Raw genomic sequence first — 41,578 nt, 5'->3', positions numbered from 1 at the left:
ATGCATAGCCCGCCAGCGAGGTCGTGTACTGGAAGTTCCACCAATTCTCTCCGGTAATCGTGACCGGATCGGCGTAATAGTACCAGACAGGCATATGACCGCGTGCAGCGCGTGTTTTGGCATTGATTTTGCCCATCGTGGTCGTATTGCCGTTCATTTTGGCTAGTGTATACACCGCCTCTTCGCCTGTATTGTCATAGTTATACTCAGAGCCATAGGGATAGGTGGTATTTTTGAAATTGTTGTACTTGGTAGCCATTTTGGCAATCAGGTCGTTAGCTTCGGTAGTCAAGCCTTCTTCCTGAAGTGCTTTGATGATATCCGGTGTGGTCAGCTCACCCATGAGTCCCGTGTTCCAGTTATAAGCAACAGGACCCTCATACAACGTTTTAAAAATACGGTAAGCGCGTAGCAAATATGTGTTTTTGCTATTGCGATAGCTGATCAGGTTGGGATATAGCTTGGCAAGTTTATACATGCTGAAAAATGTATTATAGATGTGCGGATAGGCATAGCCCCGATACGTAGGTGTCGTATTAGGCTGCGGCATCAGAAAATCAGGGACGAGATAATCCGTATGATGGCCTTCCATCAGATTCGTCCAGATAGCCACCTCCAGATAATCGTCGACCGCCTTGATTTCAGAGGCCACGGGCTTATGAACATTTTTCTCCGCCAGAAACTGGCCGTGAGTTAATCCCCAATCATCCCCCCAGCCCCAGTAGCCGGCAAAGCTATTGCGTCTGGCCTTAGATTGCATCATCCAGTCATCAAACACTTTGTCCCGTAAGTCTCCCGGTACGTTCCATTGCGTGCTGTTGACCATGAAGGTGGAGTGGCGTTGAAGCGCAGTGTCGACTGGCTCAATGGCATAGAACTGGAGAACGGTTTTTTCCCCGTTACCGTAGTTCACTGTAATATTGTTGTGACCCAATCGACCTAGTTTGAGTTCATATATTTTGTGGTTTGTAGGGGCGGTTTCCAAATAGCTGAGGGTCGTTTCGGAGGGATACTGCGCAGTGACAGAGGTAATGGATTTACGGGTATGCAGATCGAATTTAGCCTTCAGATTGGTCGGGACAATCATACCCGGAACTACGGTCACATCCACATGTCCCTCGCTGTATAGCCTGTCCTTTACAGCCTGCTCGTCTGTTACCTTGAAAAATTTAAAAGCATACGTTTTGCTTTCACCAGGGGCCAGCGACAAACTAGTGTTCTCCAGATAGCCGCGATTAGTGCTTTTGATGACATTGGAGCGGATATAGAATACATTCAATCCTTCAGACCAGCCGCCTTGATCCATAGCCCATGTACTGCCTTGATGCTCCTCGACTCTCCAGTGGTCTTGATATTCGAGACCGGCGCCCGTGGAGGCATCAGGCAGCAGTAGGATATACGGACCGATGCCACTAGGCCGTTCAGCGGTAATAAAGGAGCTGTGATGACCTACAAAGGAATGAGAGAGTACCCTGGTTTCATAGATTTGTTCGTTATTGCCGCCAGACCAGTATTCATTAAAAGGAAGCGGCAGCCCCCAATCTCCGATTTCCAGCGTTTGATTAGAGGTATTTGTTACTTTCATTTGCCAATGTAAATAGTCGTTAACCAACGAATAGGTTTCATGTAAAGTGAAGTTGCGTATTCCCTGAGGGTTTGAGGAATTTTGATAGGATACCTGGACGCTGTTACCAGAGGAGGTAATCTGGCGCGCATCAGCAGAATTGCTTGTCCATGCCCGAATCCACGCCCCATTACCGAGACGATAGGTGAACATGAGTTCACCCAGCCACTGATGATCTGGTGTATTTTGCTTAGGTGCGTTGGAGCCGTTCATGACATAATTCGTATTAAAGGTGTCTCCTGTCAGACGTAAGGAAGAGATATCTCCATAATCCCCGATCGAGATGGAGAATATTTGATTCGATAGCTGTACTGCCATGCTATCCACCTCCTAACAAAGGTTCGTGAGTGTACTCACATGTTAATATATGTGTCAGAAATATTTTTGCTACTCTATGCGTGAGAATGAATAGAAAATAGATTCATATAGAGGTCATGAGAAGTCTATTCATAATGGAGGTAGAGGTGTCATGAAAAATAAAATAGAGTCCCCGAAGATTCCTGTAGAATTACCCTTATTAAATGAAGAAATGTATTCCATACGATCCAAAGATGAACTTAGTTTAGGGGTAGTAGAGGGTATCATGTTGGACAATATGGGGGCAGTCAAGGTCTCATTAGAGAAGATGACTTTTAAAAATGTAACTATCACAGAATCGTCATTGCCAGAAAGTGAATGGACAGATCTCATTTTTGATAAATGTGATCTGTCCAATATTAATTTTTCCGGTTCCTTTATCCATCGGGTAGAGTTTAGAAATTGTAAATTACTCGGAACGGACTTTTCGAGAAGCAGACTCCAAAACGTTCGTTTTCTAGATTGCTTGGGGGATTATTCGATGTTCCGTTTTGCTAATTTCAAGCAAGTTGGTTTTGAGGATTGCTCTTTGAAAAGTGCAGATTTTTATCATTTAACACTACAAAAAGCTTTTTTTACCCGTTGCAATCTGGATCAAGCCATCCTGTCGGGGTCCAAGCTCAAGGGAATTGATCTCAGTGATTGCGAATTTGAGGGATTACAAGTGGAAATAGAAGACTTGAATGGCTGCATCATCTCACCGCATCAGGCTTCATCCTTTGTAGGCCTTTTGGGGATAGTGATTAAATAAGGGATTCAGGGCAAAAGTAGCCTGAACAAAAAGAGATCCACCTAAGCGGATCTTTTGCATTTATTGATAGCTTATTTCTTTGTAACCACCGGCCGTACAATCTTTGTCGTCAAGACATTAAGCGCGTCACGCACTTCTGCGGCGAAAACAAGCGGCTTTTCTACTTTTTCGAAGTGGATGTACCAAAGGTTGGGGTTATCGAATAGCCAGTGGTTGTGCAGCGCCGTCACTTTGACACCATGTTTGCGAAGCCGGGAAATAAACGGATTAATTTCTGCGGTCAAAATCACGGTTTCACCAAGACATAATCCTTTTCCGTTACGGCCAATACTTTCGAAAGAAAAAGCTTGCGGTATGGCAAGAAAGGATTTGGTCTTTTTCCCTAAAATGACCGGCTTAATGTTATTTCTGACATTAGAAGCAGTACAAACTCCGTTAACGACTTGAGGGGTTGCCTTTAATATAGCGGCAAACCGTTTACAAAGCGGACTAACTGCCATTTCTCTCACTCCAATTCTTTTAGATTACTAGCATCATATGAAAAAGTAAGGGAGTGGGAAGGGCAATTCTTCTTTATCGTTAGTCTAATTTGCTATATACAAAGTGCAAATGAAGTCCCCTTCTAAAGCCTCAGCTGAGCTCCATGATCCTATGTTTGATACTGTCCCAGGTCTGGCGCAGGCGCTTAACACCTTCGATAATTTGCTGCTCCGTTATGTGAGCAAAGTTAAAGCAGGCTGAGGGAGGCCCTGGTGTTAGCTGGTAATCAGCGGCATCCCGCCATGTGACTCCGTAAAATCGTGCTGACTGCATGAAATGATGATACTGGGCAGACCCATACTTCCAGATCGCATAGGCGTGCAGACCGCAATCGGTCTGATGCCAGTGAAACAGCTCACTTAACGGCTGGATTTCATGCTGGAATACGTCATAGCGTGATCTGTATATTCGAGTCATCCGCCGTAAATGACGAACGTAGTCTCCGCGCATCATAAAACGTGCCAGCGCGCGCTGCTCCAAGCGGGCAGGCGGCAGGGGATCGTATAGTCGTTTGGCTGCAGTCAGCGCTTGCGCCAATTCAACTGGCAGGATGGCATACCCGAGTCGAAGGCTGCTGAACATACTTTTGGAAAAGGAACCAACATAGATGACACATTCTGCGCGATCCAGTGCTTTTAACGGTTCTATGGGACGTCCTGCCCAGCGGAATTCACTGTCATAATCATCCTCAATGATCCACGCCCCCTTGGATGCCGCCCATTGCAAAATATGCTGTCGGCGTGTTAATGGCAGTACAGCACCGGTTGGAAACTGCCGTCCAGGCGTAACGAACAGGAGCTTGGCATCCCAATCCTGTGGAATAAGTCCCTGCTGATCCAGTTCAGCAGCGTGTATCCGTCCGCCTGAGGCGGTAACTGCACGATAGATGCCAGAATAACAGGGATTCTCCAGTACAATGTTATCTTGTTCATGAATAAGCAGCTGAGTTAGCAGCGTGATCGCTTCCATGGAACCGCTGCATAATACGACTTGATCCGGTGTGGCCGTAATTCCGCGTGTTCTGCCAACATGCTGGCAAATCGCTTCACGCAGCCATTGATCACCGTTCACTGGTGCAGGCGTCGAATCATCCGAAGGCTTCTGCAAGTCCTTGCCAGCGGCAGCCAATGCACTTTTCCATGCGATCTGTGAGCTGCCCTCCAATACAACTTCATCGGCTTGAAAAGAAATCATAGGCTGGTGCGCATCGTCTCGATCCGTAGCAGACACAGGAGTCGAGTATAAGGCTCGTTCTTTTTCGAGCTGCATTATTCGTTGTCCCCATGCTGACAGAGCAGGGACTTTTTGTTTTGCAATAGGCGGGTTTTGGTTCTGCAGGTTGATTCGAGATTCGTCTGGCAGCATTGCAGTCTGTTCCATAACAAAGGTTCCTCTGCCTACTACCGAATTTACATATCCTTCAGCCAGCAGCATATCGTATGCTTCTTTAACACTCCCGCGCGAAATTCCATACATCACCGCCAGATCACGACTGGAAGGCAGGCGCGTACCACTGGCAAGGGAGCCAGTCAGAATTCCCTCTCGAAGAGCGTGATACAATGCCAAGTATTTTAAATGATATTTTTGAAGCGTACGCTGATAAGCTATCGTAATATCCATACTTTTCTCCTTAGATTGGTCCAGTCATTTTCATTCATATTGGGTCTTTTTAATAATCCATTTTCAACATAATCTGAAATATATCATTGGTCAATAGATGGAAGGAGAGATAGCTATGAGAAGAAAAGAATTTACGGTGGCCGAACAAGAGGAAATAGAGGAGTTTCTGAACGAGGTCAGTTTCGGATTTTTAGGCATGAACAGCGAGGATGGTTTTCCGCGTGTAGTTCCTTTGAATTTCGCTTATGGGAATGGCGTTTTTTATATTCATGGCAGCCGTGCTGGAGAAAAGATGGAACGAATGAAGGAGGACAATAGAGTCACTTTTTCAGCAGCCAAAGAGTATGCGCTCATTCCGTCTTATTTTACCGATGAACATATGGCATGTCCGGCGACTTCATTTTTTAAAAGTATTACCGTGCGTGGTCATGCAGAGCAAGTAGTGGATTTGGAGGAAAAGGCATCGGCATTTTCCATTTTTATGAGAAAGCTGCAACCGGAAGGCGGTTATGATCTGATCGATGCCAGCGATTCACGGTATGCTTCACGTTTGAAAGGGGTCGCTCTGATCAAGATCGTCCCGCATGAGTGGACTGCCAAGTTTAAATTTGGCCAAAATGTTAAAGGGGAGGAACGTCAGCAGATTATCGACGGGTTGCACCAACGGGGACTGGATGATGATCTGACAACAATTGAAATGATGCGTAAATATGGCCCTCATCATTGATACATATGTATAATGCCGATGCCGATGTAAAAATTTGATTTCGATATGCTCATTTTTGCTCGCTCATCCGTCTAATTGGTTAATTATACCTCAAAGGGGATACCCTCGATTTTCCAAAACTTTCAGTCCTTCTGCATTAGGACTTTTGAAGGAAAGGTATATATCAATCCTCAAGCCCATTGTTCTTACTGCAAAGGAATTTTATAATACGATAGATTTGTGGTGTAGGGGGGCAAGACCGTGATGAGAGCTGGAGTCAGAAGTCGGGAGAGTCGGCGGTTGTTACTAGAAGCAGGGGCTGAAGAGTTCGCTCAGACGGGGTTTTACCAAACCAAGGTAAGTTCGATTGCGGCACGTGCAGGATTGACGCAGCCGGATTTTTATATTCATTTTGAAAGCAAGGAACAAATGTATGGGGAGCTTGTGGAGAGCTTCCGTACCTTGGTGAATGAGACGGTACAAAGCATGAAGATTGGCCCGGACTTCAGCGAGGCTGAAGTTTTAAGACGGGGACAAGCTTTTCTGGAAGCTATTTTTCGCATGTTGTCTAATAATCCGGCGATCACTCGTGTCGGATTTTACCAGGCGGCAGACTCAGTACACATCAAGGCAGAAATGGCGGAGCATATCAAGAAGCATCTGCTAGCGGCGCAACGCTGGGGTTCCTGCCGTGAGGAGCTGGACCCTGAACTGACAGCAGAATGTGTGATCGGCTTGATTGAACGGCTGACATTAACGAAGTTGCTGCCTGGACGTGAAAGCCCGTCTGTACTTGCCAAGCAGGCACGAAGCCTCCTGTATCACGGCATGCTCGCATCTGGAGAATAACTGAACCATATATCTCCACCCACATTTGGGCGACAAGCTCGGCATTTGTCCCTATCATGGACGGCGGCATAAGCATAAGATGCTTTTGTAAACCATGAAGGGAGGAATCACCATGTCTGGAGTAGGCGCTGGTTATGGAGCTTTTACATCTACAGGAGCGATTCTGGTACTTTTCATTCTGCTCGTTATTATTACCAAAGCATTCGTTATCTAATTCGCAGCACGAGAATTTGATTTCGGACGATTTGTTGTAAACGAGACAGGGGGAGGAGGAATTTAAGATGGGTGAAGTAGATAGAAGTTGTGGCGGTGGCGGCTACGGCATGTGGACTTCCACTGGAGTAATTTTGGTACTCTTCATTTTGCTGGTTATCATCACACGTACTTTGTTCATCTAATGTGATATTCATGGGCTTGAACGCCGATGCTTCGGGTCTATGATCATACAATTCCAAAGAGGAACCGTCTCTCGTTGAGGCGGTTTCTTTTTCTTTTAAAGTTTACGTTGACGTTAACGTTATATAGGCGTAATATTTTATATATAATTTTTTTCATAAGGTGGGTGTCATGGTTACGTATAAAATTGATGAGGTCGCCAAGCAAAGTGGTTTGACCAAGCGAACCATTCGTTATTATGAGGAAATCGGCTTGTTGCCCTCCCCGCAGCGCAGTGAAGGAAATATGCGGCTGTATACGCAGGAGGATGTGGATTTACTAAAAAAGATCGTGAGTGCCAAGGAAGTGCTTGGTTTTTCTTTGCAAGAGCTTCAGCGTTACATGACCGCAGCAGAAATGCTCAAGGGGCAGCGGGAGGAATATCGCGAGCGAACGGAGCATTTGCAACCGATCGAGCGACGGGCGATGTTGGAGGATATGGAACGTACACTGAACGAACAGTTGGAATTAATGGAGGGAAAAATCAACAGCATCCGTATGCTCCAGACTGAATTGGAAGAGCTGCGGGTCAGGGTTCGTGAACGCAAGATCCTGTTGGATGAGGAACTTGATCACAATCCATCATAACAATAACACTTACATTCAGATGTGGAGGTAACATTGTATTATGAGTTCACAACATGCATTACCTGAAGAGTTAAAAGAACGCGCAGGCTTGCTGTCTCAGCCCAAAGCCGTATGGGCGGTCGCCTTTGCCTGTGTTATTTCATTTATGGGTCTGGGATTGGTCGATCCGATCCTGCCGGCTATTGCTGATCAGCTTCATGCGACGAAAAGTCAGGTATCTTTGCTATTTACCAGCTATAATCTGGTGACGGGCGTCGCGATGCTTATTACGGGCGTCGTATCTAGTCGGTTGGGTGTCAAATGGACGTTATTAACCGGTATTTTATTCATTATTGTGTTTGCCGGGCTGGGTGGCACGGCCAATACGGTTGGTGGAATTGTGGGCTACCGGGCAGGATGGGGGCTGGGGAACGCTTTGTTTATCGCAACAGCGTTGTCTGCGATTGTAGGTCTGTCCACTTCCGGAACAGCTAAAGCGATTATTTTGTATGAAGCGGCCTTGGGGCTTGGGATTTCAGTCGGCCCGCTGTTAGGCGGTGAGCTGGGTTCCATTTCCTGGCGCGGCCCATTTTTCGGTGTAGCCGGACTGATGGTTATCGGATTTTTGTTCATTACGTTTATGCTGCCTTCGATTCCAAAGCCCAAAAAACGAGGTTCCATTGCGGACCCATTCAAAGCACTGAGTTATCCCGCTTTGTTCACGCTCGGCATTGTCGCATTGTTATATAACTTTGGATTCTTTACGTTGATGGCGTATTCTCCATATGTCATGCATTTAGACGAACATGGATTGGGTTATGTGTTTTTTGGTTGGGGAATTATGCTGGCCTTTACTTCGGTATTTGTAGCTCCTAAGATTCAAGCACGCTTTAGCGTGGTATCTTCCATTAGTGTCATGCTGACACTGTTCGCCATTGATTTAGGGGTTATGGCGATCGGGACTTTAGCAGGTTCGCCAACGACTGTCATTGTAGCCGTCATTGTGGCTGGTATTTTTCTGGGAATTAACAATACATTGATTACTACTGCTGTTATGCAGGCCGCTCCAGTGGAGCGCTCCACAGCATCTGCGGCTTACAGCTTTATGCGCTTTTTGGGCGGGGCTATTTCGCCATGGCTTGCAGGGAAGCTGTCAGAGTGGTACTCAGCAGAAACACCGTTTTACTTCGGAGCATTGATGGTATTGATCGGTGTAGCTGTGCTGATCGTACGTCGCCGACATATGCAGGATATTCAGGTAGATGCACACTAATATTGATCTTCTGGGGAGGAAAAGAGTATGAGCGAATTCAAACATATTCTGGTCGCGATTGATGGTTCGGAACACGCTATGAAGGCGTTGGAGTCAGCGAAAATGTTGGCCAAGCAGCTTCAGGGGGATTCGCATCTGACCGTATTGCATGTAAATCCGGCTTTGTCCATGAATGAACCCCCGGTTGGGATTGATGTGGAGGAGCGGATCGAGGAGGAAGGTCGCCATATCCTGGAGCCTGCAGCCGACTATTTGAAGGACGAGGGCATTTCATACCGTATGCTGGCGGGTCATGGTGATCCGGCGAGTATTATTTGCGAGACTGCACAGCAGGAAAAGGCAGATCTGATCATTATGGGAACCCGTGGACAAGGACTTGTTACGGAGCTGATTTTGGGTAGTGTGAGTCATTATGTGATTCAGCATGCACCTTGTCCGGTGCTGACGGTAAAATAGCAGTTAAATGGAGCATTGATATAGAGAAAAAGGAGGAGATCAGCATGCAGCAGCAGTTATTTATTGGTGGTGAATGGAAAACAGCCTCATCTTATATGACGCTAAAGTCACCGTATACCGGGGAAGTCATTGCTGAAGTAGCAGAGGCTACTGCCGAAGATGCCAAGGCCGCAATTCTGGCAGCATCGGATGCACGCGCACAGATGCGGGCCATGCCAGCGCACCAACGGTCAGCTATTTTGGAGAAGCTGGCTGACCTGCTGGAAGAGCGGCGAGACGATGCAGCGCGTATCATTGCACGCGAGGCGTCCAAGCCATGGAAGGCTGCGCTCGCCGAAGTAGATCGGACCGTGCAAACCTATAAGTTTGCAGCCGAAGAAGCCAAGCGCATCCACGGGGAAACCATTCCGCTGGATGCTGCACCGGGCGGCGAGGGCCGGATGGCCTACACGCTCAAGGAACCGGTCGGGGTAGTAGGAGCGATTACACCATTTAACTTTCCGATGAACCTGGTCGCTCATAAAGTGGGCCCTGCGCTGGCAGCGGGCAATACGGTCGTATTGAAGCCTGCGGAGCAGACACCGCTGGCGGCTTACTTGATCGCGGAGCTGCTGGAGCAAGCTGGATTGCCAGCAGGGGCTCTTAACGTGATCAGCGGCGATGGCAAAACAATTGGCGACGTACTGGTCACTGATCCACGCGTCAGCTATATCACCTTCACCGGTAGCCCGGCGGTCGGTACAGAAATTCGCTTCAAGGCTGGCTTGAAGCGGGTTACGCTGGAGCTGGGGTCCAACGCGGCTGTTATTATTGACCGTGATACGGATGTGGAAGCCATCATAGACCGTTGTGTGAGTGGAGCCTTTGCCAATCAGGGGCAGGTATGTATTTCAGTTCAACGTATTTACGTTGTTGATGAATTGTATGATCCCTTTGTATCGCGGTTTATAGAAGCGACTCGACGGTTAAAAACGGGAGATCCGTTAGATCCGGACACGGACGTATCGGCGCTCATCTCAGCCAAGGATGTTGAGCGTGTTCGTGAGTGGCTGGAGGAAGCAGTTCAAGCAGGCGCGAGGATTGCTCTGGGTGGTCATGCCGAAGGAGGGATTTTGGAGCCGACCGTATTGCTTGATGTGGACCCGACTTCCAAGGTGTCCTGCCGCGAAGTGTTTGCCCCGCTTGTGCTGATTCATTCCGTTAGCTCTATAGATGAGGCTATAAGCCATGTAAATGATTCTATCTATGGTCTGCAGGCAGGAATTTACACTCGTGATATCACCACCGCGCTGGATGCAGCGGACAAGCTTGAGGTTGGCGGCGTGGTGATTAATGATATTCCAAGCTTCCGTGTCGACCATATGCCGTATGGCGGTGTGAAGCAAAGTGGCACCGGACGCGAAGGCGTAAAGTATGCCATGGAAGAAATGCTGGAAACCAAGCTGGTCATTATTAAACGGAAGTAGTTATATGAAAGCCTATCGGATGGGCATTGAAAATACGCTCTGCGTAGAGTACCCATCCGATAGGCTTTTTTGCGCTTTTTACGCGATTGTCTGATGAAAATCAAGTGTTAGACTGAAAAATATTTGGTAAAGCTTATACGGCTAGATTTTTAGACCGTTGGAACTGTTCCACCGTCAATATTATACTCACTTCCAGTAATTGAAGCGGCCCGGTCGGATACCAGAAAAGCAACAAGCTCGGCGACTTCTTCTGGTAGTCCTGGACGACCCATTGGAATGCCTCCTAACGAGTCCATCAGTTGCTTTAATGCACTTTCTCTGTCGCCTGTCGTCTTAGCAATCCGATCAATCAAATTTTGTGCTGCCTTCGTTTCGATAAAGCCTGGCGCAACTGTATTAATACGAATACCTTGAGGCGAAAACTGCTTGGATAACCCCTTGCTGTAAGTAGTTAAAGCTGCTTTGGCCGCAGCATAAGCCAATGTTGCATCATATAGCGGCAAACGGCGTTGAATGGATGAAATATGAATAATAACACCAGAACCCTTTTCCACCATAGCCGGCAGCAATCCACGGTCTAGACGGACAGCAGCAAACAGATTGGCGTTAAAAGTTTGCTGCCAATGCTCGTCTGTCAAGATAAGAGCACCCCCGGATGGGGCTGACGAGCCTCCAACATTGTTGATAAGAATGTCTACACCGCCTAGGCGCTCTAGAACACAGTTTACTACTTTATCTACACCTTCTCGCGTACTAATATCGGCTGGAATAAACAGGTCTGGATCATCTAAATTAACTGGTGTAGTTCGAGCCGTAGTTATCACGGTAGCACCTGCAGCCGTAAGTCTCTTAGCAATAGCCTCTCCCATTCCTTTGGTACCGCCTGTGACCAAGGCCTTTTTGCCTTTAAACTCACTTAAAATACTTTCTAATTGAAAACTCATGTGAATAATTCCTCCTAATTTTCACAATGTGGTTGAGAAGTACCTCTAGGTATCTCCATTCCGAGTTCATTTGTCTTATGAACCTTGCAAACTATCGACAATGACACCTCGATATCGCCCTCCGCGCAGTCGATGCTTTAGGGCCGTTTGATAGGCTGGGCTAAAGTACCAAGCTTGTGCTTCCTCAAAAGTAGGGAACTCCAGAATCGCCAGCCCTTCAATATCGGGGCCTTCGAGGACCTGATACGCTCCATACATTGCTAGAGGTTTGACGGAATGTCCCGCCAAACCCGCCGGTGCCAGCTCAGAATAAAGTTGGAGTTCAGTTTGATCGATACTCTGTTCACGTATAAAAACAACATAAGCGGGCATAACATATCCCCTTTCTTATTTAAAAATTTTATTGTTCGTGTCATCCCTATCCATAATCAACACATCGTTATTGAGAGCGAGTAATTTAAACCTCCTATGCCGAGTATGCTGTGAGCGATCATTTCAAACTCATCATAGCAGTGATAATATGACTACAGGGTGTCATATTATAGAGGACAATTTAGATTTCTATAGGAAATATTGCCGTGATCAGACCTTTTTACAATCTTTTATAAAAAATTAAAAAACACTTTCCACTTGCCATGTAAAAAGGAATAAACTATACTGAGACCAATCAATTTGTAATTGATCAGTCACTAACTAATAGACTGAGGGTGATATTCATAAGCAGGATACCGCTCAAGTTTACTCAGGACGTATCTTAATTGGAACTATTAATTTAGCTTATTCAGTTCATTGAAGGAGTACACAGTTTTGTTATTGATCAATTACTCACTTTATTAGCAAATGGAGGAGAGAAAGAATGAAACATCTTATTATTTACGCACATCCGTCTGGGGAAAGCTTTAATCATGCAATATTGACTACAGCAGTAAAGGGGCTAAAGCAAAAAGGACATGATGTAGTCGTTCGCGATCTATATGATATCGGCTTTCAACCTGTACTCAGCAGTAGCGAGATCATTGGAGGAATTGGAGAAGATATTGTGCGGGAACAGAGGTTTTTGCAATGGGCAGAGGTGATCACCTTTATTTATCCGATTTGGTGGACGGGAATGCCAGCTATATTGAAGGGGTATATTGACCGCGTCTTCTCCTACGGATTTGCTTACAAATATGTAAACGGGGTGCAGATGGGACTGCTCAAGGGGAAGAAAGCTATTATCCTCAACACCCAAGGGAAATCACATGCGGAATATGCCAGCAACGGCATGGATCAAGCACTTCGCTTGACGTCCGACAAAGGCATATTTGAATATTGCGGACTTGATGTTATGTACCATCTATTTTTCGAGTCGGTACCTCAATCCGATGAACATACGCGTAAAGAATGGCTTCGTCAGATTGCAGACATGGCCAGCAAGGCCTGATGGAAATATGTTTTAGAAAATTTTCGTAAGATGGAACAACAATAGCCAATGACCCGTTCAAAAGACAGCGCCTTGATCTGCGGGCGCTGTCTTTCTGGTCGGTCTGATATTTATTTTTTTCGATTTTTAAGATTAGCGCTACGAGTTCCACCGGAAGGCCACTGAGAGCTACCGCCCTGATTGCCGCTTTGCCCGTGAGAAGGCCACTGATAGCTACCGCCTTGGCCGCCGCTTTGCCCATGAGGATGCCAATGCGATCCACCGCCTTGACCACCACTTTGACCTCCAATAGAGGGCATACTTGGATAAGGGCCTTGAGCCTGACTGATTTGAGTTACATCAATATAAGACTGTGTGCCGTTAGGATATAGCACTAACATTGATTTATTAGCAGGATCTACACTTTTTACGTAAGCAATGATCGGTTGACCATTAACTGTAAAAATACCCTACAAATTAACAGAATTACTCAATTCATTCGTAGTTCCGAAATGTTGTTGTGTCGGTCCCATCGAACCGCTAAAAGAACGTTTAGACAAGGTGTGTGTCTCTCCTTTAGATTGAATTTTGTGACATCATATGTGCAAACGTACTCGTTGGAATGGGCAAACGTTCCTTTAAGAGGATATTCTTTCTGGAAATCACTATCACCACGAAGCTTTATGGTGTCAACAAAATAGGCAGCGATGTCCACGGAGTTAAGGTAGAGATGACATTCATTTTATAGGAGGACTCAGTACCCAATTAATAACTTTGTGTAAAAACAATTTGACATTTTGGGATGATAAAATATAATTAATAATGTAAAATATTTTTTACATTATTGGGGTTAAGGTGGAGCCATTGAAAAATAACATTAGAAATGTGCGAAAGAGTATGAAACTCTCACAAGAAGGGCTTGCCAACAAATGTGGCGTTACAAGACAAACCATAAACGCCATCGAAAATAATAAATATGATCCTACCTTAGCGTTGGCATTCAAAATATCGATACATCTGAATACACAAATTGATAAATTATTTTTCTATGAGGAGGACATGGAATGAAATTACGAAAAGCTGACGAAATGGAAAAGTACCAAAGCGACCAATCTGCTAAATTTGGATTTGTTTTTTATACGGTTGCACTGCTGAGTTGGTCGTTATATGATTTTTTTACCAAGGATGATTCTGGATGGCAAATGCCCATTTTACTCATAGGGTGTGCCGTTTATTTTTGGACAAGGGTGGTTTATTACAGAAAAATGAATAAATAAACGAAATGACCTTCTCTAAATAGAAAAGGTCGTTCCCTTTAATTTACGTATTACTATTAATTGGCATTGTCTTCTTGAATAAGACATAAATCGCTTGCAAATCATCCAGTAGTTCTCTGTACCTAGTGTGGGATTTTCGTATATGTGTTTCCTGTTTTTTGTCGGTTAGCTATGATGCTGCGTATCACGGTTCAAAATTAGCTGTACATGATGAAATCTCTGGTGTATACCTATGTAGGGTAGCAAGCTGTAGTTATAGCATTTTTTTGAGCTGGGATATACGGGCTTGGGAAACCTCAAGTATTTTGGCATATTCGTGTTGTGCTGCATTGGGTTGCTTTTGCATTAATTCTTTTAGACTTTCAATCATCTGCTTTGTCGATCGCCGTAGACGTTTGGACTCTTTGAGCGGCCGTTGTCCATTGGCTAAAGCTGATTTAGCCGGTCTCTGAATAGGGCTAAAATTTACCCCCTTCTTTAAACTTTCAATACATTCTTTACAAATAAAACTGTCTCTAAAATAAGTCAATTGTTCTGCTGAACCACACATTTTACACGTCACCCCGGTATATTTTCGAAAGGCGAGAATACCAGTTTCCTCATCTGCGAAAATCTCAACGGGATCACCTACATTAAAATCCATGGAAATTCGCATTTCTTTGGGAATGACGATACGGCCTAACGCATCTAGGGGACGTGTCATACCTGTACTTTTCAAAGTAAAACCTCCTTTTTTTATATCCTTATAATACTAAATAATTATGATAAAAAAGAATAGGCTTAGAGGAGCAATCGCATATATTAAGTAAACTGTTGAAAAGTATACAAGTAATTCCCAAAATATGTTTTACTTTTGACAGAAAGATGTTGGGTGAATTCAGGTTATTACTGATATATATTCAAAAAAATGTATTTTGGTTGGTAATGGGCATTTTTAGTAATATAGGTCAAGGAGCTGTGAATTACATATGAGAATATTTCAGTTTTGGAAGAAGAATAAAAAAGCTAGAGAGGCGATCGATTTGGATACTGCAATTCCTGCAGCCATTATAAAGGTTGGCGGATTAGTAGATCAGCGAGAGCAATTTACCATCGAGGCGAAAAATTCTGCAGCTATGCTGGGAGAAGAGGCATTGCCTTTATTCCCACGTTATTTTTTTGGGACTGAGTTGCAGAAGCCGGAGAGTTTGGCTGGAAAGTATGAAGGTTTGGGTGACTGGCTGCATATTCAACAGGATGCGATTTTTGAGATTATCTACTATTACAGGGAAAAGGCGATTCCCATGCTGTATGAGGTAGCATTTGGGGTTTACGATTGGACGCAGTATAAGGCAGTCCGGATACTAACTCGGTTAGCACGTGAAGGTCTTCAGACCGACCAGATTGTGGACGATATTATCAGCCATGTCGACGATTTTCGTTATGAGGCACAGATGCCCACCTTCTATTTTCTGTCCGGACTGACGGGGAATAAGAAAGTTGCCTCGCTGCTGCAAAGACACTTCCTTGAGAATCTGGAATATGATCCGATTGATGCCTTTGATATTTTTGAGCATTTGTACCGTTGCTCGCCTGATGTTGCCATGGGACATGCCGATTTTCTCAAAGCAGTTGCACGTGGGGAAGGCCTAGAAGGACGCTCTCCGTTGCTGGATGGAGCGATAGGAACTACCGATGAGAACGGTAAGCAAGAATACCATTGGCCTAATGATGAACCTGTCGAAGAGCACCACCAATTAAGAGCGGCAATATTTTATTACCAATTGAATCCTCAGGATGAGGAGGTCAATCGGCTGTTGGACCAATGGGAAGTAAGTCATCCGGAGGAGAATGTTAGGAGTTGTATTAGAAAATTGCGGGCGGAAGAACAGGAAGAGAGCTAGCTGTTCACTTAGTGAATAGGGGATTGTTGTTAAAGCCGACTTGAAGCGAAAATAAAAGAACAGGAGTGGATCAACCATGTACTCCATTAAAGAAGTTGAAAGCAGGAGCGGATTGCCCGCATCTACCCTTCGTTATTATGAAAAAGAGGGCATTCTACCTGATGTCGGTCGGGATGAGGGTGGGAGAAGGGTATATACTGAGAAACAAATCGATTGGATCAGGTTCCTTATGGCTATGAAAGATACCGGAATGACCATTGAAGAAATTAAGGCATACCTGGAGTTGAATCTAAAAGGAGAAGCCACCATTCAAGAGAGAAGAGATTTCCTTGTTGCCCACAAAAAGAAAGTGGAGGAGCATATGGCGCAAACGCAGCACAATTTGGAGAAAATTATTCAAAAGATCGCTTTTTACGATCATGTGGTCATGGGAAAAAGCTTCTCTTAGTGGCCACATCTAAAGAAATAAATGACGCCCCCAGCTTATCTGAAATACGCTGGAGGGCTTTTTTTGCATAGATATCTAAAGATACTTGTCGTAGGTCGCAAGTATGGAAAATCGTTGCCATTGGGCGGTTCACAACGTGCTTATAGGGTAAAAATGTAGTGCCAAGGTGGGGAGTGGGGGCGTTGACTCTCACGCTACGTAAGGCTGTAGACTGTGAAGGTAAGGGAGGTGAAGCGGAATGGCTTATACGGTAAAGGAAGTGTCTAATCTGTCGGGAATCAGTGTTCGAACTTTGCATTATTATGATGAAATTGGATTGCTGAAGCCGCATCATATCGGAAACAATGGATATCGCTATTACGAACAGGAACAATTGTTGAGGCTTCAGCAAATCATGGTGTACAGGGAACTGGATTTGCCTTTATCTGAAATTGGCAACGTACTGGAGCAAACCAAGGAAGAAAAGGCCGAGATTTTGCAGGTACATCGAGCCAAGATTGAGGCGAAGGTCTTCCGCTTGCATACTCTCCTTCAGACCATCGACCAAACGGTGGCCCATTTGAAAGGAGAACAAATAATGGAACCAGGGCAAATGTATCAAGGGTTTAACCCGGAAAAACAGGAAACGTATGAACGTGAGCTGACAGAACGTTATGGTTCACAGGTCGCAGGGAAGATCCAGGAGAGCAAGACCGCTACGACGAACTGGAGCAAAGAGGATTACTTGGATTCGCAGGTAGAGGCAGATCAGATTCATCGGGAGCTGGCAGAAGCCATGAATAAAGGCTTGAAGCATAACAGTGCAGAAGTACAGGCGCTGATCCGTCGTCATCTTCAATGGGTAAGCCGTTTTTATACCCCAACGGCAGAAATTTATAGTGGGCTAGGAGACTTGTATGTAGAACATGAGGATTTCAATAAAATGTATGAAGGTTATCACCCCGGGCTGGCGGAGTATTTGCGAGACGGCATGAAGGTGCTGGCCGAACGGGAATTAAATTAGCAACGGCTGATAAAAAGGGCTATAAATAATATAAAAAAGGGTGAACAACAAGCCAATCAATGGCCTGTTGTTCCCCTTTTTTTGTGTAAAGCAGCTTACATGCCGCTTGGTGCTGTTCTCATGCCTTGCTGACTACTGCTTCCGAACTGATGCATGTTACTGCTGCCTGCGAAATGCTGTCCAGTTGTTCCCATATGTTGCGGATAACTGTGATTCATGTGGCTTCCTGCGCCAAAGGTGGAGGGTTGCATACTGCGGGAAGCATAGTTATCGCCAAATCCAGGCTGAGTCATTTGGCTGCTAGAGCGGATGGTGTTTTCCAACTGACTACACAGTTGAATAACTTGTTGATATTGCTGCATAGCTTTTTGGTGGTCCTGGATTGCAGTTTGGATCATTTGAGCCGCATTACGCTCACGTTGCATCAGGCTTTCAAGGCTGGATGCATTTTGTTGCTCTTGTTGCAGCAACTGCTGATACATAGCGGTTCCTTGCTGTGTTTGTTGGACCAATTGCTGAATAATTTGTTCACATTGATGAATTTGTTGTTGTGGAGCCATGTTATTGAACATTGATCATCAATCTCCTTCGCCGGATAGTTTAGGTTTTAGGACCCTCATATATTGTGGCGAAGGAAGAACATATATATGCACAATTTTATGGCTACAGACTGGACACCAAAATAGACGTGAATTCCTCTAGGAATACACGATCTTCGTGATCAAAGCGGCCTTTTAGCGGGCTGTCAATGTCCAGTACCCCAATCAACTCATCGTTCTTGACCAGTGGGATAACTATTTCGCTATTGGAAGCAGCATCACAGGCGATATGTCCTGGGAATGCATGTACATCGTCTATGACAAGTGTACGCCGTTCAGCAGCTGCGGTGCCGCAGACGCCGCGTCCCAGTGGAATCCGTATGCAGGCAGGTAAACCCTGGAAGGGGCCGAGTACAAGCTTTGTGCCATCATAAAGATAGAAACCACTCCAGTTAATATCTGGGAGGAAGTGACCCAGCAACGCAGAAGCGTTTGCTAAATTGGCAATCATGTTGGATTCATCATGAATAAGTGCTCGAAGTTGTCCGAGAACTGATTCGAATTGTTCTTGACGTGTACCTTCGTAAGGTATTGCTTGAAACATGTAGAGTCCACGCTCCTAACATTAATTTTCCACAAATCTCATTTACCATCGGTTAATTAATTTAAGATATAACGATTGCATACATTTAGTCAACTGGAAAATCCTCTGTAACCTTTTGCTAGTCTCCGTAATCTAATCTCTGTACAGAATAATTTTGGGAAAAGGGGTAGATTATTATGAAAAAGGTATATTACACACTCACCTCAGCGGTGGTGGCGAGTCTGATTCTGACGGCTGTTCCGGTACCGGCGGTATATGGAGCTTCAACGAAAAATACCCACCCTGCACAAGCTGCAACAGGAGCCTCATCCCTAAAAGAAGTGGATGCTAAAATTGTACAAAAGGCGCAAGAGTATTTAAAAGCAGTAACAGGCAAAAGCTATACGTTTAGTGGGGCGAAAAAATGGAGTCTAGGTAACGAGAACGGTTGGGATTTCAGTATAAAAGGTGTGGAACACGGTCAAGTGATGGTTACCAAGACGGGTGAATTAGAACGTATATATGTGGATCAATCCTGGGGGGAACTCAAGGATAGCTACAAACAGCAACTTCAAGCCGCATTGAAAAGCGTTCTCCAGGAACCAGAAGCAAGCAAAACACCTAAAGAAGTAAACATTTCAGTGGATAAAAGCCCGGAGTATCCTAAAGGTGCAGTAGAGTTATATACCAGAATCGACAATAACACTATTATTCTGCGGGAGGGTAAAGTGCTGCGCACAATAAAGCTGCTTGCCAAGCAAGAGATAGATGAAAATGCACTAAAGGCGGCAAGCGGTGTCTTCGCTGGTTTGGAGGGCGTAAAACAAGGAGCGTTGAATGAACCAATCCAGCTGATCACTGAGAACGGAAAGACCGTGTATAACCTGATGTTTGGTACTGGAGCGCATCCGGTGTTTGTGAATGTTGAAAAAGGTACGAACAAAGTAACCAAGGTTGCAGCATATGAATTACAGGATTCTGCTGCTAATTACAAAGAAACCTACAAAAAAATGAAATCATACAGCGAGGCTCAACTGCTGCAAAATGCAGCCCGGCAATCCAAGGAGTTGTTGAAGGTGGATCTGACTGGCTATAAAGCAAAACTAGATCCCAAGTTGACGGCTGTCGTGCATTTTACGAAAAGTGGATTTCCATCTCTAGTCGGTTCTTTTAATTCGAAGGGTCAATTTTATGAACTGGAATTTAAGGAATAGTAGAGAGCAATTCTGCAGGGGTTATCACATATCTGTTTCCAGTTGACCTCCTAAGGGTAAAAACAGTGTAATATTGTTGGCCTAGGCCAGGGAGGAGCTAAAACGATGCATGCAGATGTTCAGAACTTGTTTATCCGTATACAGATGCTTTCTTACGCACAGCAGAACGATTTGACGGTGAATGATGTACAACCGTTGCTCGAAGAACGCGGGTACCGTGTAGGTGAACGAGAGGTCAAGCAGGAGCTGGAAAACCTGACTCAGGAAAACTTCCTGACACCGCATGATGATATGTTCAGCCTTACTGGCGCAGGGATCGAGGAGTTGCAGGAAATTCAGTCGATGCTGGGCGTATTGTACGAGGATGTTGTGAAAAATCCAGCACATGTCACGGCCCGTGCCTCTTCCTAAAAGGATTGAAGACACAAAATATTCTATAACAATAAAACGGTAGCCCTCTTGATTCCTATTTTCAGGAAGTGAGAGGGCTATTTGATGTATACAGGCTTGTCCACTTGAAAGAAGGTTGTGTTTGTTGAAGGGGTATGTTTAAATGTAGCGTATATTTGTGTCATTTTATGCTGGAAGGATGATGGAATATGTGTGCATATGCATGTAAGGGGCATATCCCACTGCTGGAAAGCTCGCGCCTTCGGCTGCGAAGAATGGAAAGCCGGGATGCGGCTGCGATGTTCGCTTGCTGGTCTGACCCGGAGGTTCACCGTTATATGAACCTTTCCGGTATGTCAGGACGTGAGGATGCAGAGGATATGATTGAGCTGTTGAATGAGCTGGCCAAGACGGAAGATGCGCTGCGCTGGGGGATCGAGCTAAAGGAGAACGGGAAGCTGATTGGAAGCTGCGGCTTTAATTATTGGCAGACGGAGGGAGCTTATAAAGCGGAGATTGGTTATGAGTTGGCCAAGCCTTATTGGCGACACGGTTATATGACCGAGGCGCTTCGCTTGGTGCTGTCATTCGGATATAACACGATTCGATTAAATCGGATCGAAGCGCTGGTGGACCCGCGTAATATTGGCTCGCAAGCCCTGCTGTCCTCAATGGGCTGGTCTCAGGAAGGCTTGTTACGGCAGGTACAGCATACATCTACAGGTTTTAAAGATATGCTGATGTATTCAATATTGCATGAAGAATGGCTTAGACTGGAGGTACAACGAAATGCTATTTCAGTATAACGGTGGCTCGTCGCCGCTGCACAGGCTTGGGCCGTTAAGTAAGCTTATATGGGTGGGTTGCTTTAGTCTCCTGTCGATGGCATGGGATTCGACGCTGCAGGAAGCGGTTCTCTTGGCTGTCCTGATCGCTGTGGCTGGCTTGGGTGCACATTTAACGCTGGCACGCCAATTTCGTGCTATGTCTTTTTTGATTGGTTTAGGTATTCCGTATTTTATACTGTCTATTCTAGCGATTCGCGAAGGGCACGTAGTGGCGACATGGGGACCTATGGTGATTACAGTGGAGGGACTGGACATCGCGGGGGCGTTAACGCTACGGATTTTTGTGTTGTTTTTGGCATCCTATATCTATCTCTCGACGACCGATCCCCGGGATTTTGTGCAGGCTCTGAATCTTCGCTTGCGTGTGCCTTATCGATTTGCGTTCGGTATTTCAGTAGCGCTAACGTTCCTGCCCCTATTGGAAGAAGAGGGGCGAACAATTATGGCTGCACGGCGCGTTCGTGGACAGGAGCCACCACGAGGGTGGAGCAATCGGTTTTCATGGTGGAGCGGGTATGCGGCTGCAGTGTTGGTGAATGCTGTAAGACGGGTTCAGCAGACGGCCCTGGCTATGGAGGGTAAAGGTTTTGGCGCCTATGCAGAACGGACGTATCTTCGTACACTGAAGAATGGACGTTTAGGCTGCGTATGTGCTGTGATTGCTGTATTCGCTACGGCTGTTTTATGGTGGGTATTATAAAGAGCAGCCTCTTTTTTTGCTCCTATTGTCAACTTGATAAATAAAATTTAGGTTGACAATAGGGCGATGGATGAATACATTTATACAGTAACAGCTTGTACAAGGATCAAAACTATGACCTTGTAGAGTAGATAATGGAGAGGAGTCAAGAAATACATATGAAGGAATCTCGTATTTTTGCAAAGTTTACAACGTTGGATATCGTGTTCATGGCAATGCTGGCCACGTTGAACGGTGTCATGACTGTGTATTTGTCGATGATTAACAAAACGTTAAACAGTCTGGGAGGGCCGATCGCAACTTCTGCTATTGTCGGGCTGTACATGATATATGGCTTGCTGGCCTATTATGTTATTCGTAAACCGGGTACAGCGGTAATTGCTTATGCCTTTGGCGCGGTAGTACAGTCATTTATGGGCTCTGCCTATGGAATTGCATCTATTATTGCGGCGGCTGTCTGCTATATGGTAGCGGCGGAGCTTGTATTTGCTCTTTTACGGTATCGACGCTGGGGCGCAGTTTCATTAATGCTGGTGGGCGGGGCCATGGTTCCGCTGTGGTTTATTGTGGCAGCCAATATGTTTGGCTATATGCATTGGGGATGGAAGGTGCTGGCGGTGGCACTGATCGTTCGTATCCTGAGCGGCATCATCCTGTGTGGTCTGCTGACCAAAATACTAGGCGATGCCTTGAATCGTACAGGTCTATTAAAACGCTTTGAACTGGGCCGCGCTTCACGTGCATAACCAAGGTTATACATGGTTATAGCTTGACAATAGGGATCGAGGGTATTTCGGTTATGAATGAACGTAGTGATCATGATGCAGAAAATAGAACGGCTGTCTCCTTGAGGAATTTTGGTTATCGCTATGACGACCAGGTGGAGCCAGCGTTACATGGTCTGACACTGGACATTGGGGTGGGCGAGCATGTAGCCATTGTCGGAGCTAGCGGAAGTGGAAAGTCTACACTGTGCCAGCTGCTTCATGGCGGGTTGTCCCGTTCTGGGGAAGGCGAACGGACGGGCGAGCTGACCGTATACGGAATGGACCCCGCCACCACTGAATTGGCTACAATCGCCACTACTGTCGGCGTCGTGCTTCAGGACCCGGATGCCCAGCTGGTGCAGGGAATCGTCGAAGACGAAATTGCTTTTGGGCCGGAGAACCTGCGCGTGCCTCCGGCAAAAATAGAGCAGCGCCTGGCCGCTGCGCTAGAGGCCGTCGGCCTTGCTTCCGAGCGCGGCTCCTTCGTGCGCCGCCTCTCGGGAGGCCAGCGCCAGCGCACCGCCATTGCTGCGGTGCTGGCGCTGGAAGCGCCGCTGGTCGTGTTCGACGACGCAGCGGCGCAGTTGGACCCGCCGGCGGTACGGGACTTCGTCCTGCTATGTCGGCGGCTCCACGGCGCAGGCCGGACGGTGATCACCGCGTCCGGCCGCATAGACGAGGGCGTGCGTGCAGCGCAGCGCGTCATCGTACTAAAGGACGGGACCGTGCAGCTGCAAGGCCCGCCCGAAAAGCTGCTGCGCGAGCATGGTGCGCAGCTGGCAGCCTGGGGGCTGCTCCCCTCTTCCGTAGGGAGGGAGGACAGGCCGCGTGAGCCGGGGGTGAATTCCGGCTCGGCGGCTAATTGCGCGGGACAGCCGTTGCTGGAGGTGAAGGGATTGCCCTTCACCTACCCCGGCAGCCAGCGCCCGGCGCTCAAGGGTGTGAGTCTGGCCCTTGCGCCTGGCGACCGAGCCGTAATGCTGGGCGAGAACGGCTCTGGCAAAACTACGCTCGGCAAGCTGCTTATGGGCTTGCTCCCCGCACCGAGGGGATGCATGTGGTGGGAGGGGCAGGATATGGCGAAGCTGCCTATTCATCAGCTGGCCGCCGGGATCGGCTATGTATTCCAGCAGCCAGAGCATCAGTTTGCAGCTGCAACAGTGTGGGAAGAGTGCTTGTACAGCGTGCGCGCCAAGCTTGGTTTACGGATCGGAGATCCGGTTCCCGCCGCCTATGAGGAACGGGCGCATCGCTTATTGGCATCCGCCAGGCTGAACCACAGGCTGGAGGCTTCGCCATACCTGTTAAGTGGAGGCGAAAAAAGGCTTTTGAGCGTTGCGGCACAGTTTATCCTACCCAAAAAGCTTTACATTTTAGATGAGCCAACTGCGGGAACGGATTACGAAGGAGCGAACATTCTGCTCCAGATGTGCACAGAACAGTCCGCTGAAGGCGCGGCTTTTTTGCTCATTACCCACGATCTGCAGATTGCTGAACGCTTTGCCGGCCATGTTTTTCGTATGGAAGAGGGGTATCTCTATAGAACGGAAGATAGCGGGAGTTATCATACGATTACAGTTGACAAAAATTAAGGATATGTAGACAATAATATATATACATCGTATACAACAGGCGGCCTATATAGGCCGCCTGTTTACGATTATACAGTGTGGGTAATCATCCATCTGAGAGGGAAAACTGCACAGATACAACACAGTTTGTACAAGGAAAGGATTTGTGATTTGCTTGGGAAATGATAAACCTATGAAGCGCGGACTCGTGCTGACAGGTGTTCTATTGGCCACCTTTCTGGCCGCGATTGAAGGAACGGTTATCGGTCCAGCGGGACCGACAATTGTGAGTGAACTGGGCAGTGTGAATTTGCTCAGCTGGATTTTTACGGCATATTTGCTGACGATGGCTGTAACCACGCCTATTTTCGGCAAACTTAGCGATTTGTTTGGCCGAAAACCCATTTTTCTAATTGGTTGTTCGTTATTTGTGCTTGGCTCTTTGCTTTGCATGCTGGCTGGTAGTATGGAGCAGCTTATTTTATACCGGGCCATTCAAGGGATTGGAGCAGGCGGTGTCATTCCTGTTACCTTTACCATTATCGGTGATATATACAAAATGGAGGAACGTGGTAAAGTCCAGGGTATGATCAGCTCGGTATGGGGGATTTCTTCCCTGGTTGGGCCCCTATTGGGCGGTTACGTAGTCACGTATTTTGGCTGGGAATGGATTTTCGGCTTTAACGTTCCTTTTGGATTGCTGGCTATGTTCTTCATCGCCCGTTACCTGCGGGAACAGGTAAGCAAACGTACCGCACGTATCGACGTGGCGGGGGCAGTTACCTTTACCATCGGGATGACGGCACTCCTGCTCGTATTGGCCCTAGGGGGACAATATATCGGTTGGGCTTCTCCTGAATTGCTGACCCTGGCTGCCGTGGCGATTTTATTCCTGATTTTGTTCTTGGTTATCGAAAAGCGCGCTCAGGAGCCAATGGTGCCCCTGAAGCTGTTTCGGATACGGGATATCGCTTTCTCCTGTGCCGCTGCACTGCTCGTCAGTACCCTGCTAATCGGGCTGACTAGCTATCTGCCGCTATGGATTCAAGGCGTACACGGGGGAGATGCAGCCTCATCTGGTCTGGCGCTGGCCCCCATGTCGGTAGGTTGGTTGTTTGGTTCCATGATCGGAGGACGCATTTTGCTGACGCTGGGCTCGCGTCGAACCTCTTTGATCGGCCTGACTCTGATTGTATTGGGAGCCTTCGTCATGACCTTGATGAACCTAACAGCTCCAATCTGGCTGCTGTTCCTGTCTACGTTATTGTATGGACTGGGATTTGGCTTCTCGATAACCGTGTTCACGATTATTGCTCAGTCCTCGGTCGGATTCCAGCTGCGTGGCGCGTCTACAGCCTTGAATACGTTCCTGCGCACGTTGGGACAAACGATTGGGGTTGCGGCCTTCGGTTCATGGCTGAATTATCGCATTGCAGCTCAGACAGCTGACGGACAGCTTACACAGCAAGGGGTTACACAGGAAGATATTAATGGTCTGCTGGCCCCGCATGCTTCACAAAGTCTTAGTGACAAGGTTGCCGAATTACTCCGTTCTGTATTGGAAAACAGTCTGCATTCTCTATTCGTGATTATGGTCGTTATTGCGGTGATTAGCTGGTTTGTCGTTCTCGGCTTGCGGAATCGTCCACCAGGCATGGAGGAAGAGGCAGATCAGCGTATCAAGACACCCCAAAGAGAACACGCATAAAAAATAATATACTTCTTTCATTATAAAGAGACAGTCCGGTAAACCATTAAAGGTCCGGGCTGTTTCTTTTATGTAAAGGTCTCTTCTCCTACTGATTTCAGCAAATAGCCGCCTCGTATAGGACCGATAAATCCTTAAGTATACAAAAAGGCAATAAAAATTCCTCAGAGATTGCGATATATTCATATCATACAGGTAACAAAATAGTAAAAAAGTCTTATGTAATTGTAACAAAAAATTAATTTCTGTATGAGTTGCAGGGTACTATAGAACCATTTTTTTGAACTCGCTTACAAATTGGACATTTTATGATTTATTTTAGAATGATTTTGCATGTGAATGAAGCAACCAACCTAGCAAAATAAGACATGCAAGAAAATCAAGTAACAAATTTTTCTGAATGTAATAGGAATGAAAAAAATAGGGTTTTTCAGAAAATTACTAGGAAAATATGAGGATGGAATTCATAGAGAAATCTTCTTTCATACCTCAAATAAAAGGGATTTTCAGTCTATATCAATCGTTTGACATACCATATAAAATGACCCTACCAACGAAAAAGTTGGGCTTCAAAACTAGAAGGCATAATTAGATTAAGGGAGATGGAGTACTTGAAGTTTAACAAATGGTTCAGTAAAGCAGCCACGGCAACAGTAGCAACTACCTTACTGTTAGGAGGCGGCGTGCAGGCTTTTGCAAACGGAAATGACAAGGCTGATTCCACAGCAGACAGTGCATTTACTCAAATTACACGTAGTGACATGCTGAATATTTTCAAACAGCAAGGCAAAGAGAAATATGAGGTTCCGTCCTTTGATGCATCTACAATTAAAAATATTCCTTCTGCTATTGGCCACGATAGCTCAGGCAAGCAGATTGATCTGGATGTCTGGGACAGCTGGCCGTTACAAAATGCCGACGGCACAGTAGCTAATTACAAGGGATACAATATCGTTTTTGGACTGGCAGGCGATCCTAAAAGAGGCGAGGATACATTTATATATCTGTTCTATCAAAAAGCGGGTAATACTTCACTGAGCGGCTGGAAAAATGCGGGTAGAGTATTTAAGGACAATGATAAATTGCTTTCCAACGATCCGATTCTAAAAAATCAGTCAGAAGAATGGTCCGGCTCAGCTACTTTAACTTCTGATGGGCATGTACGTTTGTTCTATACTAGTAGACAGCCTTATGACCCAAATAACAAATTATACGGCAAGCAAACCTTGAGCACGGCTCAAATTAATGTCTCTCAGCCTGATGGCGAGACTCTGAAAGTAGATGGAGTCGAGGATTTGAAATCAATCTATGACGGTGGGGATGGGAAAACCTACCAAAACGTACAACAAAGCGTCGGAATAGACATGGATAATCATACCCTTCGGGACCCTCACTATGTCGAGGATCAAGGCCACAAATATATTATCTTTGAAGCCAACACAGGCACAGAGACAGGTTATCAAGGCGAAGATTCGATTCAAAACCCGGCTTATTATGGCGGTAATAAGAAATTCTTCACAGAAGAACAGCAAAACCTGCTGCAAAGTCCTAAGAAAAAGGGAGCTGAGCTGGCGAACGGCGCACTGGGCATCGTTGAATTGAATGATAACTTTACGTTGAAGAATGTGATGCCTCCTTTGATCGCATCCAATCTGGTAACAGATGAAATCGAACGGGCAAATGTGTTCAAAATGAACGGTTTGTGGTATTTATTTACGAGTACAAGAGGTTCCAAGGTGACTGTAGATGCGATCGGTGACGATGATATTTACATGCTCGGTTATGTTTCGACTTCCTTGACAGGGCCTTATAAACCGTTGAATGGAACCGGTCTCGTTCTTCATCAGGATCTGGATCGTGATGATATTACTTGGACGTATGCCCATTTTGCTATCCCGCAAGGCAAAGGCAATAACGTAGTCGTTTCGAGTTATATGACCAATCGTGGGCTTTTCCCGGATCACAAATCTACTTTTGCACCAAGTTTCCTGCTGAATATTAAAGGCTCGAAAACCTCTGTTGTGAAAAACGGTATTCTGGCGCAAGGGCAAATCACGATTGATCCAGCGAATGACAAAAAAGACAACCAAAATGAGTATGGCAAGAAATAAGTAGGTATAAGCAGTATGTCCGAAGGCGGCAGTTTGGTAGCAAACCGATCTGTCATCCTTCGGACAATACATAACGATGCAATGAAGTAAGGAGGATCGTCATAATGAGAAAAAAAGCTATCAAGAGCATTGGGATACGATCCGTAGTAGTCATTACAGGCTTAACGATATTCATAGCTATGGGATGGAATATGTACCAACAGGATGCAGGCAAGCCCCCGAAACCTGTTGCAACTCCCAAAAAACAAACAAACCAAAATAAGCAAACAACACCGACCTATCGGGCAGCCTATCATTTCACCGTTCCGGATAAATGGAAAAATGATCCGCAGCGACCGATTTATATGGATGGAAAATATCATTACTACTATTTATATAATCGTGATTACCCTCATAAAAACGGTACAGAATGGCGTCATGCCACATCTACCGACCTGGTTCATTGGAAAGATGAAGGAGTGGCCATTCCCAAATACACCACCCCCAACGGTGATCCTTGGTCGGGTTCGGTTGTGATCGACAATAATGGCACCGCAGGCTTTGGCAAAGGCGCGCTAGTAGCTATTGTCACACAGCCTTCCGCAGATGGAGGAAAGCAGGAACAATTTCTGTGGTACAGTACGGACAAAGGCAAGACGTTTACTTCTTACCGCAACAAGCCCGTGATGTCCAACCCTGGCACAAAGGATTTCAGAGACCCCAAGATTATCCGGGATACTCAGCGCAATCAATGGGTGATGGTCATGGCAGAGGGAACGAAGATTGGTTTTTACAAGTCTAAAAATTTAAAGGATTGGCAGTTTACGAGCGGCTTTCAAACGGAAAATATCGGGCTTGTGGAATGTCCTGATCTTTACCAGATGCGTGCGGATGATGGGACCTATCATTGGATTCTGGGCGCGAGCGCCAATAGCAAACCAAACGGCGGTCCCAACACGTATGCCTACTGGACCGGAGATTTTAATGGGGAAGGATTTCTGCCTAATCGCAGTGAGCCGGAGTGGCTGGATTATGGCTTTGACTGGTATGGTGCGGTTACGTTCGAGGACGGCAATAACAAAGACCAATACAGTCACCGCTATGCGCTAGCCTGGATGAACAATTGGGATTATGCCAATAACACGCCCACCCTTAAAGAAGGCTTTAACGGAATGGATTCAGTTGTTCGCCAAATTCAATTAAAGCGTACAATTGATGAAGGCTATCACTTGGTTTCACAGCCTGTACCAGCTTTGGAGCAATTCCCTACCGCAACGGAATCATTGGGGAAGATCCAAGTAGACGGGACTCACAAGCTCTCAATATCTGGTGATGCCTATCAGTTAGAGGCGGATATATCTTGGTCAACGATCAAAAATGCAGGCTTGAGACTCCGAGAGTCTGCGGATGGCAAGCGTCATGTCGATGTGGGTGTTTCGCTGGAGGGGCAATATTCTTATGTAAATAGAGCGAACACCGGACAGCCGGATCAGAGTGGAACATATGTAGAGAGTAAGGCGCCTTTTGATAATCACAAAAAAAATGTCCACTTGAACATTCTCGTCGATAAAACCAGTATTGAAGTCTTCGTAGATGATGGAGAAGTAGCTTATTCCTCCTTAATATTTCCACGCTTGGAGGATCAGGGAATTACTCTTTTTGCAGATGGCGGTAAAGCTATTTTTAACAATGTAGTGGTCAAACATTTTAGTCGATAGCAGGTACGTATGCTGCTCGTAAGCTTAGGCATATTACACTCAAGTATATAAAAAGTCCACCCATAAAAATATAAGGGTGGACTTTTCTGTGTAAATCTAAATTTTCGTTTAGCACAGCTATAGGATTGTTATTTTATTCACAATTGAATTTGCTAAAATGCTATTCATTCTATTTGTGATAAGGTGACAGATTATCAGCGCTGCGGCCCAATTTTTTGAGCAAGCCAATCAGTTGATCTCTTTCGGTTTCGCTGATTCCGCTAAAGGCACGTTCAATCTGACGTGTATAGTCTGGATAAATTTCGTCCATGACGCGTTGTCCTTCGTCCGTCAACTCTGCATATATAATCCGACGATCTTGGTCGCATGGGTGACGGTGCAAATAACCGCGGCTCTCCAGCTTGTCGATCACATAAGTAACATTTCCGCTTTGCAGAAGCAGCTTGGCTCCAATTTGTTGAATTGGCTGTGCTCCCTTGTGATATAAAACTTCCATTACGGCAAAGGCCGTTGGGTTGAAGCCCACCGTTTTGATGCCAGCAACCGCATGTTCGTTTACACTTTTGAATGACTTGGCAAACACGCTATACAGATGCATGGATTGCTGTGTCACCAATGTTCGGTAATCTATCATCTTCATTCCGCCTTTATGTATGGATTTGGGCATCCTTTGACCGCTCGGTTCGGATGACCGGGCAACCATACCCTTATTACTAGCATAAAGGGATTTACGAAGGGAAAACATGCGATTTGTCACAGTAGCTGCGTTTTTAACTATTTAATTTCAAAGCTTTAAGGTAAAATTTTCAAAAAATAAGTTTTGAATGTAAAAATACCGCTCCAGTTGGTTATATTAAAAAATAACATACCTAATGAACCCAATAACAAAGTAAGATAAATTCAGAGGAGATGAAGCACATGGATACGGGTTCTTTCCGTTTTCAATTTCGTGATCCGCAGCAAGCTGCACAAGCCTGTGAAACATTAAAGGAGATTGGTTACGCTGCTAGCACGAACGGTGATACAGGGCTAAGTGTTCACGTCGAGAACCAGGATGTGCTGTCTGCATTAGAGATCTGCCAAGCTTATGAAGGAAGTATCATTGAGACGGGAGTTGTTGCTTATCGTCCAGGTAATCAAAATAATGGTGTGCCAAATCCAGGCTATAGCCCGGAGGATTGGATTATTCCAGCGCACATCATCAATGAAGACTGGAGCGAGGCGTATAAAAGCGGTTCTTCTCAAACGTTTACTAACACAGCACAAGAACACAACGTCAGCTCTGATCAACACCCGGAAGACGAAGTGGACGGTTTTTCGGGTAGCGTCCATACCTGAATAATGCTGTCTTCCCTGGCTGCTCACTTTGGTATAAAAGGTTCCTTCAAAAACCATGACTGATGGTTTGAAGGGGCCTTTTTGCATATGAGGAACAGCCGAAAAGGGTATTGTGAAAACCTTAGGTTCTTGGATCATGCATAAGGGCATTACTCCTAGGAAATAACATAGAAGTTCAGAAAGGAGGTTATGATCTTGCAAAAACTCGGAGTTCACGAAAAGTTGGAATTGCATGAGCTGCTGACGTTTAAAACGACTTGTATGACAAAAACTCAAGCCATGCTTCCTTTAGTCTCAGATTCAAATTTAAAAAATATTTTACAGCAGGACGTCAGCGGCGGTACACAAGATATTCAACAGCTTAAAAATCTGCTTGTATAGTTTAAGGAGGATTAACGTGAGTTCTTTTACCGAGAATATGAACAGTACGAACCCCATGACTGATCAGGTGATTGCTGCCGATCTGTTAATTGCAGCTAAAAGTGGGATCAAAAACTACGCTGCGGCTTTAACAGAGTCCACTAGCCCGGAAGTTCGAAATGTCCTTTGTGACCAATTGAGCAAAGCTGTTAATCTTCATGAGCAAATTTTTAATTATATGAAGGACAATGGTTATTACAACGCCTATGATCCGGATCAGCAAATTCAAATGGACATTCAAAATGCAGACAAGGCACTTTCTTCATCCAAAAAGTGAGCCGTTAAAGTCAACGGAACAAAATTAACGATGTAGCTACAATGATACCTTAAAAGAAGCACCAGCATGCCAGTTTGCTGGTGCTTCTTTTATTACATTGAATTAACATTCACATGAAATATAGAGAAGAAGGCAATCATAAAGCAACAAGAAATTAGGTCTCAAAATTCAGAATAGGGTGATTTTCTTCATGGGCAAGTCTTCAGCGGGCAACCAAAAAGATCAAAAACTAAAATGGTGGCAACTAAGCTTGTTAGGAGTTGCGGGTACCATCGGTACAGGGTATTTCCTGGGGTCCAGTTTAGCGATTTCCATTGGTGGTCCAGCCGTGCTGATTGCTTACTTCTTGGCAGCAGTCGGAACGTATGTAGTGTTTGATGCCCTTTCACGCATGACGGCTGACCATCCAGAGGAAGGCTCTTTCCGTTCCTATGCCCAAAAAGCCTTTGGCAATTGGGCAGGCTTTGGCAGTGGCTGGGTGTATTGGTTTTCAGAATTGCTTATCAATGGGAGCCAGCTAACCGCCTTGTCTATATTTGCACGTTTTTGGTTTCCTCAGGTACCCATGTGGATTTTTGCGGCAGGCTTCGGGCTCTTAGGACTTGTGATTGTTTTTTTTGGCAATAAGGGTTTTGACCGGGTGGAAAATGTGCTCGCCATCATTAAAATAGCGGCTCTGGTGATGTTTTTGGTCTTAGCGGTTGCCCTTTTGGCAGGCTGGATTGAAGGAGGAAAATATAATCCGAAGTTCCCCCTGAGCTACAAAAACTTTTTTCCAACCGGTGGCATAGGATTATGGTCATCTTTTATTTTTGCTTTTTATGCATATGGAGGTATTGAAGTGCTCGGAATTATGTCCAACCGACTTCAAAACCCGGAGGAAGCACCCAAAGCAGGAAAGGTCATGCTGATTACGCTGGCTGCAGTGTATGTGCTTTCGATTGGGCTGGCTGTGTCCATGGTACCATTAAGTGCCTTTAATCCGAAGGAAAGTCCCTTTGTACTTGCGCTCAGCAGCGATCATCTGGCCTTTGTGCCTCATTTGTTTAACGGAGTCCTTATTATTGCTGGATTCTCCACGATGACAGCATCGCTATATGCAGAGACCTCGATGATGATTACGCTGGCCCAAGAAGGAGATGCGCCCACACTTTTTTCGCGGAAGTGGAAGGACAAATATCCGCTTTATGCACTCAGCCTGATTTCTGTCGGATTAATCTCAGCAATTGTATTATCGGTGCTATTACCAGGAAAGGTATATGAATATATCACCACAGCTGCGGGCTTGATGCTGTTGTATAACTGGTGCTTTATTTTGCTGTCTTCAGGTAAGTTATTGGAATCAAGCACATCGAGCAATATTAAACGCTGGATTGGATTATTGCTGATCGCCTTGGCTGTGGTCGGGGCCTTTTTTCATAAGCTTAGCCGCCCAGGGGTTTACATTAGCTTACTGCTGGTTTTGCTCATTGCAATATGTGACCTCATTGTACAATGGGTCCGCCGAAAGAAGACCAAGAAGTCTCGGTAATTTTGTCAGGGAGTCCAGCATTAGCGTAAAAAAAGCAATTGAAATGCATGTGCACCAAAATAAAAGCCAAAGCCTACAAGGGATAACCCCGACATCCAAGAGATGGTTTTAAGCAATCCGGGTTTGAGAAATCTACGGAAAACACTTGAAGCGGCTGCCATCGTCACATCCCAGACCAGCACGCCTAATATAATCGCACCGCTGTAGACCAATAGCTGTTGTACTGGATATGTACTAGCGACATTAGCCAGTATGGACCCATAAATGCCAAGCCAGAAAAGGATGGAGAGAGGATTAAATAACGACATCAGGAAGCCTGCTACAAAGGAGTTAGTCAGGGTATTCCCATTTCCCCTTAATTCGGATTCTGAAATGACACCAGCATTTTTGATGCTTTCAAGGCCCGTATATACAAGCACAAAAAAACCAAACAGCCATAAAAAAGCTTTGACAAACGGGGAATTAAGAAGGTGGATCATTCCCAAATAGACAAGCATCATATAGATAATGTCTGCTGTAATTGCACCTAGCCCAATAAACCAGGCATGCCAAAATCCATTCTTAATACCTCGATCCAACTGTGCGGCATTGATGGGTCCAATGGGAGCGGAAAGTGACAGACCCAGAAAAATATACCCGAGAAATGTATTAATGGTGCTTTCCTCCTTGATTGTTTATGGTATGTTATGTATTTGTCTAATCTAGTTTATTCGGACAAACCTTTGTGTAAGACCATATTTTTTGTGCGTATAGGGTAGGCTTAGCCGCGTAATGTGTACTGACCCAATGAAGTGAAACCAATCCGAAAAGGAGCTTTAATCCTTAACACAAAAGGGTTAGAGCTTTTTTTTTCGAAGGGGCTTGACACTTTTGTTGAAAGCGCTTATATTTATCTCGTAAACAATACGTTATATAACGTTATATAAAAAGGAGAGATAAACACATGAATGTACAACAGACGATTCAGACGATTTATGAACAAGCGAATGGGGAGATTTCCGAGGTTTATTTGGTAGCCTGCGGGGGCTCACTAGTTGATATGTATCCTTCAAAATATTTTCTGGATAGTGAAGCAAAGAAACTGGTAGCAGGGATGTATACAGCGAATGAATTTGTACATGCGTTGCCAAAACGATTGGGGGCACACTCCGTAGTCATCGTTTGTTCCCACGGTGGAAATACTCCAGAATCAGTCGCAGCTGCTAAATCTGCCAAAGAGAAAGGTGCTTATACCATCGGCCTAACCCACAATAGTGAAGCGAATCTGCTAGACTATTCGGATTATTCCTTCCTTTACGAGTGGGGTGAAGAGAGCGATGTTAAAAACAACCCGATGGCCATTATTTTAGAGCTTACGGTTGAACTGCTTCAAATCGCTGAGGGCTATGTACATTACTCTGCCTTCCAGAATGGATTGGGGGCAATCAACGGCATTATTAACCGGGCCAAAGTTCAAGTTGAACCGCGTGCCCGTGTATTTGCTGACAGATACCGCAATGAGGAACTCTTTTATATCCTGACCAGCGGAGCGTCTTATGGACATGCTTACGGCTTTGCCATCTGCTCGCTGATGGAAATGCAATGGCTTCATGCAGCTTCTATCCACTCTGGTGAGTTCTTCCATGGGCCGTTTGAAGTTACGGATAAGGAAACTCCGTTTATTCTAATGATCAATGAAGGACGTACACGGGCGCTGGATGAGCGGGCACAGACTTTCCTGAATCAGTATGCCGAGAAAGTGGAAGTTATTGATGCGAAGGAGCTTGGCATTGGAACGATTGCAGACGAAGTGGTAGAGTTTTTTAACCCGGTTTTATTTTACAGCATTGTATGTGTGTATCGTGAAGCACTCGCGAAAGTACGCAATCACCCATTGGAAACTCGCCGTTATATGGGCAAAGTAGCTTACTAAGCGTACCTACCAACAGGAGGAAACCATCATGAAGGTTCTAGGCATTGGCGATAATGTGGTAGATAAATATGTTCATCTGCGCTTGATGTACCCTGGTGGCAATGCACTTAATTTCAGTGTGTTTGCCAAAAAAGCGGGAGTGGATGCAGCCTTTATAGGTGTGTTCGGGGACGATCACGAAGCGCGGCATGTAGAACACACCCTGCGTGAGCTTGACGTCGACATTTCACGGTGCAAATATCACAGCGGTGAGAACGGCTGCGCACGGGTAACCCTCGAAGACGGAGACAGAGTATTTCTGGGCAGTAATGAGGGGGGAGTAACACGTCTCCATCCATTGGAACTGAGCGAAGAGGACAAAGATTATCTTGGCGGATTCGATCTTATTCATACAGGCTTGTACAGTCATACAGGCCACTTGCTGCCTGAGTTGGAGGCGCTGGGCATCCCAATTTCTTTTGATTTCTCAGATGATTTTACTGATTCACAGGTAGAACAATTTATCAAGCATGCCGATTTCGCTTTTTTTTCTTGCAGCCATATGACGGATGAAGAGACACAGAATTATATTCGCTCCAAGCGAATAAAAGAGGGGCAAATTCTAGTCGCCACACGTGGCGGTGACCGATCCATCGCCTATGATGGTACGAAGTTCTATTTCCAAATGCCTGATTCCGTTGAGGCTGTGGATACTATGGGGGCAGGCGACTCTTATATAACTGCTTTTTTACTGAGCTTTTTGAAAAAAGGCAACATTCAGGCTGCTATGGCAGAAGGCTCAAGGCTTGCAGCCCAGAGCTGCCTGGTAGAAGGCTCCTTCGGTTACGGCGTTCATTATTGAGGATCCTTTACGAATATCTTCACTTGTAAGAATATGTAACCTTTGATACTCTAAGTGAGAGTGATATAACGTTATATGACAAGTGAGGGTACATTATGTTGAATTCAGACCAAGCCGAGCCATTATATATTCAATTACAAAAAGCGGTCAAAACCGCTATTCATAATGGAACATTTACGCAAGGAAGCCGTATACCGACCGAAACAGAGCTAAGCGAGATGTATAATGTTAGTCGGATTACCGTAAGGAAAGCAATTGCCGAATTGGTTCATGAAGGTTATCTGACCAAACGTCAGGGAAAGGGCACCTTTGTCAATATACCCAGAATTGGACGGAAGATTGAGCATGTGATCAGCTTTACGGCGGCATGCAAATCCAATGGACTCTCTTCACACAGTGAGGTAACAAAACGTGAAATCATAGCAGCAGATGAGGAAATTGCACATCAATTGCAGTTGTCGCAGGGAGAAAAAGTGCTATATATCCAGCGTAAAAGATACGCAGATGATCGCCCTCTAATGCTGGAGAACAATTATTATCCTTATGAGCGGTTTGCCTTTCTAATGAACGAGCAATTGGAGGGGTCCGTATACGAACTGCTGCGGCAAAAATACGGCATTGATCCTAACCAGCCGGGAGAGACGATATTACAAATTGCTTTGGCAGATGAATATCAGGCCAAGCAGCTGGAGACGGCGATCGGGCAGGCACTGTTTTACATGCATACTATTATTTATGACCAGCATGGAAGCCCGGTTCATGTGGGAAAGCAGTATATCATCGGAGACCGCTACCAATTTTCCATATAATTCACTACCTGTTATGCAAGGTAGTTCAGGTACGTGTGGCTTCTGCTTCCATCCGATATGAGGAGAAGCAGAAGCTTTGATATAACGTTATATTACATCATGTGGTGTTAGATGAATCAATCATGAGGTGATGATACTGTGCAAGGGGAAAACGGTACATTAGCAGACAAAGTTTTACTCTCCAGTGCTATTTTTAATGGCTTGGACAATGAAGCTTCACCCGGGTTTGTTGCAGTGCGAGGAGAACGTATTGCAGCAGTGGGGTGTCCGGAAGAGGCGCAAGCCTGGATAGGAACGGAAACAGTTGTTTATGATCTGGGCGATGCCTTTATTATGCCGGGAATTCATGACAACCATGTATTTTTCACTGGATATATGTCAATGCATCGGGGTGTGGATCTTACGCATATAGGTTCAAGTGAAGAAGCAGTGAAACTACTGCTGCAAGAGGCGAGCAACCTTCCGCCAGAAAGAGATGTAACCGCTTACGGTTGGAGTGAGGAAAGATGGGGGAAGCTGCCCGAACAAAGCTTGTTGGATGGATTATTCCCCGACCGGGCGGTGGTCGCTATCAACCACAATAAAAGCTACTGCTGGATGAACCGATTGGCAGAGGAGAAATATCAATTTTCACCAGATCAGTGTAGTGCTGAAGCACGCGCTTTACTGCTCCAAGCTATGATGCAGGACCACAACCTTGTCCAACAAGAGTTTATGGAGTTTTGCCGCCTGTTGGCTGCGCGAGGAGTTACTTCTATAAAAGATATTGGTTTTGACCGGCATAGCGAGCTGCTTCCGATTCTAGAAGAATTGAAAGCAGCAGGTCAATTGCCACTCCGATTTCATTTCTCGCTGGAACCCGTTGTTGAACCGTTTGATATAGGCATTGGTATCAAGTATAAAGCACTTTATAATGGAGACCTTATACGTTTTCAAGGCTACAAGCTGATGCTTGACGGCGTTGTAGCAGATCATACAGGGGATATGCTGGAGCCTTACGCAGATATGCCTGGAGTCAAGAATTTGAAGACGGTAGATTATGAAAAGATTGAAGCATCAGTTCTGGAAGCGGACAGCCAGGGGATCAAGTGCTGCCTCACTGCAGAAGGCGATGCTGCAATTCGTCAAGCAGTATCCATGATTGAAAAATGCCGCGTGCAGCAAGGCAATCACCTTATCAGACATTCGATCAGTGATCTGGAATATCCACATCCCGAAGACCTGATCAGAATGGGAGAAAATGAAATTTTTGCCGAGGTCTATGCCCAGATTCTGCTGCTGAACCCCTCTTACGAAGAGGCTTATATGTCTACCGTGGCAGGCAAAGAGAATGAAAACCGTTTTTATAATTATAAATCCATGCTGGAAGCTAACGTGCCGATAACTATAGGTACTGATTTGCCTTTATTTATCACCAGTGTCCCTGATTCGCTGTATGCAGCCTCTCACCGCCTATTCCCGGATGGCTCGCCTGCTGGAGGCTGGTACCCTGACCAAGGGATGCCGCCATCTGAAGTTTTAAAGGCATGGACCATTAATGGAGCCAAACATTGTTATATGGAAGAGGTTACAGGTACGCTGGAGGCTGGCAAATATGCTGATATCGCCGTTTTTGATCGCGACCTCCTTAATGCATCCGCTGGCGACGTCAGGGATGCCCAAGTGATATTAACCATTATGGGAGGAACGGTTACGTATAACCATTCTTGGAATGAGGGATAAACATGAACATCAAGAATAAGAAATGGAAATTATCCTTGCCCCATAGTTATACCTTAATATTTTTGATTATTATTACAGTCGCCGCGTTGACATGGATTGTACCTAGCGGTCAATTTGAGCGTCATGAAGTGACAGTGAATGGTGTGACCAAAACGGCAATCGTCTCAGGAACTTATCACTCTGTACCTAAAACGGGGGAGAACGGTGACTTAAGACAGGGAATCCCGCAAATCCTCAGCGCTCCGATCGAGGGGATTATCAATGCCGCTGATGTTGTCTCTTTTGTACTTATTGTAGGCGGCTCCTTCGGTATTATTTTGCAGACGGGGGCTATTGATCGTGCGCTGACAGCTCTGGCCAGGCGGTTGAAGAATAAGGGGATTTTGCTTATTCCCATTGCTATGGTCATCTTCAGTCTCGGAGGTTCTACCTTTGGGATGAGTGAAGAAATTATTCCACTGTATGCGATTTTTATTCCGTTAATGTTTGCCTTGGGTTTTGATTCTATCACAGCTATTCTGATTTTATTTCTGGGTACGCAAATTGGCTACGTTGGTTCGACTGTGAATCCCTTTTCCGTGTTGATTGCCCAAGGAATAGCAGGGGTAGAGGGGAATCCTCAGCTTTGGCTGAGATTTATTGAATGGCTTGTGTTTACGATGATATCTATTGCTTTTACGATGTGGTATGCGCACCGGGTGAAGCGAAATCCAGAGAAATCCATCGTGTTTCAGAGTGACATTATAAACCGCGAGCAATTTATAAAGGAAAGCACAGGCGAGGACGTCGTCTTCACGTTACGAGACAAACTAATTATAGGTGGATTTATTGTAACGCTTGGAGCGATTGTTTGGGGAATTTTGGTCAAAGGCTGGTATATGACGGAGATCGGCGCTCTTTTCTTTGCCCTTGGTCTTTTTGTCGGGATTGTTACAAAAATGAGCCAGAAGGAAATAGCTGAGAATTTTGTAAAAGGATGTGGAGAATTTATCTACGCTGCGGTGATCATAGGCCTCGCCCGCGGAATCCTGATTATCGCAGAACAGGGGATGATTATTGATACCGTATTGAATGCACTTGCAAGTGTCCTGGAAGGATTGCCAAGTTATTTATTCACGACGATTATGTTGCTTGCGCATAATATCATCACTTTCCTGGTCCCTTCTTCTTCGGGAGAAGCTGCACTAACCATGCCTGTTCTCGCGCCGCTTGGCGATCTTGTCGGCATTAATCGTGAAGCTGTAGTCACAGCGTACCAATTTGGTAATGGGTTGACCAATCTCATTTCACCAACAGGTGGAGTGCTGCTGGCCGGATTGGCTATTGCCCGGATTAGCTTTGGGCAGTGGCTGAAAGTAATCTTCAAACTATTCCCGATCCTATGGCTGATTGCTGCTATTTTTGCTGCGATATCGGCTGCGGTGGGTATCTAACAATCAAGTAAGGGCCCCTGTCTGTTAGAGACAAGGGTTTCTTTTCGTGTACTATGAACCCTTTTATTTAGGAAAGACTATGCACTTCTTTTTCCAATATGATGCATAAGTTTACGTGGAAAATGAATAATATGGATAGCATTTTCCTAAGGAGGAAATAGACCGATGCTTGCTGATAACAGATTACTTATTGCTGCGCTAGGCGGCGTTAACGAAATTGGGAAAAATATGTATCTGATCCAATACGATCAGGATATTGTTGTCATCGATTGTGGCTCCAAGTTTCCTAATGAGAATTTGCCTGGTATTGACCTCATTGTACCGGATGTCACCTATCTGCTGGAGAATCAGGATAAAGTCAGAGCGCTCATTGTAACGCATGGCCATGAGGATCACATCGGAGGCATTCCTTATTTGCTAAAACAGATCAATATCCCCGTATACGGCACAAAGCTCACTATCGAATTGATCAAGATTAAACTAAAGGAACATAACCTTTTGCGTGATGCCAAGCTTCATCTTATAGATGCGGATTCAACGGTTCAGGCAGGCATGATTAAGGCGTCCTTTTTCACCACTGTACACAGCATCCCTGATTGCCTGGGCGTCTTTTTTCAGACACCCGAAGGAAATGTGGTTCATACCGGGGATTTTAAATTCGACATGTCTCCTGTCAGCGGACCTTTCCCTGATCTTCATCGCATGGCTGAAATTGGAAAACAAGGAGTTAAAGTGCTTCTTTCCGAAAGTACAAATGCCGAAAGACCAGGATTTACGCCTTCAGAACGTTTGGTTGGCGGGCATATTTTGGACGCTTTCGCTAGAGCCAAGCAGCAAGTATTCATTTCTACATTTGCTTCCAATGTTAACCGTGTCCAGCAGGTCATTGACGCGGCTGTCGAGACAGGCAGAAAACTGGTTTTACTGGGACGCAGCATGATCAATGTGGTGACTGTGGCTAAGGAGCTGGGTTTCTTGCATATGCCGGAAGACTTGTTGATTGAGGCTGGAGAAACGGAGCGCTATCCTGCAGAAAAAATTGCAATTTTATGCACAGGAAGTCAGGGTGAACCGATGGCTGCACTATCCCGACTAGCCAATTCTTTGCATCCCAAAATCGAAATTCTGCCTGGTGATACTGTAATCATCGCAGCAGGGGCTATACCCGGGAATGAACGGAATCTTTCCCAGGTCATCGATAACCTGTACGTACTGGGCGCTAACGTTATTTATGGTTCAGGTAGCGCCACGGGAATGCACGTATCCGGTCATGGTAGCCAAGAAGAGTTGAAATTAATGATGACTCTGATGAAACCCCAGTATTTGATTCCTATACATGGTGAATTCAGAATGCTGCATCAGCATCGCCAGCTAGCAGAGTCAGTCGGGATACCAATGGAAAACGTATTTATTGTCCGAAACGGTGATACGATTCAAATCGTAGAGGGGAGAGCGTCTCTGGGTCCCCAAGTACCATCCGGCAATAGCCTGGTAGATGGGCTGGTAACCGGTGATGTGGGCAATATTGTATTGCGGGACCGTAAAAAACTTGCCTCAGACGGAATG

General features: G+C 45.5%; 44 protein-coding genes. 33 read left to right on the top strand and 11 right to left on the bottom strand.

Annotation, left to right across the window (positions count from 1 at the left end):
• Positions 1 to 1,942 (bottom strand): DUF5695 domain-containing protein (locus AC5V8P_RS03480; RefSeq protein WP_495473555.1); only part of this gene is annotated, 1,942 nt, incomplete at its 3' end.
• Between the two features lie 151 nt (positions 1,943 to 2,093).
• On the opposite strand from AC5V8P_RS03480, the gene AC5V8P_RS03475 reads away from it, so the two are divergent.
• Positions 2,094 to 2,732: a pentapeptide repeat-containing protein gene (locus tag AC5V8P_RS03475; RefSeq protein ID WP_064796605.1), complete on the top strand. Its 639-nt coding sequence runs from the start codon at positions 2,094 to 2,096 to the stop codon at positions 2,730 to 2,732.
• Between the two features lie 71 nt (positions 2,733 to 2,803).
• Here AC5V8P_RS03475 and AC5V8P_RS03470 read toward each other — a convergent pair whose 3' ends face one another.
• On the bottom strand, positions 2,804 to 3,232 hold the full coding sequence (locus AC5V8P_RS03470; protein ID WP_064796604.1) for a DUF1259 domain-containing protein: 429 nt from the start codon (positions 3,230 to 3,232) through the stop codon (positions 2,804 to 2,806).
• Positions 3,233 to 3,362: 130 nt separating this feature from the next.
• The gene (pdxR, locus tag AC5V8P_RS03465; RefSeq protein ID WP_063211449.1) at positions 3,363 to 4,892 is read right to left on the bottom strand and encodes a MocR-like pyridoxine biosynthesis transcription factor PdxR; all 1,530 of its coding nucleotides are present in this window, start codon (positions 4,890 to 4,892) and stop codon (positions 3,363 to 3,365) included.
• Between the two features lie 115 nt (positions 4,893 to 5,007).
• Between pdxR and AC5V8P_RS03460 the strand changes: the two genes are divergently transcribed.
• The 7 genes from AC5V8P_RS03460 to AC5V8P_RS03430 all read left to right on the top strand — a co-directional run bounded on the left by AC5V8P_RS03460 (position 5,008) and on the right by AC5V8P_RS03430 (position 10,644).
• Positions 5,008 to 5,619 carry a pyridoxamine 5'-phosphate oxidase family protein gene (locus AC5V8P_RS03460; protein ID WP_063211451.1) on the top strand — a complete coding sequence of 204 codons (612 nt, stop codon included), beginning with the start codon at positions 5,008 to 5,010 and terminating at the stop codon, positions 5,617 to 5,619.
• A gap of 243 nt (positions 5,620 to 5,862) precedes the next feature.
• Positions 5,863 to 6,447: a TetR/AcrR family transcriptional regulator gene (locus AC5V8P_RS03455; protein ID WP_064796603.1), complete on the top strand. Its 585-nt coding sequence runs from the start codon at positions 5,863 to 5,865 to the stop codon at positions 6,445 to 6,447.
• A gap of 112 nt (positions 6,448 to 6,559) precedes the next feature.
• Positions 6,560 to 6,661 carry a YjcZ family sporulation protein gene (locus AC5V8P_RS03450; RefSeq protein ID WP_222847805.1) on the top strand — a complete coding sequence of 34 codons (102 nt, stop codon included), beginning with the start codon at positions 6,560 to 6,562 and terminating at the stop codon, positions 6,659 to 6,661.
• Between the two features lie 353 nt (positions 6,662 to 7,014).
• Positions 7,015 to 7,470, top strand: a complete 456-nt coding sequence (locus tag AC5V8P_RS03445) for a MerR family transcriptional regulator (protein WP_063211455.1) — start codon at positions 7,015 to 7,017, stop codon at positions 7,468 to 7,470.
• 40 nt (positions 7,471 to 7,510) lie between these two features.
• Positions 7,511 to 8,722: an MFS transporter gene (locus AC5V8P_RS03440; RefSeq protein WP_063211458.1), complete on the top strand. Its 1,212-nt coding sequence runs from the start codon at positions 7,511 to 7,513 to the stop codon at positions 8,720 to 8,722.
• 27 nt (positions 8,723 to 8,749) lie between these two features.
• On the top strand, positions 8,750 to 9,178 hold the full coding sequence (locus tag AC5V8P_RS03435) for a universal stress protein (protein WP_064796602.1): 429 nt from the start codon (positions 8,750 to 8,752) through the stop codon (positions 9,176 to 9,178).
• A 44-nt stretch (positions 9,179 to 9,222) separates the two neighbouring features.
• Positions 9,223 to 10,644 carry an aldehyde dehydrogenase family protein gene (locus AC5V8P_RS03430; RefSeq protein WP_064796601.1) on the top strand — a complete coding sequence of 474 codons (1,422 nt, stop codon included), beginning with the start codon at positions 9,223 to 9,225 and terminating at the stop codon, positions 10,642 to 10,644.
• Between the two features lie 149 nt (positions 10,645 to 10,793).
• Here AC5V8P_RS03430 and AC5V8P_RS03425 read toward each other — a convergent pair whose 3' ends face one another.
• On the bottom strand, positions 10,794 to 11,588 hold the full coding sequence (locus AC5V8P_RS03425; RefSeq protein ID WP_064796600.1) for an SDR family oxidoreductase: 795 nt from the start codon (positions 11,586 to 11,588) through the stop codon (positions 10,794 to 10,796).
• Positions 11,589 to 11,663: 75 nt separating this feature from the next.
• Complete coding sequence (locus AC5V8P_RS03420; RefSeq protein ID WP_064796599.1) at positions 11,664 to 11,960, bottom strand: DUF1330 domain-containing protein; 297 nt, start codon at positions 11,958 to 11,960, stop codon at positions 11,664 to 11,666.
• A 484-nt stretch (positions 11,961 to 12,444) separates the two neighbouring features.
• Here AC5V8P_RS03420 and AC5V8P_RS03415 point away from each other — a divergent pair, with 484 nt between their 5' ends.
• On the top strand, positions 12,445 to 13,011 hold the full coding sequence (locus AC5V8P_RS03415; RefSeq protein ID WP_064796598.1) for an NAD(P)H-dependent oxidoreductase: 567 nt from the start codon (positions 12,445 to 12,447) through the stop codon (positions 13,009 to 13,011).
• Between the two features lie 110 nt (positions 13,012 to 13,121).
• On the opposite strand, the gene AC5V8P_RS03410 is transcribed toward AC5V8P_RS03415, so the two are convergent.
• Positions 13,122 to 13,391, bottom strand: a complete 270-nt coding sequence (locus AC5V8P_RS03410; protein WP_155762539.1) for a hypothetical protein — start codon at positions 13,389 to 13,391, stop codon at positions 13,122 to 13,124.
• A 463-nt stretch (positions 13,392 to 13,854) separates the two neighbouring features.
• On the opposite strand from AC5V8P_RS03410, the gene AC5V8P_RS03405 reads away from it, so the two are divergent.
• Complete coding sequence (locus AC5V8P_RS03405; RefSeq protein ID WP_064796597.1) at positions 13,855 to 14,058, top strand: helix-turn-helix transcriptional regulator; 204 nt, start codon at positions 13,855 to 13,857, stop codon at positions 14,056 to 14,058.
• Positions 14,055 to 14,267: a hypothetical protein gene (locus tag AC5V8P_RS03400; protein ID WP_064796596.1), complete on the top strand. Its 213-nt coding sequence runs from the start codon at positions 14,055 to 14,057 to the stop codon at positions 14,265 to 14,267. Before AC5V8P_RS03405 ends, AC5V8P_RS03400 begins: the two co-directional genes overlap by 4 nt.
• 253 nt (positions 14,268 to 14,520) lie before the next feature.
• Here AC5V8P_RS03400 and AC5V8P_RS03395 read toward each other — a convergent pair whose 3' ends face one another.
• Positions 14,521 to 14,985, bottom strand: coding sequence for an AbrB/MazE/SpoVT family DNA-binding domain-containing protein (locus tag AC5V8P_RS03395; protein ID WP_063211474.1), 465 nt, complete (start codon positions 14,983 to 14,985; stop codon positions 14,521 to 14,523).
• A gap of 250 nt (positions 14,986 to 15,235) precedes the next feature.
• Here AC5V8P_RS03395 and AC5V8P_RS03390 point away from each other — a divergent pair, with 250 nt between their 5' ends.
• The 3 genes from AC5V8P_RS03390 (at position 15,236) to AC5V8P_RS03380 (ending at position 17,601) form a co-directional block, all read left to right on the top strand.
• The gene (locus tag AC5V8P_RS03390) at positions 15,236 to 16,150 is read left to right on the top strand and encodes a hypothetical protein (protein ID WP_063211476.1); all 915 of its coding nucleotides are present in this window, start codon (positions 15,236 to 15,238) and stop codon (positions 16,148 to 16,150) included.
• A 76-nt stretch (positions 16,151 to 16,226) separates the two neighbouring features.
• On the top strand, positions 16,227 to 16,598 hold the full coding sequence (locus tag AC5V8P_RS03385; RefSeq protein ID WP_063211478.1) for a MerR family transcriptional regulator: 372 nt from the start codon (positions 16,227 to 16,229) through the stop codon (positions 16,596 to 16,598).
• Positions 16,599 to 16,836: 238 nt separating this feature from the next.
• Positions 16,837 to 17,601: a MerR family transcriptional regulator gene (locus AC5V8P_RS03380; protein WP_063211480.1), complete on the top strand. Its 765-nt coding sequence runs from the start codon at positions 16,837 to 16,839 to the stop codon at positions 17,599 to 17,601.
• Between the two features lie 95 nt (positions 17,602 to 17,696).
• Here AC5V8P_RS03380 and AC5V8P_RS03375 read toward each other — a convergent pair whose 3' ends face one another.
• Positions 17,697 to 18,173, bottom strand: coding sequence for a hypothetical protein (locus tag AC5V8P_RS03375; protein ID WP_064796595.1), 477 nt, complete (start codon positions 18,171 to 18,173; stop codon positions 17,697 to 17,699).
• A gap of 91 nt (positions 18,174 to 18,264) precedes the next feature.
• The gene (locus AC5V8P_RS03370) at positions 18,265 to 18,744 is read right to left on the bottom strand and encodes a GAF domain-containing protein (protein WP_064796594.1); all 480 of its coding nucleotides are present in this window, start codon (positions 18,742 to 18,744) and stop codon (positions 18,265 to 18,267) included.
• Between the two features lie 176 nt (positions 18,745 to 18,920).
• Between AC5V8P_RS03370 and AC5V8P_RS03365 the strand changes: the two genes are divergently transcribed.
• The 9 genes from AC5V8P_RS03365 to AC5V8P_RS03325 all read left to right on the top strand — a co-directional run bounded on the left by AC5V8P_RS03365 (position 18,921) and on the right by AC5V8P_RS03325 (position 29,729).
• Positions 18,921 to 19,937: a hypothetical protein gene (locus tag AC5V8P_RS03365; protein WP_064796593.1), complete on the top strand. Its 1,017-nt coding sequence runs from the start codon at positions 18,921 to 18,923 to the stop codon at positions 19,935 to 19,937.
• Between the two features lie 105 nt (positions 19,938 to 20,042).
• Entirely contained in the window at positions 20,043 to 20,348 is a 306-nt protein-coding gene (locus AC5V8P_RS03360; RefSeq protein WP_064796592.1) for a hypothetical protein, read from the top strand.
• A 188-nt stretch (positions 20,349 to 20,536) separates the two neighbouring features.
• Entirely contained in the window at positions 20,537 to 21,133 is a 597-nt protein-coding gene (locus AC5V8P_RS03355; RefSeq protein WP_063211490.1) for a GNAT family N-acetyltransferase, read from the top strand.
• Positions 21,117 to 21,875: an energy-coupling factor transporter transmembrane component T family protein gene (locus AC5V8P_RS03350; RefSeq protein ID WP_064796591.1), complete on the top strand. Its 759-nt coding sequence runs from the start codon at positions 21,117 to 21,119 to the stop codon at positions 21,873 to 21,875. The genes AC5V8P_RS03355 and AC5V8P_RS03350 overlap by 17 nt, the downstream gene beginning before the upstream one ends.
• A 158-nt stretch (positions 21,876 to 22,033) precedes the next feature.
• Positions 22,034 to 22,621 (top strand): ECF transporter S component, encoded by a 588-nt coding sequence (locus tag AC5V8P_RS03345; RefSeq protein ID WP_064796590.1) that lies wholly within the window; start codon positions 22,034 to 22,036, stop codon positions 22,619 to 22,621.
• Between the two features lie 53 nt (positions 22,622 to 22,674).
• Complete coding sequence (locus tag AC5V8P_RS03340) at positions 22,675 to 24,234, top strand: ABC transporter ATP-binding protein (RefSeq protein ID WP_064796589.1); 1,560 nt, start codon at positions 22,675 to 22,677, stop codon at positions 24,232 to 24,234.
• A 172-nt stretch (positions 24,235 to 24,406) separates the two neighbouring features.
• Positions 24,407 to 25,921: an MDR family MFS transporter gene (locus tag AC5V8P_RS03335; protein ID WP_064796778.1), complete on the top strand. Its 1,515-nt coding sequence runs from the start codon at positions 24,407 to 24,409 to the stop codon at positions 25,919 to 25,921.
• 611 nt (positions 25,922 to 26,532) lie between these two features.
• Positions 26,533 to 28,032, top strand: coding sequence for a levansucrase (locus AC5V8P_RS03330; RefSeq protein WP_063211497.1), 1,500 nt, complete (start codon positions 26,533 to 26,535; stop codon positions 28,030 to 28,032).
• Positions 28,033 to 28,136: 104 nt separating this feature from the next.
• Positions 28,137 to 29,729 carry a glycoside hydrolase family 32 protein gene (locus AC5V8P_RS03325; protein WP_064796588.1) on the top strand — a complete coding sequence of 531 codons (1,593 nt, stop codon included), beginning with the start codon at positions 28,137 to 28,139 and terminating at the stop codon, positions 29,727 to 29,729.
• Between the two features lie 169 nt (positions 29,730 to 29,898).
• Here the strand turns inward: AC5V8P_RS03325 and AC5V8P_RS03320 are convergent, their stop codons facing one another.
• Positions 29,899 to 30,363 carry a MarR family winged helix-turn-helix transcriptional regulator gene (locus AC5V8P_RS03320; RefSeq protein WP_013369372.1) on the bottom strand — a complete coding sequence of 155 codons (465 nt, stop codon included), beginning with the start codon at positions 30,361 to 30,363 and terminating at the stop codon, positions 29,899 to 29,901.
• A 284-nt stretch (positions 30,364 to 30,647) separates the two neighbouring features.
• Between AC5V8P_RS03320 and AC5V8P_RS03315 the strand changes: the two genes are divergently transcribed.
• The 4 genes from AC5V8P_RS03315 (at position 30,648) to AC5V8P_RS03300 (ending at position 33,295) form a co-directional block, all read left to right on the top strand.
• Positions 30,648 to 31,067, top strand: a complete 420-nt coding sequence (locus AC5V8P_RS03315) for a hypothetical protein (protein WP_064796587.1) — start codon at positions 30,648 to 30,650, stop codon at positions 31,065 to 31,067.
• 195 nt (positions 31,068 to 31,262) lie between these two features.
• Complete coding sequence (locus tag AC5V8P_RS03310) at positions 31,263 to 31,448, top strand: hypothetical protein (RefSeq protein WP_081276786.1); 186 nt, start codon at positions 31,263 to 31,265, stop codon at positions 31,446 to 31,448.
• 16 nt (positions 31,449 to 31,464) lie between these two features.
• The gene (locus AC5V8P_RS03305; RefSeq protein WP_063211505.1) at positions 31,465 to 31,764 is read left to right on the top strand and encodes a spore coat protein; all 300 of its coding nucleotides are present in this window, start codon (positions 31,465 to 31,467) and stop codon (positions 31,762 to 31,764) included.
• A gap of 190 nt (positions 31,765 to 31,954) precedes the next feature.
• The gene (locus tag AC5V8P_RS03300; protein ID WP_064796586.1) at positions 31,955 to 33,295 is read left to right on the top strand and encodes an amino acid permease; all 1,341 of its coding nucleotides are present in this window, start codon (positions 31,955 to 31,957) and stop codon (positions 33,293 to 33,295) included.
• A 20-nt stretch (positions 33,296 to 33,315) separates the two neighbouring features.
• Here the strand turns inward: AC5V8P_RS03300 and AC5V8P_RS03295 are convergent, their stop codons facing one another.
• Positions 33,316 to 33,948, bottom strand: a complete 633-nt coding sequence (locus tag AC5V8P_RS03295) for a LysE family transporter (protein WP_081276785.1) — start codon at positions 33,946 to 33,948, stop codon at positions 33,316 to 33,318.
• 290 nt (positions 33,949 to 34,238) lie between these two features.
• On the opposite strand from AC5V8P_RS03295, the gene AC5V8P_RS03290 reads away from it, so the two are divergent.
• The 6 genes from AC5V8P_RS03290 to AC5V8P_RS03265 form a co-directional block, all read left to right on the top strand.
• On the top strand, positions 34,239 to 35,207 hold the full coding sequence (locus AC5V8P_RS03290) for an SIS domain-containing protein (RefSeq protein WP_064796585.1): 969 nt from the start codon (positions 34,239 to 34,241) through the stop codon (positions 35,205 to 35,207).
• 28 nt (positions 35,208 to 35,235) lie between these two features.
• Positions 35,236 to 36,048 carry a fructoselysine 6-kinase gene (locus AC5V8P_RS03285; RefSeq protein WP_064796584.1) on the top strand — a complete coding sequence of 271 codons (813 nt, stop codon included), beginning with the start codon at positions 35,236 to 35,238 and terminating at the stop codon, positions 36,046 to 36,048.
• Between the two features lie 95 nt (positions 36,049 to 36,143).
• Positions 36,144 to 36,857: a GntR family transcriptional regulator gene (locus AC5V8P_RS03280; RefSeq protein ID WP_063211515.1), complete on the top strand. Its 714-nt coding sequence runs from the start codon at positions 36,144 to 36,146 to the stop codon at positions 36,855 to 36,857.
• 138 nt (positions 36,858 to 36,995) lie between these two features.
• A complete protein-coding gene (locus AC5V8P_RS03275; RefSeq protein WP_064796583.1) occupies positions 36,996 to 38,579 on the top strand; it encodes an amidohydrolase in 1,584 nt (527 codons plus the stop codon).
• A gap of 2 nt (positions 38,580 to 38,581) precedes the next feature.
• Positions 38,582 to 40,012 carry a YfcC family protein gene (locus AC5V8P_RS03270; RefSeq protein WP_064796582.1) on the top strand — a complete coding sequence of 477 codons (1,431 nt, stop codon included), beginning with the start codon at positions 38,582 to 38,584 and terminating at the stop codon, positions 40,010 to 40,012.
• Positions 40,013 to 40,177: 165 nt separating this feature from the next.
• A partial coding sequence (locus tag AC5V8P_RS03265) for a ribonuclease J (protein ID WP_495473554.1) occupies positions 40,178 to 41,578 on the top strand: 1,401 nt, incomplete at its 3' end.

This window comes from Paenibacillus sp. N119s (assembly GCF_059447605.1).
Note: the sequence above shows the minus strand (reverse complement) of the source record. Positions and strands in the feature narration are given on the sequence as shown.

Coding starts and splice junctions, on each gene's coding strand:
- AC5V8P_RS03300 (WP_064796586.1), top strand. CDS start 31,955: ATGGGCAAGTCTTCAGCGGGCAACCAAAAAGATCAAAAACTAAAATGG.
- AC5V8P_RS03315 (WP_064796587.1), top strand. CDS start 30,648: ATGGATACGGGTTCTTTCCGTTTTCAATTTCGTGATCCGCAGCAAGCT.
- AC5V8P_RS03385 (WP_063211478.1), top strand. CDS start 16,227: ATGTACTCCATTAAAGAAGTTGAAAGCAGGAGCGGATTGCCCGCATCT.
- AC5V8P_RS03390 (WP_063211476.1), top strand. CDS start 15,236: ATGAGAATATTTCAGTTTTGGAAGAAGAATAAAAAAGCTAGAGAGGCG.
- AC5V8P_RS03400 (WP_064796596.1), top strand. CDS start 14,055: ATGAAATTACGAAAAGCTGACGAAATGGAAAAGTACCAAAGCGACCAA.
- AC5V8P_RS03355 (WP_063211490.1), top strand. CDS start 20,537: ATGTGTGCATATGCATGTAAGGGGCATATCCCACTGCTGGAAAGCTCG.
- AC5V8P_RS03415 (WP_064796598.1), top strand. CDS start 12,445: ATGAAACATCTTATTATTTACGCACATCCGTCTGGGGAAAGCTTTAAT.
- AC5V8P_RS03380 (WP_063211480.1), top strand. CDS start 16,837: ATGGCTTATACGGTAAAGGAAGTGTCTAATCTGTCGGGAATCAGTGTT.
- AC5V8P_RS03375 (WP_064796595.1), bottom strand. CDS start 18,173: ATGTTCAATAACATGGCTCCACAACAACAAATTCATCAATGTGAACAA.
- AC5V8P_RS03435 (WP_064796602.1), top strand. CDS start 8,750: ATGAGCGAATTCAAACATATTCTGGTCGCGATTGATGGTTCGGAACAC.
- AC5V8P_RS03370 (WP_064796594.1), bottom strand. CDS start 18,744: ATGTTTCAAGCAATACCTTACGAAGGTACACGTCAAGAACAATTCGAA.
- AC5V8P_RS03350 (WP_064796591.1), top strand. CDS start 21,117: ATGCTATTTCAGTATAACGGTGGCTCGTCGCCGCTGCACAGGCTTGGG.
- AC5V8P_RS03425 (WP_064796600.1), bottom strand. CDS start 11,588: ATGAGTTTTCAATTAGAAAGTATTTTAAGTGAGTTTAAAGGCAAAAAG.
- AC5V8P_RS03460 (WP_063211451.1), top strand. CDS start 5,008: ATGAGAAGAAAAGAATTTACGGTGGCCGAACAAGAGGAAATAGAGGAG.
- AC5V8P_RS03340 (WP_064796589.1), top strand. CDS start 22,675: ATGAATGAACGTAGTGATCATGATGCAGAAAATAGAACGGCTGTCTCC.
- AC5V8P_RS03270 (WP_064796582.1), top strand. CDS start 38,582: ATGAACATCAAGAATAAGAAATGGAAATTATCCTTGCCCCATAGTTAT.
- AC5V8P_RS03410 (WP_155762539.1), bottom strand. CDS start 13,391: ATGTTAGTGCTATATCCTAACGGCACACAGTCTTATATTGATGTAACT.
- pdxR (WP_063211449.1), bottom strand. CDS start 4,892: ATGGATATTACGATAGCTTATCAGCGTACGCTTCAAAAATATCATTTA.
- AC5V8P_RS03325 (WP_064796588.1), top strand. CDS start 28,137: ATGAGAAAAAAAGCTATCAAGAGCATTGGGATACGATCCGTAGTAGTC.
- AC5V8P_RS03285 (WP_064796584.1), top strand. CDS start 35,236: ATGAAGGTTCTAGGCATTGGCGATAATGTGGTAGATAAATATGTTCAT.
- AC5V8P_RS03470 (WP_064796604.1), bottom strand. CDS start 3,232: ATGGCAGTTAGTCCGCTTTGTAAACGGTTTGCCGCTATATTAAAGGCA.
- AC5V8P_RS03440 (WP_063211458.1), top strand. CDS start 7,511: ATGAGTTCACAACATGCATTACCTGAAGAGTTAAAAGAACGCGCAGGC.
- AC5V8P_RS03290 (WP_064796585.1), top strand. CDS start 34,239: ATGAATGTACAACAGACGATTCAGACGATTTATGAACAAGCGAATGGG.
- AC5V8P_RS03360 (WP_064796592.1), top strand. CDS start 20,043: ATGCATGCAGATGTTCAGAACTTGTTTATCCGTATACAGATGCTTTCT.
- AC5V8P_RS03475 (WP_064796605.1), top strand. CDS start 2,094: ATGAAAAATAAAATAGAGTCCCCGAAGATTCCTGTAGAATTACCCTTA.
- AC5V8P_RS03455 (WP_064796603.1), top strand. CDS start 5,863: ATGAGAGCTGGAGTCAGAAGTCGGGAGAGTCGGCGGTTGTTACTAGAA.
- AC5V8P_RS03450 (WP_222847805.1), top strand. CDS start 6,560: ATGTCTGGAGTAGGCGCTGGTTATGGAGCTTTTACATCTACAGGAGCG.
- AC5V8P_RS03420 (WP_064796599.1), bottom strand. CDS start 11,960: ATGCCCGCTTATGTTGTTTTTATACGTGAACAGAGTATCGATCAAACT.
- AC5V8P_RS03345 (WP_064796590.1), top strand. CDS start 22,034: ATGAAGGAATCTCGTATTTTTGCAAAGTTTACAACGTTGGATATCGTG.
- AC5V8P_RS03445 (WP_063211455.1), top strand. CDS start 7,015: ATGGTTACGTATAAAATTGATGAGGTCGCCAAGCAAAGTGGTTTGACC.
- AC5V8P_RS03365 (WP_064796593.1), top strand. CDS start 18,921: ATGAAAAAGGTATATTACACACTCACCTCAGCGGTGGTGGCGAGTCTG.
- AC5V8P_RS03335 (WP_064796778.1), top strand. CDS start 24,407: ATGAAGCGCGGACTCGTGCTGACAGGTGTTCTATTGGCCACCTTTCTG.
- AC5V8P_RS03320 (WP_013369372.1), bottom strand. CDS start 30,363: ATGATAGATTACCGAACATTGGTGACACAGCAATCCATGCATCTGTAT.
- AC5V8P_RS03280 (WP_063211515.1), top strand. CDS start 36,144: ATGTTGAATTCAGACCAAGCCGAGCCATTATATATTCAATTACAAAAA.
- AC5V8P_RS03430 (WP_064796601.1), top strand. CDS start 9,223: ATGCAGCAGCAGTTATTTATTGGTGGTGAATGGAAAACAGCCTCATCT.